Annotated in this window: 50 protein-coding genes and 2 pseudogenes (1 of these 52 running past the window's edge); 34 read left to right on the top strand and 18 right to left on the bottom strand. The window is 69.7% G+C overall.

Features of this window, described 5'->3' with window-relative positions; genetic code table 11:
- Positions 1-155: 155 nt before the first annotated feature.
- The gene (locus ACH4EW_RS13920; RefSeq protein ID WP_398255761.1) at positions 156-1,112 is read left to right on the top strand and encodes a hypothetical protein; all 957 of its coding nucleotides are present in this window, start codon (positions 156-158) and stop codon (positions 1,110-1,112) included.
- A 13-nt stretch (positions 1,113-1,125) separates the two neighbouring features.
- Here the strand turns inward: ACH4EW_RS13920 and ACH4EW_RS13915 are convergent, their stop codons facing one another.
- Complete coding sequence (locus ACH4EW_RS13915) at positions 1,126-2,448, bottom strand: D-arabinono-1,4-lactone oxidase (protein ID WP_398255758.1); 1,323 nt, start codon at positions 2,446-2,448, stop codon at positions 1,126-1,128.
- On the bottom strand, positions 2,405-3,652 hold the full coding sequence (locus ACH4EW_RS13910) for an MFS transporter (RefSeq protein WP_398255755.1): 1,248 nt from the start codon (positions 3,650-3,652) through the stop codon (positions 2,405-2,407). The genes ACH4EW_RS13915 and ACH4EW_RS13910 overlap by 44 nt, the downstream gene beginning before the upstream one ends.
- Before the next feature lie 154 nt (positions 3,653-3,806).
- Here ACH4EW_RS13910 and ACH4EW_RS13905 point away from each other — a divergent pair, with 154 nt between their 5' ends.
- Together ACH4EW_RS13905 and ACH4EW_RS13900 are read left to right on the top strand one after the other, a co-directional pair.
- Positions 3,807-4,934, top strand: a complete 1,128-nt coding sequence (locus tag ACH4EW_RS13905) for a ferrochelatase (protein ID WP_398255753.1) — start codon at positions 3,807-3,809, stop codon at positions 4,932-4,934.
- Between the two features lie 61 nt (positions 4,935-4,995).
- Complete coding sequence (locus ACH4EW_RS13900; protein ID WP_398255750.1) at positions 4,996-5,814, top strand: inositol monophosphatase family protein; 819 nt, start codon at positions 4,996-4,998, stop codon at positions 5,812-5,814.
- 78 nt (positions 5,815-5,892) lie between these two features.
- On the opposite strand, the gene ACH4EW_RS13895 is transcribed toward ACH4EW_RS13900, so the two are convergent.
- Entirely contained in the window at positions 5,893-6,066 is a 174-nt protein-coding gene (locus tag ACH4EW_RS13895) for a hypothetical protein (protein WP_176740391.1), read from the bottom strand.
- 376 nt (positions 6,067-6,442) lie between these two features.
- Here ACH4EW_RS13895 and ACH4EW_RS13890 point away from each other — a divergent pair, with 376 nt between their 5' ends.
- The 4 genes from ACH4EW_RS13890 to ACH4EW_RS13875 all read left to right on the top strand — a co-directional run bounded on the left by ACH4EW_RS13890 (position 6,443) and on the right by ACH4EW_RS13875 (position 10,125).
- On the top strand, positions 6,443-7,096 hold the full coding sequence (locus ACH4EW_RS13890; protein ID WP_398255748.1) for a response regulator transcription factor: 654 nt from the start codon (positions 6,443-6,445) through the stop codon (positions 7,094-7,096).
- 6 nt (positions 7,097-7,102) lie between these two features.
- On the top strand, positions 7,103-8,329 hold the full coding sequence (locus ACH4EW_RS13885; protein WP_398255745.1) for a sensor histidine kinase: 1,227 nt from the start codon (positions 7,103-7,105) through the stop codon (positions 8,327-8,329).
- A 404-nt stretch (positions 8,330-8,733) separates the two neighbouring features.
- On the top strand, positions 8,734-9,030 hold the full coding sequence (locus ACH4EW_RS13880; RefSeq protein ID WP_003965732.1) for a DUF4193 domain-containing protein: 297 nt from the start codon (positions 8,734-8,736) through the stop codon (positions 9,028-9,030).
- A gap of 12 nt (positions 9,031-9,042) precedes the next feature.
- Entirely contained in the window at positions 9,043-10,125 is a 1,083-nt protein-coding gene (locus ACH4EW_RS13875) for a hypothetical protein (RefSeq protein ID WP_398255742.1), read from the top strand.
- Here the strand turns inward: ACH4EW_RS13875 and ACH4EW_RS13870 are convergent.
- Positions 10,122-10,577, bottom strand: a complete 456-nt coding sequence (locus tag ACH4EW_RS13870; RefSeq protein WP_398255739.1) for a DUF3093 domain-containing protein — start codon at positions 10,575-10,577, stop codon at positions 10,122-10,124. The two genes, ACH4EW_RS13875 and ACH4EW_RS13870, sit on opposite strands and share 4 nt — an antisense overlap.
- A 58-nt stretch (positions 10,578-10,635) precedes the next feature.
- Between ACH4EW_RS13870 and ACH4EW_RS13865 the strand changes: the two genes are divergently transcribed.
- The 7 genes from ACH4EW_RS13865 (at position 10,636) to ACH4EW_RS13835 (ending at position 17,440) form a co-directional block, all read left to right on the top strand.
- Entirely contained in the window at positions 10,636-11,220 is a 585-nt protein-coding gene (locus tag ACH4EW_RS13865) for a PaaI family thioesterase (protein WP_398255736.1), read from the top strand.
- Entirely contained in the window at positions 11,220-11,753 is a 534-nt protein-coding gene (gene dut, locus ACH4EW_RS13860; RefSeq protein ID WP_398255734.1) for a dUTP diphosphatase, read from the top strand. Before ACH4EW_RS13865 ends, dut begins: the two co-directional genes overlap by 1 nt.
- 1 nt (position 11,754) lies before the next feature.
- On the top strand, positions 11,755-12,528 hold the full coding sequence (locus ACH4EW_RS13855; RefSeq protein WP_398255731.1) for a DUF3710 domain-containing protein: 774 nt from the start codon (positions 11,755-11,757) through the stop codon (positions 12,526-12,528).
- 352 nt (positions 12,529-12,880) lie between these two features.
- A complete protein-coding gene (gene kdpF / locus ACH4EW_RS13850) occupies positions 12,881-12,970 on the top strand; it encodes a K(+)-transporting ATPase subunit F (RefSeq protein ID WP_037701211.1) in 90 nt (29 codons plus the stop codon).
- A 7-nt stretch (positions 12,971-12,977) separates the two neighbouring features.
- A complete protein-coding gene (kdpA, locus tag ACH4EW_RS13845) occupies positions 12,978-14,642 on the top strand; it encodes a potassium-transporting ATPase subunit KdpA (protein ID WP_398255728.1) in 1,665 nt (554 codons plus the stop codon).
- On the top strand, positions 14,639-16,765 hold the full coding sequence (kdpB, locus tag ACH4EW_RS13840) for a potassium-transporting ATPase subunit KdpB (protein WP_398255725.1): 2,127 nt from the start codon (positions 14,639-14,641) through the stop codon (positions 16,763-16,765). The genes kdpA and kdpB overlap by 4 nt, the downstream gene beginning before the upstream one ends.
- Positions 16,766-16,771: 6 nt before the next feature.
- Entirely contained in the window at positions 16,772-17,440 is a 669-nt protein-coding gene (locus ACH4EW_RS13835) for a potassium-transporting ATPase subunit C (protein ID WP_398255723.1), read from the top strand.
- A 103-nt stretch (positions 17,441-17,543) separates the two neighbouring features.
- Here the strand turns inward: ACH4EW_RS13835 and ACH4EW_RS13830 are convergent, their stop codons facing one another.
- Positions 17,544-18,974 (bottom strand): M1 family metallopeptidase, encoded by a 1,431-nt coding sequence (locus ACH4EW_RS13830; RefSeq protein WP_398255720.1) that lies wholly within the window; start codon positions 18,972-18,974, stop codon positions 17,544-17,546.
- Positions 18,975-18,997: 23 nt separating this feature from the next.
- On the bottom strand, positions 18,998-19,897 hold the full coding sequence (locus ACH4EW_RS13825) for a M20/M25/M40 family metallo-hydrolase (protein ID WP_398255718.1): 900 nt from the start codon (positions 19,895-19,897) through the stop codon (positions 18,998-19,000).
- Between the two features lie 310 nt (positions 19,898-20,207).
- On the opposite strand from ACH4EW_RS13825, the gene ACH4EW_RS13820 reads away from it, so the two are divergent.
- The 5 genes from ACH4EW_RS13820 to ACH4EW_RS13800 all read left to right on the top strand — a co-directional run bounded on the left by ACH4EW_RS13820 (position 20,208) and on the right by ACH4EW_RS13800 (position 25,826).
- A complete protein-coding gene (locus ACH4EW_RS13820; RefSeq protein ID WP_398255715.1) occupies positions 20,208-20,957 on the top strand; it encodes an ABC transporter ATP-binding protein in 750 nt (249 codons plus the stop codon).
- 170 nt (positions 20,958-21,127) lie between these two features.
- Positions 21,128-23,671 (top strand): ATP-binding protein, encoded by a 2,544-nt coding sequence (locus ACH4EW_RS13815; RefSeq protein ID WP_398255712.1) that lies wholly within the window; start codon positions 21,128-21,130, stop codon positions 23,669-23,671.
- Positions 23,672-23,761: 90 nt separating this feature from the next.
- A complete protein-coding gene (locus ACH4EW_RS13810; protein ID WP_398256067.1) occupies positions 23,762-24,454 on the top strand; it encodes a response regulator in 693 nt (230 codons plus the stop codon).
- Positions 24,455-24,641: 187 nt separating this feature from the next.
- Positions 24,642-25,058, top strand: coding sequence for an OB-fold nucleic acid binding domain-containing protein (locus ACH4EW_RS13805; protein ID WP_398255709.1), 417 nt, complete (start codon positions 24,642-24,644; stop codon positions 25,056-25,058).
- Between the two features lie 3 nt (positions 25,059-25,061).
- The gene (locus ACH4EW_RS13800; RefSeq protein ID WP_398255706.1) at positions 25,062-25,826 is read left to right on the top strand and encodes a DUF3159 domain-containing protein; all 765 of its coding nucleotides are present in this window, start codon (positions 25,062-25,064) and stop codon (positions 25,824-25,826) included.
- 153 nt (positions 25,827-25,979) lie between these two features.
- Here the strand turns inward: ACH4EW_RS13800 and ACH4EW_RS13795 are convergent, their stop codons facing one another.
- Together ACH4EW_RS13795 and ACH4EW_RS13790 are read right to left on the bottom strand one after the other, a co-directional pair.
- Positions 25,980-26,657 carry a potassium channel family protein gene (locus ACH4EW_RS13795; protein ID WP_398255704.1) on the bottom strand — a complete coding sequence of 226 codons (678 nt, stop codon included), beginning with the start codon at positions 26,655-26,657 and terminating at the stop codon, positions 25,980-25,982.
- Positions 26,657-27,325, bottom strand: a complete 669-nt coding sequence (locus ACH4EW_RS13790) for a potassium channel family protein (RefSeq protein WP_398255701.1) — start codon at positions 27,323-27,325, stop codon at positions 26,657-26,659. The genes ACH4EW_RS13795 and ACH4EW_RS13790 overlap by 1 nt, the downstream gene beginning before the upstream one ends.
- A 499-nt stretch (positions 27,326-27,824) precedes the next feature.
- Here ACH4EW_RS13790 and ACH4EW_RS13785 point away from each other — a divergent pair, with 499 nt between their 5' ends.
- From ACH4EW_RS13785 to ACH4EW_RS13745, 9 genes and pseudogenes are all read left to right on the top strand, one after another.
- Positions 27,825-29,453, top strand: coding sequence for an IS200/IS605 family accessory protein TnpB-related protein (locus ACH4EW_RS13785; RefSeq protein ID WP_398256065.1), 1,629 nt, complete (start codon positions 27,825-27,827; stop codon positions 29,451-29,453).
- Positions 29,454-29,468: 15 nt separating this feature from the next.
- Positions 29,469-30,140 (top strand): annotated as a pseudogene (locus tag ACH4EW_RS13780) (pyridoxal-phosphate dependent enzyme); the annotation flags it as partial.
- 113 nt (positions 30,141-30,253) lie between these two features.
- Positions 30,254-32,302, top strand: coding sequence for an APC family permease (locus ACH4EW_RS13775; protein ID WP_398255699.1), 2,049 nt, complete (start codon positions 30,254-30,256; stop codon positions 32,300-32,302).
- Positions 32,303-32,402: 100 nt separating this feature from the next.
- Positions 32,403-33,731, top strand: coding sequence for a class I SAM-dependent RNA methyltransferase (locus ACH4EW_RS13770; protein WP_398255696.1), 1,329 nt, complete (start codon positions 32,403-32,405; stop codon positions 33,729-33,731).
- A 136-nt stretch (positions 33,732-33,867) separates the two neighbouring features.
- Complete coding sequence (locus tag ACH4EW_RS13765) at positions 33,868-34,083, top strand: hypothetical protein (RefSeq protein ID WP_398255694.1); 216 nt, start codon at positions 33,868-33,870, stop codon at positions 34,081-34,083.
- Positions 34,080-34,538, top strand: coding sequence for a nucleotidyltransferase family protein (locus tag ACH4EW_RS13760; RefSeq protein ID WP_398255692.1), 459 nt, complete (start codon positions 34,080-34,082; stop codon positions 34,536-34,538). Before ACH4EW_RS13765 ends, ACH4EW_RS13760 begins: the two co-directional genes overlap by 4 nt.
- Positions 34,539-35,018: 480 nt before the next feature.
- Positions 35,019-35,726, top strand: a complete 708-nt coding sequence (locus tag ACH4EW_RS13755; RefSeq protein WP_398255690.1) for a hypothetical protein — start codon at positions 35,019-35,021, stop codon at positions 35,724-35,726.
- Positions 35,713-36,153 carry a hypothetical protein gene (locus tag ACH4EW_RS13750; RefSeq protein WP_398255687.1) on the top strand — a complete coding sequence of 147 codons (441 nt, stop codon included), beginning with the start codon at positions 35,713-35,715 and terminating at the stop codon, positions 36,151-36,153. Before ACH4EW_RS13755 ends, ACH4EW_RS13750 begins: the two co-directional genes overlap by 14 nt.
- Positions 36,154-36,234: 81 nt before the next feature.
- Positions 36,235-36,807: a YrhB domain-containing protein gene (locus ACH4EW_RS13745; protein ID WP_398255684.1), complete on the top strand. Its 573-nt coding sequence runs from the start codon at positions 36,235-36,237 to the stop codon at positions 36,805-36,807.
- 287 nt (positions 36,808-37,094) lie between these two features.
- On the opposite strand, the gene ACH4EW_RS13740 is transcribed toward ACH4EW_RS13745, so the two are convergent.
- On the bottom strand, positions 37,095-38,075 hold the full coding sequence (locus ACH4EW_RS13740) for an ArsR/SmtB family transcription factor (protein ID WP_398255682.1): 981 nt from the start codon (positions 38,073-38,075) through the stop codon (positions 37,095-37,097).
- A gap of 89 nt (positions 38,076-38,164) precedes the next feature.
- Here ACH4EW_RS13740 and ACH4EW_RS13735 point away from each other — a divergent pair, with 89 nt between their 5' ends.
- The 5 genes and pseudogenes from ACH4EW_RS13735 (at position 38,165) to ACH4EW_RS13715 (ending at position 42,775) form a co-directional block, all read left to right on the top strand.
- Positions 38,165-39,481 (top strand): MFS transporter, encoded by a 1,317-nt coding sequence (locus ACH4EW_RS13735; protein WP_398255680.1) that lies wholly within the window; start codon positions 38,165-38,167, stop codon positions 39,479-39,481.
- Positions 39,482-39,690: 209 nt separating this feature from the next.
- Positions 39,691-40,167 (top strand): annotated as a pseudogene (locus tag ACH4EW_RS13730) (transposase); the annotation flags it as partial.
- 61 nt (positions 40,168-40,228) lie between these two features.
- Complete coding sequence (locus tag ACH4EW_RS13725; protein WP_398255677.1) at positions 40,229-40,750, top strand: transposase; 522 nt, start codon at positions 40,229-40,231, stop codon at positions 40,748-40,750.
- 54 nt (positions 40,751-40,804) lie between these two features.
- Entirely contained in the window at positions 40,805-41,242 is a 438-nt protein-coding gene (locus ACH4EW_RS13720; RefSeq protein ID WP_398255675.1) for a DUF4259 domain-containing protein, read from the top strand.
- Positions 41,243-41,509: 267 nt separating this feature from the next.
- A complete protein-coding gene (locus tag ACH4EW_RS13715; protein WP_398255672.1) occupies positions 41,510-42,775 on the top strand; it encodes a M20 family metallopeptidase in 1,266 nt (421 codons plus the stop codon).
- A 163-nt stretch (positions 42,776-42,938) separates the two neighbouring features.
- Here the strand turns inward: ACH4EW_RS13715 and ACH4EW_RS13710 are convergent, their stop codons facing one another.
- The 8 genes from ACH4EW_RS13710 to ACH4EW_RS13675 all read right to left on the bottom strand — a co-directional run bounded on the left by ACH4EW_RS13710 (position 42,939) and on the right by ACH4EW_RS13675 (position 54,300).
- Entirely contained in the window at positions 42,939-43,664 is a 726-nt protein-coding gene (locus tag ACH4EW_RS13710; protein ID WP_398255669.1) for a dienelactone hydrolase family protein, read from the bottom strand.
- A gap of 417 nt (positions 43,665-44,081) precedes the next feature.
- Entirely contained in the window at positions 44,082-45,584 is a 1,503-nt protein-coding gene (locus ACH4EW_RS13705) for a serine/threonine-protein kinase (RefSeq protein ID WP_398255665.1), read from the bottom strand.
- Positions 45,585-45,592: 8 nt separating this feature from the next.
- Positions 45,593-46,372 carry a serine/threonine protein kinase gene (locus tag ACH4EW_RS13700; RefSeq protein ID WP_398255662.1) on the bottom strand — a complete coding sequence of 260 codons (780 nt, stop codon included), beginning with the start codon at positions 46,370-46,372 and terminating at the stop codon, positions 45,593-45,595.
- A 355-nt stretch (positions 46,373-46,727) separates the two neighbouring features.
- Complete coding sequence (locus ACH4EW_RS13695) at positions 46,728-48,755, bottom strand: family 43 glycosylhydrolase (protein WP_398255660.1); 2,028 nt, start codon at positions 48,753-48,755, stop codon at positions 46,728-46,730.
- Between the two features lie 29 nt (positions 48,756-48,784).
- Positions 48,785-50,266, bottom strand: a complete 1,482-nt coding sequence (locus ACH4EW_RS13690) for a hypothetical protein (RefSeq protein ID WP_398255657.1) — start codon at positions 50,264-50,266, stop codon at positions 48,785-48,787.
- 11 nt (positions 50,267-50,277) lie between these two features.
- Entirely contained in the window at positions 50,278-51,789 is a 1,512-nt protein-coding gene (locus ACH4EW_RS13685; protein WP_398255654.1) for a peptidoglycan DD-metalloendopeptidase family protein, read from the bottom strand.
- A 12-nt stretch (positions 51,790-51,801) separates the two neighbouring features.
- Positions 51,802-52,791, bottom strand: a complete 990-nt coding sequence (locus ACH4EW_RS13680; RefSeq protein ID WP_398255652.1) for an alpha/beta hydrolase — start codon at positions 52,789-52,791, stop codon at positions 51,802-51,804.
- A 297-nt stretch (positions 52,792-53,088) separates the two neighbouring features.
- Positions 53,089-54,300 (bottom strand): MFS transporter, encoded by a 1,212-nt coding sequence (locus ACH4EW_RS13675; protein ID WP_398255649.1) that lies wholly within the window; start codon positions 54,298-54,300, stop codon positions 53,089-53,091.
- A gap of 101 nt (positions 54,301-54,401) precedes the next feature.
- On the opposite strand from ACH4EW_RS13675, the gene ACH4EW_RS13670 reads away from it, so the two are divergent.
- Entirely contained in the window at positions 54,402-55,487 is a 1,086-nt protein-coding gene (locus ACH4EW_RS13670) for a DUF5937 family protein (RefSeq protein ID WP_398255647.1), read from the top strand.
- Between the two features lie 206 nt (positions 55,488-55,693).
- Here the strand turns inward: ACH4EW_RS13670 and ACH4EW_RS13665 are convergent, their stop codons facing one another.
- On the bottom strand, positions 55,694-57,542 hold the final stretch of the coding sequence (locus ACH4EW_RS13665) for a DUF4011 domain-containing protein (RefSeq protein WP_398256062.1). The gene runs 2,039 nt beyond the window's last position; 1,849 of the gene's 3,888 nt are visible here — the last part of the coding sequence; its start codon lies off the right edge, out of view; its stop codon occupies positions 55,694-55,696.

Raw genomic sequence — 57,542 nt, 5'->3', positions numbered from 1 at the left:
GTTCTCGTGAGGTGCGGGGGCCGAGCCGCCCGGCAGGGCGCGGGATGGCCTCCATGCGTGTTTTGCTTCACAGAATCTCCTGAAGCGGAACTATTCACTTCGCTCACATGTCCCTTCCTTTGCATGGTGGGAGAGAGGTCAATCAAGGGCTGGAAATGGTGCAGAAGCCGGAAAGTGACATGGAACCCAAAGAAAGGCGCATAGATCTGAGCCTGCCGCAAGTGGCGGGCAGTGCCGTGGCAGCAGTCGCGGCAGCAGTGGCGGCCTCCCAGCTGGGCGTGTACGGAACGATCCTCGGCGCCGGAGTGATGAGCGTCGTCGCCACCTGCGGTGGTTCGATCTTCCAGCACCTCTTCCGCCGCACGGGGGAGCAGATCCGCGGGGCCACGGCCCAGGCGAAGCAACCGGGCCGTGAGGTGACCACGCGTACGCGTGAGACGGGTGGCGCGCGCGCTGCCACGACCGTGCAGCGCGAGACGGACGCCACGACCGTACTGCGCGACGTGGCGGACGATGCGGACCGTACTCAGCTGCTGAGGCCGCTCGACGAGACCCAGTTGCTCACCACGGGGCGCCCGGACCCGGACGAGGAGTTCTCCGAAGCCACCACCCACGGCACCCGCATCCGCGGCTGGAAGCGGTCGGCGCTCGGGGCGGTCGTGGTCTTCGCCGTGACGATGGCCGGCATCACCACCTACGAACTGGTCTCCGGCAACGGCCTGAGCGGTGGCGAGGGAACAACCGTCGGCTCCGTCGTACGCGGCGGGGAGCAGAGCTCCGGGTCGGACGACCCGGCACCGGCGACCAGCACCGACCCCGGCCAGGGGCAGACCCCGGGCCAGGAGAGCGGCGCGACGCCCGGTACGGACTCGCAGGGCGGACAGAGCCGGAACCCGGACCCCGGCGAGGGCAACGGTTACTCGGCCGATCCGACGCCCAGCCCCAAGCCGTCCGACAACACCGGTGGTGCGAGCCCGTCTCCGACAACCACACCCTCCCAGGGCGCGCCCGGCGACGGCGGCGCGGCCGACCCGAACCCCACGGGTGCGGGCAGCGCCCCGGTGCAGGGCGACCGCGCCGCCACGGGCACGGGCACGGGCACCGGACAGTGAACGGCCGCGACGTTCAGTCGCCCAGCACCCGGCGCAGGTAGTCGTTGCCGAAGAGGCGGTCAGGGTCCAGCCGATCGCGTACGGCGGTGAACTCGCCGAACCGCGGGTACACCCCGGCGAGGTAATCGGCGTCGCGAGTGTTGATCTTGCCCCAGTGCGGGCGGCCGGCGTGGGCGGTCATGATCCGCTCGACGGCGGTGAAGTACGCCTGATAGGGCGTGCCCTTGTACAGATGGACGGCGATGTACGCGCTTTCCCGGCCCGAGGCCGTGGAGAGCGCGATGTCGTCCGCGGGGGCTGTGCGGACCTCCACCGGGAAGCTGATCCGCAACGGCGAACGCTCGATCATCGCCTTGACCTCGCGCAGCGCCTCCACGGCGGCCTCGCGCGGCACCGCGTACTCCATCTCCATGAAGCGGACCCGGCGCGGGCTGGTGAAGACCTTGTAGGGGATGTCGGTGTATGTGCGGGCCGACAGGGCGCGGCTGGAGAGCTGGGCGATCGGCCCGATGGCGGCGGGGACCGCCCGGCCGAGCGAACAGGCCACCTGGAAGATCCCGTTGGAGAGGAGCTCGTCCTCGATCCAGCCGCTTACCTTTCCGGGCGGGGCGGCGGGGCCCGCGCTGCGGTTGTTGCGCTTGGTGTTGCAGTTGCCGGTGTGCGGGAACCAGTAGAACTCGAAGTGCTCGTTCTCGGCGACCAGCTCGTCGAAGCCGTTCGTGACCCGGTCGAAGCTCATCGGCTCCTCACGGGCCGTCAGCAGGAAGACCGGCTCCACGGCGAAGGTGATCGCCGTGACGACACCCAGGGCGCCGAGCCCGATCCGGGCGACGGCGAAGACGTCGGCGTTCTCCTTCTCCGAACAGGTCAGCACCGTGCCGTCGGCCGTGACCAGTTCGAGGGCGCGGATCTGCGCGGATATGGACGCCGAGTCACGGCCGGTGCCATGGGTGCCGGTCGAGGTGGCGCCGGCGACCGTCTGCTCCATGATGTCGCCCATGTTGGTGAGCGACAGGCCCTCCCGAGCCAGGGCGGTGTTCAGCCGCTTCAGCGGGGTGCCTGCCTCGACGGTCACCGTCATCGCCCTGCGGTCGATCTCCCGGATGCCGGTGAGCAGATCCGGACGGATCAGCACACCGTCGGTGGCCGCCGTCGCAGTGAAGGAGTGCCCGGTGCCGACGGGCTTCACCCTCAGACCGTCCTCGGACGCGCGGCGCAGCACCTCGGCGAGTTCCGCCACGGAGGCGGGAGACACGGCCCGTACCGGATGCGCCCTGACGTTCCCTGCCCAGTTACGCCACGCGCTCGTCTGCGTCCGTGCGTCGGTGTCGGTCATCTTCCCCGAGCCCTTCCGTAGGAGCCGGCCCGTTGAGCCGGCGATACCCCAGGAACGCCACCGCGGCCGCGAGCGCTCCCGCCACGACGGGCACCGCGTACCCCGCCTCGGCACCGGACGCGTCGACCACCCAGCCGGCGGCCGAGGAGCCGAGCGCCACACCGACGGCGAGCCCGGTACTGGTCCAGGTCATGCCCTCGGTCAGTTCGGTGCGCGGTACGTGCTGCTCGACGAGGGCCATGGTGGTGACCATCGTCGGTGCGATGGCAAGGCCCGCGACAAAGAGCGCCACGGCCAGAAACGGGAGGCTCCCGGCCAGTTGGAGGGGGATCATACTCACGGCCATCGCGCACACACCCACCAGCCACCGGGTGGACGGCTCTCCCTTGAGGCGCAGCAGGCCGAAGACCGCACCGGCAAGACAGGACCCCAGCGCGTACACGGCCAGCACGAGGCTCGCCGCGGCCTTGTGACCCTGCTCCTCGGCGAAAGCCACCGTCACCACGTCGACCGCCCCGAAGACCGCACCGGTCGCCACGAACGTGACCACGAGCACCTGGAGGCCACGGGAGCGCAGCGCGGTGCCGCCGGTGTGGAGCTCGCGCGGATGCGGCACCGGCTCGGTGGCGCGCTGCGCGGTCAGCCAGAGGACACCGACCAGCAGGAACCCTGCGGCGAGAAGCGGTCCGGCCTCCGGGAACCAGGCGGTGGACAGACCGATCGAGATGATCGGCCCGAAGATGAAGCACACCTCGTCGACGATCGACTCCCACGAGTACGCGGTGTGCAACTCCTGCGGCGAACCGCGGTAGATCTCCGCCCAACGGGCCCGGATCATCGAACCCACGCTGGGGACGCAGCCGGCGCCCGCCGAGAAGACGAAGAGCGTCCAGTCCGGCAGCCGCTGCTGCGCGCAGATCAGGAGACCGGCCACCGCCGCCAGCGCGACGAGGGTGGCAGGACGCAGGACGCGGCGCTGCCCGTGCCGGTCGATGAGCCGGGAGATCTGCGGCCCTATCACCGCGGCCGACATGGCCAGCGTCGCGGAGAGCGCGCCGGCGAGGCCGTAACGGCCGGTGATCTGGGAAACCATGGTCACGATGCCGATGCCCATCATGGACAGCGGCATCCGGCCGAGGAATCCGGCCGCCGAGAACGCCTTGGTGCCGGGGGCGGCGAAAATCGCGCGGTAGGGACTGGGCAAGGAGGGCTCCACAACGGCGTGATCACACGCGCCTGTAATGCGTGAACGTAGCCGATACAGCCTACGGTCGGGATGATCCGTCCCGGACCGGGGTGGGCCTTGGGAGCCGATGTCGGTGGGAGCACTGTCCGAGGCGGGTGGCAGGATCGATGCCATGTCCGATCTGCGAGATCCCGCACCCTACGACGCCCTGCTGCTGCTCTCCTTCGGCGGCCCCGAAGGTCCGGACGACGTGGTCCCGTTCCTGGCGAACGTGACCCGTGGCCGTGGCATCCCCGAGGAGCGGCTGAAGGAAGTCGGCAAGCACTACTTCCTGTTCGGCGGGGTCAGCCCGATCAACGCCCAGAACAGAGCCCTGCTGGACGCCCTGCGCAAGGACTTCGCGGAGCACGGACTCGATCTTCCGGTGTACTGGGGCAACCGCAACTGGGCGCCGTACCTCACCGACACCCTGCGCGAGATGACCGTGGACGGACACCGCCGCATCGCCGTTCTCGCCACCAGCGCCTATGCCTCCTACTCCGGCTGCCGGCAGTACCGCGAGAACCTCGCCGAGTCACTGGCCGTCCTGCAGGCCGAGGGGCTGCCGGTGCCCCGGGTCGACAAGCTCCGGCACTACTTCAACCATCCCGGGTTCGTACGGCCCATGGTGGAAGGCGTTCTCGCCTCCCTGGCCGACCTCCCCGAAGCCGTACGGGCGGGGGCGCACCTCGCCTTCACCACGCACTCCATTCCCACCTCCGCCGCCGACACCTCCGGCCCCGTGGAGGAGCACGGCGACGGCGGCGCCTATGTCGCCGAACACCTCGACGTCGCCCGGCTGATCGTCGACGCGGTGCGTGAGGAGACCGGCGTCGAGTACCCCTGGCAGCTCGTCTACCAGTCGCGCAGCGGCGCCCCGCACATCCCGTGGCTGGAACCCGACATCTGCGACCACCTGGAGACGCTGCACGGCGAAGGCGTCCCCGCCGTGGTGATGGCCCCCATCGGTTTCGTCTCGGACCACATGGAAGTGCTGTACGACCTCGACACGGAGGCCACCGCGAAGGCCGCCGAGCTCGGACTTCCGGTGCGCAGGGCCGCGACCGTGGGCGCCGACCCGCGCTTCGCCGCGGCCGTGCGCGAACTGGTGCTGGAGCGCGCCGCCACCGAACAGGGGCGCGGCGTGCCGCGGTGCGCGCTGGGCACGCTCGGCCCGAGCCATGACCTCTGCCCGGTCGGCTGCTGCCCGGCCCGGGCCCTCAAGCCCGCCGCCGCGGGCGCCGACAGTCCTTACGCATAAGACCCCCCTGCCGCACGCCTACAGACCGTTCCTTTGGACGCCTGCAGACCCCTGGAGCGCCGTGACCGACCCGAAGCTGTCCGAACTGCTCGACCTCGCCCTGGAGGCCGCCCGTCGCGCCGGTGCGCTGCTGCGCGACGGCCGCCCGGCCGATCTGGGGGTGGCCGCGACCAAGTCCAGCCCGATCGACGTCGTCACCGAGATGGACATCGCCGCCGAGAAGCTGATCACCGGCTTCCTCACCGAGCGCCGCCCCCAGGACGGCTTTCTCGGCGAGGAAGGCGCGAGCGCGGAGGGCAGCAGCGGTATCCGCTGGGTCGTCGACCCGCTCGACGGCACCGTGAACTACCTGTACGGACTGCCGACCTGGGCCGTCTCCATCGCCGCCGAACGGGACGGCGAGCGGGTCGTGGGGGTGGTGGAGGCCCCGATGCGCCGTGAGACGTACCAGGCGGTGCTCGGTGGCGGTGCATACGCGAGGGGCGGTGCGTACGGCGAAGGCACCGAACTGCGCTGCCGGCCCGCGCCGCCCCTCGATCAGGCGCTCGTGTCGACCGGCTTCAACTACGTCGGCCACGTCCGTGCGCACCAGGCGGACGTGGCCCAGAAGCTGATCCCGCGGCTGCGTGACATCCGGCGCAGCGGCTCCGCCGCCGTGGACCTCTGTGATGTGGCGTCCGGCCGCCTGGACGGCTATTACGAGCGCGGGCTGCATCCGTGGGACCTGGCGGCCGGCGACCTCATCGCCCGTGAGGCGGGCGCCCGCACCGGCGGCCGTCCAGGGCTGCCCGCCGACGGTGATCTGACGGTCGCCGCGACGCCGGGTGTCTTCGAGCCGCTGCAGGGCCTCCTGGAGGAGTTCGGAGCCTGGCACGACTGAAGTGCTCGACTGACTCCTTCCAGCACGCGAGAAGGCCCCTGGCGCCGGTTTACGGCATCAGGGGCCCTTCCTGTCGGCTCAGACGCTGGTGGCGCCGATTTCAACGCCGTGCTCGGCTGCGAGGCGGTGCAGGTCGTCCAGCTCACCCTGCTCGACATCGGCGAGGAAGTCGTCGCCCGTCTCCCGAGCTTTCGTGAGGTCGGACTCGGTGGTCTTGATTCGTTGCAGCAGACCTGCGGTGAAAGCGTCCATAATGCGCCCCCTCATCGTGGGTCGGTGGCACGGGGGTGTGCCCGGGTTTCCCTCCGCACTCAGGCGGTAGGGCGGGTGATCACGCGCTGTCCGGGGACGGAGTGGCTGTGGCACGCCACATTCAAGGCGTGATCGCGGGTGTGAATGCGTCCTCCCCGGCCCGATGCTCAGAGAAACCTCAACTGGCCTGGAATTCCGGCGAACTTCCCCGGGCCCCGGGTCGGCCAGGGCTGCCTTACTGCCGGTTTATGCGCGTTGCGGGCAGGATGGAGCCGAACAGACCAGCACTGATGAGCGGTCCTGATCACGGACCGTGAGAACATCAGAACTTTCTGAAGTTTCCGACGTACTGAAGTTTCTAAGGAAGGACAGCGCCGTGCGCGTACTCGTCGTGGAGGACGAGCAGCTGCTCGCCGATGCGGTGGCCACCGGATTGCGCCGTGAGGCCATGGCTGTCGACGTCGTGTACGACGGTGCGGCGGCCGTGGAGCGTGTCGAGGTCAACGACTACGACGTCGTGGTGCTGGACCGGGACCTCCCCCTGGTCCATGGCGACGACGTCTGCCGACGGATCGTCGAGCTGGGTGTTCCCACCCGTGTGCTCATGCTCACCGCGTCCGGGGACGTCAGCGACCGGGTGGAGGGGCTGGAGCTGGGCGCCGACGACTATCTGCCCAAGCCGTTCGCCTTCAGCGAGCTCACCGCGCGCGTACGGGCGCTGGGCAGGCGTACGACGGTGGCCCTGCCGCCCGTCCTGGAGCGCGCCGGAATCAAGCTCGACCCCAACCGCCGCGAGGTCTTCCGGAACGAGGCCGAGATCCAGCTCGCGCCGAAGGAATTCGCCGTGCTGGAAGTCTTGATGCGCAGCGAGGGCGCGGTCGTCTCGGCCGAGCAGCTGCTGGAGAAGGCCTGGGACGAGAACACCGACCCGTTCACCAATGTCGTCCGGGTGACCGTCATGACGCTGCGCCGCAAACTCGGCGAGCCGCCGGTGATCGTCACCGTGCCCGGCTCCGGCTACCGGATCTGACGGCCGATGCCCGCCGTCCCGGCGCCACCGACGGTGCCTCCGAAGCCCACCTGGGAGCCCAAACAGGAGCAGCCCTACTGGCTGCGCCCGACCATCCGGATACGGCTCACGCTGCTCTACGGCGGCATGTTCCTGATCGCCGGCATCCTGCTGCTGTCGATCATCTACCTGCTGGCCGCGCAGGCCCTGCATGTGGGCAGTGAGCTGCCGTTCGAGATCGTCAATGGTCAGGTGACCAGTAAGGTCTGCGACCTGCCCGAGAGGGCGTCGCCCGACAGGTTCAACGCGGCGATGAACGCCTGCGTCAACCACCAGCGCCAACAGGCACTCGACACGCTTCTCAACCGGTCGCTGCTGGCCCTCGTGGGTATGAGCGTCATCGCCTTCGCATTCGGCTATGCCATGGCGGGCCGGGTGCTCTCCCCGCTGGGCCGGATCACCCGCACCGCACGCCAGGTGGCCGGAACCGACCTGTCCCGCCGGATCGAGCTGGACGGCCCGGACGACGAGCTGAAGGAGCTCGCCGACACCTTCGACGACATGCTCGACCGTCTGGAGCGGGCCTTCACCGCCCAGCAGCGTTTCGTCGGGAACGCGTCGCACGAACTGCGCACCCCGCTCGCGATCAACCGCACGCTGCTGGAGGTCCATCTGTCCGATCCCCAGGCCCCGCCGGAGCTGAAGCAGCTCGGCAAGACTCTGCTGGCCACCAACGAGCGCAGTGAGCAGCTCGTCGAGGGCCTGCTGCTGCTCGCCCGCAGCGACAACCAGATCGTCGAGCGCAAGCCGGTCGACCTCGCCGAGGTGGCCTCGCAGGCGATCGATCAGACGCGCGGCGAGGCCGAGGAGCGAAGCGTGGAGGTCCGGGGCGAGCGGGCCCCGGCGGTCGTTCAGGGCAACGGCGTCCTGTTGGAGCGGATCGCGCTGAACCTCGTACAGAACGCCGTGCGCTACAACGTCCCGGAGCAGGGCTGGGTGGAGGTCACCACCGGGCTGCAGGCCGGCCAGGCGGTGCTGGTGGTCTCGAACACGGGCCCGGTGGTGCCTGCGTACGAGATCGACAACCTCTTCGAGCCCTTCAGACGGCTGCGTACGGAGCGAACGGGCAGCGACAAGGGCGTGGGGCTCGGACTTTCGATCGCGCGCTCCGTGGCGCGCGCTCACGGCGGCCGTATCGTCGCGGAGCCCCGCGAGGGCGGTGGTCTCGTGATGCGCGTCTCCCTGCCGGTCTGAGAGGCTGGGCGGGGCGATTCGCACACGAATTGTTTTGTTCGCTTTGAGCGGAATTTTCGGGACCTGTGCCCGGAGTGATCGTGTGTGATCGATCACAGGAGCGAATTCCCGGATGCCAACGCTCCGTAATCGGTGCCGTCCCTGGAAAACCCGAAGAATTCGGGGTTTTCGAGGTTCGGCATCACGGGAAGTACACGGGGTGGCGCCCGTGAAGCGCAAGACCGGGACCGTGTACGGTCCCCATCGCCACCCAAGCCGGCCGCTCCCGAGCGGTCCTTTTGGGTGTCGATTGAGTAACAGACCTTGATGTGAGGCAAAATCTCCGCCTCAGGTCGGGCACAAGTCCGGCCTCTCACGCGTTACGTGCGCTGAGACACCGCAGACACCCAGAGGGGGAGAGCGACATGGCAACGGATTACGACACCCCACGCAAGACCGATGACGACGTCGACCAGGACAGCCTTGAAGAACTCAAGGCTCGCCGGAGCGACAAGACGGCGTCCGCCGTCGACGTCGACGAGTTCGACGCGGCCGAAGGGCTGGAGCTGCCCGGCGCAGACCTGTCCAACGAAGAGCTGGCCGTAAGGGTCCTGCCCAAGCAAGCCGACGAGTTCACGTGCATGAGCTGCTTCCTCGTGCACCACAGGAGCCAGCTGGCGCGCGAGAAGAACGGTCAGCCGATCTGCCGCGACTGCGACTAGGCCGAACCGGCCGTGGCAGGCGACACACCGTTCCGGAAGCGACGCTTGCGGCGCAAGGGGTCGTCGGAGGCGAATCAGGGCGGCACAGGCCCGGCAGAAGGCGTAGCAGCGCCTGCTGAGCGGTCCGCCCTGCCACCCTCCCCGGGTGAGCGGGACGACGAGCGGGGCCGGTCGGCCTCGCTCGAAGCAGTCACGGCAGCTCAAGGCATTGAAGGAGTCGGCACGGCCGATGAGGCCGGACAGGTCGACAGGACGGAGCCCGTGACCGGGGCAGGCCGTCTGAGCCCAGTGAAACGGGGAGTACTCAAGGGTGGGGAGAGCGCCAAGGCAGCGATCGGTCATATCGCGGACCTGATCATCGAGACCGCTCCCCGCATCCCTGTGCGCGATCTCGCGACCCTGCGCAAGCAGTTCCCGGGCCTCGGGCCCGAGGAGCTCGCCGACAAGCTCATCGCGGGTGCGAGCAAGGCCACAGCAGCCGTCGGCGCCGGTATCGGCGCAGCGGCCATGATGCCCGTGCCGCCCGCCATGCTCACCGAGCTGGCGGCGGAGATCACCGGTGTGGCCACGATCGAGATGAAGCTCGTCGCCGAGTTGCACGAGGTCTACGGGCTGCGCCCGCCGGGCGGGCTCACCCAGCGTTCCACCGCCTACCTCACGTCCTGGACGGAGGAGCGCGGTATCGATGTCACGCACCCCGCGACGATCGACGCGGCGCTGGGCGGCCGGATGAGGCGTGAGCTGCGCCGGCAGATCACGAAGCGCATGGTGCGTGATCTGCCTAATCTCGTTCCGTTCATGATCGGCGCCACCGTCGGCGCGATGATGAACCGGCGCGACACCAGAAAGCTTGCCGAACGGGTCAGGATGGACCTGCGCAAGCGCCAGATCTCCTGGGACCGGCTTCTTGAGCTGCCTCCGCCGGAGCGGCCGGGAGCCCTGTGCAAGGATCTGCCGGGCGAGCTGGAGGGGCTGAGGCCTCCCGGCACGCGGCAGGACCTGCCTGAGTGCTCCACAGGGCCTGTGGGGGCGGGAGAGGCAGCCGGGAGGACCCGCGAGGCGTCCCCGGAGGGGAACCCCGAAACCAGTGCCTAATCCCGCACCGCGCTGAGCGCTGCGACCAGGGCCTGCGGCTCGCGTGTCGACAGATAGACGTACGGAGTCGGGTCCTGCGGGTCGGTGACCTCTACCCGGACCGCCGTCGGGATGTAGCTGCGCAGCAGCATGAACGCGCGGGTGTCCGCCTTGTACGAGCGCCAGGCGCGCGCCTCCTCCGCGTCCAGCACCTGGGCCTCGCCGAGCGCCGTCACCGGAATCCGTGCGTCGCCGGCCACCAGGGCGCCCCCGACCACCCGAATCCTGGCCGAACCGTAACTGCTCACCGCGACCGCCGACAGGGCCGTACCGCCCACCAGGCCGACCAGCAGGGGCAGGGCGCCGAGCGGCAGCAGCATCACCGCACAGGCGATGCCGATCAGGAAGGCGATGAGCCACCACGAACGGGGCGCGGTCAGTCGTTCGTCGAAAGGCGGGGCGGAAGGCTGCATGAACCCAAGCTTGGCACGGCGCGACCTGCGGGTGGCCGCGCGGGTAAGGTCTGCGCCTGTGAGTGGAACATCTGCGGCTCTGAAGCCCCCGGCCGACGCGGTCAAACCGGTCCGGCACCCCGAAGCCCCGGCCCCCGGCGAACTCCTCGGCGCGCACTACGAACACTGCTTCGGGTGCGGCGAAGGACAGCCGCACGGGCTGCACCTCCAGACGCGGGCCGGTGAGGGTCTCCGCGTCACCGCCGAGTTCACCGTGAAGGCCGCCCATCAGGGCGCCCCGGGTCTGGCCCACGGTGGCGTTCTGGCCACCGCGCTGGACGAGACGCTCGGCTCGCTGAACTGGCTGCTGCGGGTGATCGCGGTGACCGGGCGGCTGGAGACCGACTTCGTGTGTCCGGTGCCGGTGGATACCTTGCTGCACCTGGACGCCGAGATCACCGCGGTGCACGGCCGGAAGATCTACTCCCGGGCGACCGGACGCATCGGCGGCCCGGACGGAGCCGTGGCAGTCCGCGCCGAGGCTCTGTTCATCGAGGTCAAGGTCGACCACTTCATCGAGAACGGCCGCCCGGCCGAGATCCAGGCAGCGATGGCCGACCCGGACCGGGCCAAGCGCATCCGTGCGTTCGAGGTGAACCCCTGATGCGTCACCCCGTAGACGTGCTTATCCGCCGTGTCGACCCGGACGTGCCGATTCCGGCCTACGGACACCCGGGCGACGCCGGGGTCGATCTGGTGACAACCGAGGCCGTCGAACTCGCCCCGGGCGAGCGGGCTGTGCTGCCCACCGGGGTGTCGATCGCGCTGCCCGACGGATACGCCGCGTTCGTGCACCCGCGGTCCGGCCTCGCCGCGCGCTGCGGAGTCGCTCTTGTGAATGCCCCAGGGACGGTTGATGCCGGGTACCGTGGAGAGATCAAGGTGATCGTCATCAATCTCGACCCGCGCGAGCCCGTGCGGTTCGAGCGGTTCGACCGGATTGCCCAACTGGTCGTCCAGCAGGTCGAGAAGGTGCGCTTCCACGAGGTGGCGGAGCTACCCGGCTCGGCCCGCGGCGAGGGAGGCTTCGGATCCACCGGAGGGCATGCTTCCGGTGATGTTGACGGCGTCAGGGGCGGGATTACCCAGGGCGGGAACAGCTACGCTTCGGTCGTACCCGACCGGGAAGGACAGTGACGTGTTCGGACGTCGCAAGAAGAGTGGTTCCGCCGAGGACACGGCGGACGAAGCGCGCGAGGCCGAGCAGGTCGTCGACGAGCTCGATGACACCGATGGAGCCGACAGCGGCTCGCACCGGGTGAATCTCCCGCCGGCGCCGCGGCCGGATGGACCGTGGGACATCACCGAGATCTCCCGGCCCGGCGAGGGCCGGGTCGACCTGGGCGGCATTTTCGTGCCCGGCGTCGAGGGCATGGAGCTGCGCGTCGAGGTGGCCGGTGACGCGATCGTCGCCGCGACCGTCGTGCTGCGCGACAGCGCCATCCAGCTACAGGCCTTCGCAGCCCCCAAGAAGGAGGGCATCTGGGGCGAGGTCCGTGAGGAGATCGCCTCCGGCATCACCCAGCAGGGCGGGATCATCGACGAGGTCGAGGGCCCGCTGGGCTGGGAGCTGCGTGCCCAGGTCCCCGTACAGCTCCCCGACGGGGCGAACGGCGTGCAACTGGTGCGCTTCGTCGGCGTCGACGGGCCGCGCTGGTTCCTGCGCGGAGTGATCTCCGGCCAGGGCGCTGTGCAGCCGGAGGCCGCGGGGCTCCTGGAGACGGTCTTCCGGGACACCGTGGTCGTCCGTGGCGAGGGCCCGATGGCGCCGCGCGACCCGATCGTCCTCAAGCTCCCCAACGATGCCCAGATGGTGCCCGAGGGCGTCCAGCAGGAGAACCAGGAGGGCTCGAAGTTCTCCGGTGGCATGGGCCAGCTCCAGCGCGGACCCGAGATCACCGAGGTGCGCTGAGCGGATACGGGCAGCCGCCCGGCAGAGCTGAGGGCCGGTGGGCCGTACCCCTTTCCTTTCCAGGGGGTACGGCCCACCGGCCTTTCTTTTTGTACCCAGGGCGGGCGCCGGGCGCACGACAGGAGCGCGTATGGGGCGCGTATGGGGCACGTATGTGCGCCGTCAAGGGCGCGACCTCGCCCGTATGGAAGCCATCAACGCAGGCCGGGACGGCTGCGACGCGAGGTTTGCTCATGAGGTCAGAGATTCCGTACCTCATCTAGGAGCACACGATGGCCGATGTGGCCTTCGTCGTCACCACGATCGCGGTGTTCGCGCTGGTGGCTCTCATCGCCAAGGGGGTGGCGAAGCTGTGACTGCCGAGAACATTGTCGGTCTGATCGTGGCCGTTGCCCTGTTGGGCTATCTCGTCCTCGCCCTTCTGTACCCGGAGAGGTTCTGAGCCCGATATGAGCCCCGTCCTCGCTGGTGTGCTTCAGGTCCTCGCGCTCGTTGTGGCGCTGGGGCTGGTGTACCGTCCACTCGGCGACTACATGGCAGGCGTCTACTCCTCGAAGAAGCACCTCAGGGTCGAGAAGTGGATGTACAAGGCCATCGGCGCCAATCCGAACACGGAGATGCGCTGGCCCGCGTATCTGCGTGGAGTGCTCGCCTTCTCCGCGGTGAGCGTTCTCTTCCTCTACATGCTGCAGCGGCTCCAGGGCAGTCTGCCCGGCTCGCTCGGCTTTGCCTCGATCGATCCCGACCAGGCGTTCAACACGGCGGCGTCGTTCGTCGCGAACACCAACTGGCAGTCGTACTACGGCGAGCAGGCCATGGGCCATGTCGTCCAGACCGGTGGCCTCGCGGTGCAGAACTTCGTCTCGGCATCGGTCGGTATCGCGGTCGCCATGGCGCTGGTACGCGGCTTCGCCCGCTCCCGCACGGGTGAGCTGGGCAACTTCTGGTCCGACCTGGTGCGCGGCACCGTACGGATCCTGCTGCCGATCTCCGTGATCGGCGCGCTGGTGCTGGTTGCCTGCGGCGCCATCCAGAACTTCTCCGGCATCCATGAGGTCGGGCAGTTCATGGGCGGCACACAGCAGTGGAACGGTGGCGCGGTGGCCTCGCAGGAGGTCATCAAGGAGCTGGGCACGAACGGCGGCGGCTACTTCAACGCCAATGCGGCCCACCCGTTCGAGAACCCCAACGGACTGTCGAACCTGTTCGAGATCTTCCTGATCCTGGTGATTCCGTTCTCGCTGACCCGCACGTTCGGCCGGATGGTCGGTTCGCTCAAGCAGGGTTACGCGATCCTGGCGACGATGGGTGTCATCTGGCTGAGCTTCACCGCGCTGATGATGTGGACGGAGTTCGCCCACCACGGGCCGGCGTTCGACATCGCGGGCGGGGCGATGGAGGGCAAGGAGACCCGGTTCGGGATCGCCGGTTCGTCGATCTTCGCCGTGACCACGACACTGACCTCCACCGGCGCGGTGAACTCCTTCCACTCCTCGTACACGGGATTCGGCGGCGGGCTCACGATGCTGGGCATGCAGCTCGGCGAGATCGCGCCCGGTGGTGTCGGCTCCGGCCTCTACGGCATGCTGATCATGGCGATCATCGCGGTGTTCATCGCGGGCCTCATGGTCGGCCGTACCCCCGAGTATCTGGGGAAGAAGATCGGCACCCGTGAGATCAAGCTCGCGGCCTGCTACATCCTGATCACCCCGACGCTGGTGCTGTGCTTCACCGCCATGGCGATGGCCCTGCCCACCCCGCCCGACTCGATGACCAACACCGGCGCGCACGGATTCTCCGAGATTCTGTACGCGTACACCTCGGGTGCGAACAACAACGGTTCGGCGTTCGCCGGGCTGAACGCGGACACGCAGTGGTTCAACACGACGATCGGTATCGCGATGCTGCTCGGCCGGTTCCTGCCGATGGTGTTCGTCCTGGCGCTGGCCGGCTCGCTCGCCGAGCAGACCCCCGTACCGGACAGCGCCGGCACGCTGCGCACATACAAGCCGCTGTTCAGCGGGCTGCTGGTCGGCGTGATCCTGATCATCACCGGACTCACCTACTTCCCGGCCCTGGCGCTGGGGCCGCTGGCCGAAGGGCTGGCGTCATGACCACTCGTACGAAGCAAGAGGACTCGATGTCCACTGTCACCCCCACCCGGGCACCGCACCAGGACGCGCCCACGGGTCACCAGAGCGAAGGACGTGTCGGCGGGGGCCTGTTCGACCCCAAGCAACTGCTCAAGTCCTTCCCGGACGCCGTTCGCAAGCTCGATCCCCGGGTGATGGTCAAGTCGCCTGTGATGTTCGTGGTGCTGATCGGTTCGGTGTTCACGACCGTGCTGGCGTGTCTGAACCCGGGCGACTGGTTCGGCTGGGCGATCGCGGTCTGGCTCTGGCTGACCACGATCTTCGCGAACCTGGCGGAGGCGGTCGCCGAGGGGCGTGGCAAGGCGCAGGCCGACACGCTGCGCAAGGCCAAGACCGACAGCGTCGCCCGGCGGCTGATCGGCAAGAACGAGGAGCGGGTGCCGGGAACCGAGCTGCGCGTCGGTGATCTGGTGGTCTGCGAGGCCGGTGACGTCATTCCCGGTGACGGGGATGTCGTCGAGGGTGTCGCGAGTGTGGACGAGTCCGCGATCACGGGCGAGTCGGCGCCGGTCATCCGGGAGTCGGGCGGTGACCGCAGTGCTGTCACCGGGGGGACGAAGGTGCTCTCCGACCGGGTCGTCATCAAGATCACCACGAAGCCGGGGGAGACGTTCATCGACCGGATGATCGCCCTGGTCGAGGGCGCCGCCCGGCAGAAGACACCCAACGAGATCGCGCTGAACATCCTTCTCGCGTCCCTCACCATCGTCTTCCTCCTCGCCGTCGTCACCCTGCAGCCCTTCGCGGTCTACGCAGGTCAGAAGCAGTCGGTGATCGTGCTGACCGCCCTGCTGGTCTGTCTGATCCCGACGACCATCGGCGCACTGCTCTCCGCGATCGGTATCGCCGGTATGGACCGACTGGTGCAGCGCAACGTCCTTGCCATGTCGGGCCGGGCCGTCGAGGCCGCGGGGGATGTCTCGACCCTGCTGCTCGACAAGACGGGCACGATCACGCTGGGCAACCGGCAGGCCGCCGAGTTCGTGCCGGTCAAGGGCACGACCGAGGCCGAGCTGGCGGACGCCGCTCAGCTGTCCTCGCTGGCCGACGAGACCCCTGAGGGCCGTTCGGTCGTCGTGCTCGCCAAGGAGAAGTACGGCCTGCGCGAACGCCACCAGGGTGAGCTGCGGCACGCCGAGTGGGTCGCGTTCACCGCCCAGACCCGCATGTCGGGTGTGGACGTCGACGGACGCAAGGTCCGCAAGGGTGCGACCGGTTCGGTCGTGGCCTGGGTCAAGGAACGCGGCGGCAGCGTCTCGCGGGACGCGCAGGCACTCACCGACCGGATCTCCCAGGCCGGCGGCACACCGCTGCTGGTCGCCCTGGAGGACGAGCACGGCGCCCGTGTCCTGGGTGTCATCCACCTCAAGGACGTCGTCAAGGAAGGCATGAGGGAGCGGTTCGACGAGCTGCGCCGGATGGGTATCCGGACCGTCATGATCACCGGCGACAACCCGCTGACCGCGAAGGCCATCGCCGAGGAAGCCGGCGTGGACGACTTCCTGGCCGAGGCCACGCCCGAGGACAAGATGGCCCTCATCAAGCGGGAGCAGGCCGGCGGCAAGCTCGTCGCGATGACGGGTGACGGCACGAACGACGCACCGGCGCTGGCTCAGGCGGATGTCGGTGTGGCGATGAACACCGGTACCTCGGCCGCGAAGGAGGCCGGGAACATGGTGGACCTGGACTCCAACCCGACCAAGCTGATCGAGATCGTCGAGATCGGTAAACAGCTCCTCATCACGCGTGGTGCACTGACGACGTTCTCGATAGCCAACGACGTCGCGAAGTATTTCGCGATCATCCCGGCGATGTTCGCGGTGGTCTACCCGGGCCTGGACAAGCTGAACATCATGCAGCTGTCCTCGCCCGAGTCCGCGATCCTGTCGGCGGTCGTGTTCAACGCGCTGATCATCATCGCGCTGGTGCCCCTCGCCCTGAAGGGTGTGCGCTACCGGCCCAGCAGCGCCGACTCGATGCTCCGGCGCAACCTCGGGCTCTACGGACTGGGCGGTCTGGTCGCCCCGTTCATCGGCATCAAGATCATCGACCTGATCATCTCCCTCATCCCCGGAATCGGCTGACCTGCCATGAACAACTCCGTAGGAAACACCGCCCGGCTGCTCTGGGCCGGACTGCGCGCCCTGCTCGTCCTCACCGTCGTGTGCGGCGTGCTCTACCCGCTCGCCGTCACCGGTGTCGCCCAGGGCGTCTTCCCCGACAAGGCCAACGGCTCCGAGATCACCGTGGACGGCGAGGTCGTCGGCTCCGAACTCATCGGCCAGCGCTACGACCTGCCGCTGGAGGAGGGACAGGAAACCGCGGCTCCGGACCTCAAGTGGTTCCAGCCCCGCCCGTCCAACGGCCTGGGCACCAACAGCGTCAACACCCAGTACGAGCTGATCCTCTCCGGCGCGACCAACCGCTCCGGCGACAACAAGGAACTCATCGACTGGGTCACCGCTGCCAAGGCCGCCGTCATCAAGGACAACTCCGTCCCCGGCCACCCCGTGAACCCCGAGGACGTGCCTGCCGACGCAGTCACCTCCTCGGGCTCCGGCCTCGACCCCGCCATCTCCCCCGAGTACGCACAACTCCAGGTACGCCGCGTGGCCGAGCGCAACCACCTCGCCGTCGCCCAGGTCGAGAAGCTCGTCGACGAGCACACCGAGGGCCGGATCCTCGGCTTCGTGGGAGAGCCGACGGTCAACGTCCTCCAACTCAACATCGCCCTCAAGCAGCTTGTGAACGAGTCCTGAGGACTTGAAGACTTCAGGATCCGAGGACTTGAGGAAGCACTGAGGCCGGCCGCAATGGCCGGCCTCAGGCCGTTGACGGACAGGGAGCCTGCCCCCCCGGCACTCAGCCGGCCGGCGTGCCCAGGCTGCCGGGGTAGAGGTACTTCTCCGCCGGGATCACCGTTCCGTCGACCCACGCTTCGAAGAAGCCCTTGAGGTCCCTGCCCGAGACCTTCGCCGCCAGCGCCTCGAACTGCCGGAACGAGGCATTGCCGTACGCGTGGTCGCGGGTCCAGGTCTTGAGCGTTCCGAAGAACGCATCGTCACCCACCGTGCGTCGCAGGGCGTGCAGCATCAAGGAACCCTTGGAGTACAGCGCGCTGTCCAACTCCTTTCCCCGGCCCGGGTCGTAGAGCTTGGTGGACCAGAACGACGGGTCGTCCTTGCTCTCCTCGACCTCGGGCCGGTAGTAGTCGTCGTCGAGATCGGCGCCCTTGTGCTCCTCCCACAACTGTCCGGCGTACTGGGCGAAGCACTCCGCGATGCAGCCGTCCCGCCAGTCCTTGAACGACACACTGTCGCCGAACCACTGATGGGTGTTCTCGTGGACCACCGAGGCGTCGAAGAGCATTCCGCTGTACGTGGGGCGGCTCTGCGTCTCCAGGGCGAGGGGGCCGCCGTTGGGTTCTTTCCTGGCGCCGACGACGATGGCGCCCGCCGAGGAGAAGGGGTACGGGCCGAACTTCGCGGTCAGGAAGTCCAGAATCTCCGTCTGCTCGGCCTCGGCGTCCGGATCGATGACGGCGTCCGGGCTGTATGCCGTGATGACCGGCGTTCCGGCGGCCGTCTTTCCCCGGTGCACGGTGAACCTGTCGATGGCGACCGTGCTGAGGTACGTCGCCAGCGGCTTGTCCTCGAACCAGAGGAAGGTCTTCCTGCCGTTCTTGACGGTGGCCGGGCCGGGCAGGCCGTTGCCCACGACCGTCCAGCCGTCGGGCACTGTCGCGGCGAGGGCGAAGGTGGCCTTGTCGGACGGGTGGTCGTTGGCGGGATACCAGGAGGTCGCGGCGTGTGGTTCGCCCGCCACGTACGCGCCGCCGCTCTTCAGCGTGTGCCAGCCCTCGGCGTCCGGCTTGCCCGCGTACGTCACCCGGACCGCGAACCTCGTGCCCTTCACGACCGGGCGGGCCGGGGTGATGACCAGCTCGTGGGCGCCGGACCGGGAGAACGCCTTCGCCGGCGTGCCGTTCACGGTGACCGATGCCACGGTGAAGCCCTTGAGGTCCAGGCTGAAACGGTCGAGGTCCGTCAGGGCGCGGGCGGTGACGGTGGTGTCGCCGTCCAGGTGGTCGGTGCGCGCCGGGTCGTAGGCGATACGTACGTCGTAGTGGGACACGTCGTAGCCGGAGTTGCCGTCGTCGGGGAAGTACGGGTCACCGATGCCCGGGCCGCCGATGGCGGCGGAGGCGGGGACGGTGGCCAGTACGACGCCGCTCACCACAGCGGCCACCAGGGCAACGGCGGATCTGCGGCGCGGGTTCAGTGATCTGCGCATGTCTCGTTCCTGAGCGTGGGGGATCAGAGCCCGGGCGCGGTCGCGGCGAGCTTCCACAGCACACCGATGAGGGCGTCGGTGCTGGTCGTCTCCGTCTTCGGGTCCACGTTGGCGAGGTCGTCGCACGCTTGGTGGATGCAGTCCGAGATACCGGTGCTGAAGCCGGACGACGGGATGCCGGCGTTTCCGAACGATTCGTGGTCGGAACCGCCGACGCCGATGTCGAACGTGGGGATGTCCCGCTCGGCGAACCATGCCTCGAACGCCTGCTGGGCCTCGGTCTCGCCGCGCTCGTCGTCGTGGATCACGAGCCATTGCCGGGTGTTCCGGCTGCCGGTCTGATCGAAGTTGAGATAGACGTCGATCCTGCGGCGTTCGGCCGCGGAGAGTTGCTTGACGTAGTCCGCCGAGCCGATCAGCCCCTGCTCCTCGGCGCCCCACCATGCGAACCTGAGGTGCCGCTCCGGCTTCAGCCGCGACTTGGCCACTTGGAGGGCGGTGGCCAGGACCGCGGCCGAGCCCGAACCGTTGTCGTTGATTCCCGGACCCTCCTTGACGCTGTCGAGATGGGCGCCGGTCAGCAGCACATGGTTCGGGTCGCCGCCCGGCCAGTCGGCGATCAGGTTGTGGCCGGTGGCGCCGTCGTGGCTGAAGGGAACCAATCTGGTGCGGAAGCCGGCCCGGTCCAGGGCGCTCTTCACATACGCCACCGAGTCCGCGTACCCCTTCGTGCCATGCGCGCGGTTGCCGCCGTTGCGGTCCGCGATGCGTTGCAGGGCGCGCAGGTGGGGCATCACCTGCTGCTCGGAGACGGTGGGGGCCGGCGCTTCCCCGGCGGCGGTGGCGGCGGGGACCGCGGACAGGGTCAGGGATATCCCGAGGGCTCCGGCGGCCAGCCCGGGAAAACTCCTTCGTAACGTCATACGCACCTTTCGAGGACGGGGTACTTGCCCCGGTGGACCTTGGCCAGGTTGGTCAGTCGGTGTCAGGAAGTTGTCGGGAAACGGTTGTCCTACGATGAGGAAGGAGCCGGGACGGTCGGCTTTCCGGCCTGATGAGCCGTCAAGTCCGTGCCGGGTGACCGTGTTCGAGATCCTGCGCCGCCGCCGAGGAGTTCGCCCGGACCCCTTGATCACCGCCCTCCGGGCATTGCCCGGTCCCGGGTCGCACGCACATACTGGCGGCCGACGGGAATGAGCACGCACGGGGGAGAGACACGTACGGGGGAGAGGCATGACCGACAACACGGGCCGGACGAGCACCGGCGGCCAGGGCGGCGCCGCAGTCGCTGAGGACCCGGCCCGCCGGCCCATGGTCCGGGTCGAGGACCTGCGCCGCTCGTACGGCACAGGCTCCGCAGCCACGCACGCGCTGCGCGGGGTGTCCTTCGAGGTGCCACGCGGTGAACTCGTCGCGCTCAAGGGACGCTCGGGCTCCGGCAAGACGACACTCCTCAACCTCGTCGGCGGACTCGACAGCCCCGACGGCGGCCGGGTCACCATCGACGGCACGGACCTCGCCGAACTCGGCGAGAACGGGCTCCTGGAGCTGCGCCGGGACCGGATCGGCTTCATCTTCCAGTCCTTCGGCCTGATCCCGATCCTGACCGCCGCGGAGAACGTCGGCGTACCCATGCGGCTGCGCAAGGCGGACCCGCGCGAGCGCGAGGAACGGGTCGCGCTGCTGCTGTCCATGGTCGGCCTGGCCGACCACGCCGCTCAGCGGCCCGGTGAACTCTCCGGCGGTCAGCAGCAGCGCGTCGCGATCGCCCGGGCGCTGGCCAACCGGCCCGCGCTGCTGATCGCGGACGAACCGACGGGGCAGCTCGACGCGGAGACCGGGCTCGCGGTGATGGAGCTGCTGCGGGCGGTGGTACGGAGCGAGGGGGTCACCGCGCTGGTGGCGACGCATGATGCGCAGCTGCTGGGGCTGGCGGACCGGGTACTGGAGCTGAGTGACGGGCATGTCGTCGAGCACGAGTAGTCGAGCACGAGCAGTGGGGGCGGTGCAGGGGCAGGGTCCGTCCGAGGCGTCAGAATCCTGTCAATTCGGTCTCTCGCTCCACCCCCCGTCCCATTTGTCGAGAAACCTCGGGGTAGCTTCGATCTGGCTGCCGCATCGGCGGCATCCGGTTCAGAGAAGACAATGGGGCCATGGCACGCGGCAAGCTTCGGATCTACCTGGGTGCGGCACCCGGTGTCGGCAAGACGTACGCGATGCTCTCCGAGGCCCACCGCCGTGTGGAACGGGGCACCGACTGCGTCGTCGCCCTGGTGGAGCACCACGACCGCCCGCGCACCGAAGTCATGCTGCACGGCCTGGAGCAGATCCGGCGCCGTGAGATCGAGTACCGCTCCGCCGTCTTCACCGAGATGGACGTCGACGCGGTCCTGGAACGCGCCCCGGCCGTCGCCCTGGTGGACGAACTGGCACACACCAATGTGCCGGGCTCCCGCAACGCCAAGCGCTGGCAGGACGTCGAAGAGCTTCTCCAGGCCGGTGTGGACGTGATCTCCACCGTCAACATCCAGCACCTGGAATCGCTCGGCGACGTCGTCGAGGCCATAACCGGCGTACGGCAGCGCGAGACCGTCCCCGACGAGGTCGTCCGCAGGGCCGATCAGCTCGAACTCGTCGACATGTCGCCCCAGGCACTGCGCCGCCGGATGGCCCACGGCAACATCTACAAGCCGGACCGGATCGACGCGTCCCTGTCCAACTACTTCCGCCCCGGCAACCTGACCGCCCTGCGCGAGCTGGCCCTCCTCTGGGTCGCCGACCGGGTCGACGAATACCTTCAGCAGTACCGCGGCGAGCACAACATCCGCACCACCTGGCAGGCCCGCGAACGCATCGTCGTCGGACTCACCGGCGGCCCCGAGGGCCGTACGCTCATCCGCCGCGCGTCCCGGATGGCGGCCAAGGGCTCCGGCAGCGAGATCCTCGCCGTCTACATCGCCCGCAGCGACGGACTGACCTCCGGCTCGCCCAAGGAACTCACCGTCCAGCGCACCCTCGTGGAGGACCTCGGCGGCACGTTCCACCATGTCATCGGCGACGACATACCGTCGGCCCTCCTCGAATTCGCCCGTGGGGTGAACGCCACGCAGATCGTCCTCGGCTCCAGCCGCCGCAAGGCCTGGCAGTACATCTACGGACCGGGCGTGGGCGCCACCGTCGCCCGCGACTCCGGCCCCGACCTCGACGTCCACATCGTCACCCACGAAGAGGTGGCCAAGGGCCGGGGGCTGCCCATCGCCCGCGGCGCCCGGCTGGGCCGGGTCCGGATCATCTGGGGCTGGCTGGTCGGTGTGGGCGGCCCGGCCCTTCTCACGCTGCTCCTGATCCGCCTGGACAGCGGCCCCGGGCTCGCCAACGATGTCCTGCTCTTCCTCTTCCTGACCGTCGTCGCGGCCCTGCTCGGCGGGCTGCTGCCCGCCCTCGCATCGGCCGCCGTCGGCTCGCTGCTGCTGAACTACTATTTCACTCCGCCCACCCGCACCCTGACCGTGCAGGACCCGGAGAACTTCGTCGCCATCGTGATCTTCTTCGCGGTGGCGGTCTCGGTCGCCTCGGTCGTCGACCTGGCGGCCCGCCGCACCCATCAGGCGGCCAGACTGCGGGCCGAGTCGGAGATCCTCTCCTTCCTGGCCGGCAGCGTGCTGCGCGGCGAGACGACTCTGGACGCACTCCTGGACCGGGTACGCGAGACCTTCGGCATGGAGTCCGTCGCTCTGCTGGAGCGGCAGAGCGACGTCGATCCGTGGACGTGCGCCGGGAGCGTCGGACCGGGCCCCGTGGCACGGCCGGAGGACGCGGATGTGGACATGCCCGTCGGCGACCACATGGCGCTCGCGCTCTCCGGCCGGGTGCTGCCCGCCGAGGACCGCCGGGTGCTCGGCGCGTTCGCCGCCCAGGCCGCGGTCGTGCTGGACCGCCAGCGCCTGGTCGACGAGGCGGAGGAGGCCCGGCGGCTCGCCGAGGGAAACCGGATCAGGACGGCTCTCCTCGCCGCCGTCAGCCACGATCTGCGTACCCCGCTCGCCGCCATCAAGGCAGCCGTCAGCTCCCTGCGCTCCGACGACGTCGCCTGGTCCGACGAGGACGAGGCCGAACTCCTGGAGGGCATCGAGAACGGCGCCGACCGCCTCGATCACCTCGTGGGCAACCTCCTGGACATGTCCAGGCTGCAGACCGGGACCGTCACCCCGCTGATCCGCGAGATCGACCTCGACGAGGTGGTCCCGATGGCGCTCGGAGGCGTCCCCGAGGGCAGCGTGGACCTGGACATCCCCGAGACCCTGCCGATGGTCGACGTCGACCCCGGGCTGCTGGAGAGGGCCGTCGCCAACATCGTCGAGAACGCCGTCAAGTACAGCCGCGACGGAGAACGCGTCACGGTGGCCGCCAGCGCGCTCGGCGAACGCGTCGAGCTACGGGTGGCCGACCGCGGACCCGGCGTCCCGGACGACGCCAAGGAGCGCATCTTCGAGCCCTTCCAGCGCTACGGCGACGCCCCGCGCGGCGCAGGCGTCGGGCTGGGCCTCGCCGTCGCCCGCGGTTTCGTGGAGTCCATGGGCGGCACGCTGGACGCCGAGGACACCCCCGGCGGCGGCCTCACCATGGTGCTGACCCTCAAGGCGGCATCGGGGTACGTTCCTGTCAGCCCCGACCTGCCCGCGCGGGTCGTCTCATGATCTCGCAGCTCAGCTCATGACCTCGCAGGTCACCTCATGATCTCCGCCACGTCCCAGGAGATCGCCGTACAGCAGAAAGGCAGGACCCCCATGACCCGGGTGCTTGTGGTCGACGACGAGCCGCAGATCGTACGCGCCCTCGTGATCAATTTGAAGGCGCGCAAGTACGAGGTGGACGCCGCGCCCGACGGCGCGACCGCCCTCCAGCTCGCCGCCGCCCGCCACCCCGATGTCGTCGTCCTCGACCTCGGACTGCCGGACATGGACGGCGTCGAGGTGATCAAGGGGCTGCGCGGCTGGACCCGGGTGCCGATCCTGGTGCTCTCCGCCCGCCAAACCTCCGACGAGAAGGTCGAGGCCCTGGACGCAGGCGCGGACGACTACGTCACCAAGCCGTTCGGCATGGACGAACTGCTGGCCCGGCTGCGTGCCTCGGTCCGCCGCGCCGAACCCGTGGGCCAGCACGGCTCCGACGGCGTCGTGATCGTCGAGACCGAGGGGTTCACCGTCGACCTGGCGGCGAAGAAGGTCCACCGAGAGGGGCGCGACGTACGGCTCACCCCCACCGAATGGCACCTGCTGGAGGTGCTGGTCCGCAACAGCGGCCGGCTGGTCAGCCAGAAGCAGCTGCTCCAGGAGGTCTGGGGGCCCTCGTACGGCACCGAGACCAACTATCTGCGGGTCTACATGGCGCAGCTCAGGCGCAAGCTGGAGGCCGACCCCTCGCACCCCCGGCACTTCGTGACCGAGCCGGGGATGGGCTACCGCTTCGAGCGCGGCTGAACGGGTCGCCGGGTTCTGTCCTCGGGTCCAGTCCTGTAGCCCGTGCCCGGCCCTGCCGCGTAATCCGTGCGCTGCCCAGCCAGTCCCGTAGCCCGTTACCGGCCCTGTCCCATCACCCTTGCGAGTGACCCGTTCGAGTGAGACCGGGACGCCCGCTCGGAGCACAGGAGACCGGTACCCTTCGGGTATGAGTGCTGTTCCTCGTTCCGAGAAGGCCGGCAAGGCTGCGAAGCCGTCCGGCCGCTTCCGGCGGATACTCGACCGGCTGTCCAGTTCCCAGGAGGACCTGGAGTCCGAGGAGCTGCAGGAGGACTCGCAGGCTTCGGGGTGCACGCGGATCTCCGAATGCACCGACCGGCAGATCGTCAAGGTGACTGGTACGTTGCGAACCGTCACCCTGCGGCCGCGCGCCGGAGTGCCCGCCCTGGAGGCGGAGCTCTTCGACGGCACCGCGCCGCTGGACGTGGTCTGGCTGGGCCGGCGGTCCATCGCGGGCATAGAACCGGGCCGCAGGCTCATCGCCTCGGGCCGGATCGCCATGAGTCATGGACGCCGGGTGCTGTTCAATCCCAAATACGAACTCCGACCGTTCGGCAAGGAGTAGCCGGTGACGTCTCTCGACAAGCCGACGTCCGACAAGGACCGCACCACCCGCACCGACCAGCAGGACGCCGACGCGCAGGCGGTCACCGAGGCAGTGCTCTTCGAGGCGTTCGGCGGTGTCCGGGGGATGGTGGAGACAGTCCTTCCCGGGCTGCTCTTCGTCACGATCTTCACGGTCAACAAGGATCTGCACCTCTCGGCCATGGCGGCCCTGGCGGTGTCCCTACTCCTCGTCGCCGTACGGCTGATCCGCAGGGACACCGTCAAGCACGCCTTCAGCGGTGTCTTCGGCGTCGCCTTCGGTGTGGTCTTCGCGAAGATGACCGGCAATGCCAAGGACTTCTACCTGCCGGGCATGCTCTACACGCTCGGCCTGGCACTCGCCTACCTGATCAGCACCCTCGCCGGGCTGCCGCTGATCGGTCTGATGCTGGGCCCGGTGTTCAGGGAGAACCTCTCCTGGCGCACCAGGAACCCCGGCCGCAAAAAGGCGTACGCCAAGGCCAGCTACGCCTGGGGGCTGATCCTGCTCGCCAAATGCGCGATCCTCTTCCCGCTGTACTGGTGGGCCGACACCACCCAGTTCAGCTGGGTCCTGGTCGCTCTGAAGATCCCGCCGTTCCTGCTCGCGGTCTACCTGACCTGGGTCTTCCTCGCCAAGGCGCCGCCGCCCATCGATGTCTTCGCCGAGATGGAGGCGCAGGAGCAGGCCGAGAAGGCCCGCAAGGCGGAAGCGGCCGCCGCCGCGACGCGCCACCAGGAGTACTGAACCGCTGCCTTCGACACAGCCGGAAGGGCCCGCAACCGTTTCGCACGGTTACGGGCCCTTCGCGGCACTTGGGCGTGTTTCGAAAGTCCCGTCTGGCCGGGGCCCCGCCCTGCGGGCGGACGACGCCACTTTCGAAACACGCCCTGGGACCGGTCAGTCCTCCGAGTCGCCCCGGCGCACCGACAGCAGGTCCTCCAACTGCTCCTCGCGGGCCTGCGCGGCCACGAAGAGCAGCTCGTCACCGGCCTCCAGCGTCTCCTCGGTGCTCGGCGTCAGAACGCGCTGCCCACGAATGATGGTGACCAGCGAGGTGTCCTCGGGCCAGGCCACTTCGCCGACCTGGGTGCCGGCCAGCGCCGACTCCGGGGGCAGCGTCAGCTCGACCAGGTTGGCGTCGCCGTGGCTGAAGCGCAGCAGCCGGACCAGGTCGCCGACGCTCACCGCCTCCTCGACCAGGGCCGACATCAGACGCGGCGTGGAGACCGCCACATCGACGCCCCAGGCCTCGTTGAACAGCCACTCGTTCTTCGGGTTGTTGACCCGCGCGACGACCCTCGGCACGCCGTACTCGGTCTTGGCGAGCAGCGAGACGACCAGATTCACCTTGTCGTCGCCGGTCGCGGCGATCACGACGTTGCAGCGTTGAAGTGCCGCCTCGTCGAGTGAGGTGATCTCGCAGGCGTCCGCCAGAAGCCACTCGGCCATCGGCACCCGCTCCACCGAAATGGCCGTCGGCGCCTTGTCGACGAGCAGCACCTCGTGCCCGTTCTCCAGCAGCTCGCCCGCGATGGAACGGCCCACCGCGCCGGCCCCGGCAATTGCGACACGCATCAGTGACCGCCCTCCTCAGGACCCTCGGCGAAGGCCGCCTCGACCTTCTCGACCTCGTCCGTACGCATCATCACGTGGACCAGGTCGCCCTCCTGCAGCACCGTCTGCGAGGTGGGCAGTATGGCTTCGCCCAACCGGGTGAGGAAGGCCACCCGGACGCCCGTCTCCTCCTGCAGCGTGCTGATCTTGTGGCCGATCCAGGACGGGGTGGTGTGCACCTCCGCGAGCTGCACACCGCCGCTCGGATCCCGCCACAGCGGCTCGGCACCCGAGGGCAGCAGCCGCCGCAGCATCTGGTCCGCGGTCCACCGCACGGTGGCGACCGTGGGGATACCGAGACGCTGGTAGACCTCGGCGCGCCGGGGGTCGTAGATCCGCGCCGCGACATTCTCGATGCCGAACATCTCGCGGGCCACCCGGGCGGCGATGATGTTCGAGTTGTCGCCGCTGCTCACCGCGGCGAACGCACCGGCCTCCTCGATCCCCGCCTCACGGAGGGTGTCCTGGTCGAAGCCGACACCGGTGACACGCCGCCCACCGAATCCTGACCCGAGACGCCGGAACGCGGTGGGGTCCCGATCGATGACGGCGACCGTGTGCCCCTGCTGCTCCAGGGTCTGCGCGAGAGCGGCTCCTACTCGCCCGCAGCCCATGATGACGATGTGCACCTTGCGCCTACCTCGCAGTCCTGGTCGTCCGGCTCACCTGCGAAAACACCCTGCTCACACTTCTTCCTCAGCTTGCCGGGCAAACAACGGGGCAACGGTCTGTCCCGTTGCCCAGGATGAGCTTATGCGGCCGAGAGTGCGAGGCCTCATCCGAGTGCGCTTTCGCCGCGCCCGCCGTGACGCGGACGAGGAGGGGCGCCGACCACAGCCACTGCGGGACGGACCCTTGAGTACGACCGCCAAGACCCGCAAGCTCGAATACCTCGTCGCCGATGCCCTGGCGAAGGGCTGCGACACACTCGTGTCGATCGGAGAGGGGTTGTGAGCTGCTGCCGGTTTGCTGCGCTGAAGTGAGTTGTGGTGAGCGGGAGTGGGCCCTGTCGGTGGGTGTGTGGGGTGGGAACGGGGGTTCTGGGGCCGAATGGGTGACCTTGGCGGCTGTTGCTCGTTGGGCAGGGAGCAGTGGCAGGTGTCCGGTGTTGGGGGAGGGGGTGGTGTGGTGGGTGGTTTGCGGGAGTTGGCGGCGCCGTTCGTGGTGCCGGGGCCTTGCGGGGTGGCGGTCCGGGACCGTCTGAAGCACCTCACGCCCCAGGACGAGAACGTGCTTCGCCTGGTCGGTGAGCATCAGGGCCGTCTGGCCTCGCGTGATCTCAAAGCTCGCTGCGCGGATGGTCTGGAGCACGGTGCGGACACCTGGGCGTCACGCAAGCGGGACCTGACGCCGCTGTCGTCGTCACGGATCGCGGGTGCGATCACCAAGGCCACACACGACCAGTGGGCGCTTGCCCGCCGTGGCCAGGCCGCGCACATCCAGACACTGGAAGTCGGGATCAGGACGCTGCGCCACCGGCTGTCCCTCCCGATCGGTACGCCGGGGACGAAGCGGGCCGCGGGCGGCTACCGCTCCCGCGGTGAGTGGTTCCACAAGTCCCGGCGCCTGGCCGCGCTGGAGGCGCGGCATGCGGCCGTGGTCGCCGACCGGCAGGCCGGGCGGGTGCGTGTGGTGCGGGGCGGCAGACGTCTCCTCAACACCCGCCACCACCTCACCCGAGCCCGGCTGACCGAGGAGCGGTGGCGGGAGCGCTGGGAGGCGGAGCGCTGGTTCATCGCCGCCGACGGCGAATCGGGCAAGCGGTTCGGGAACGAGACCATCCGCGTCACCCCGGACGGTGAAGTGTCCATCAAGCTGCCCGCCCCGCTCGCCCACCTGGCCAACACCCAACACGGCCGCTACACGTTCACCGCCACCGTGGCGTTCGCGCACCGGGGCGTGGAGTGGGCCGACCGCATCACCGCGAACCGGGCCGTCGCCTACCGCATCCACCTCGACACCGACCGCCACCGCTGGTACCTCACCGCCTCCTGGCAACGCCCCGTTGTGCAGACCATCCCGTTGGAGGCCGCCCGGGCCCGGGGCATGATCGGCGTCGACACCAACGCCGACCACTTCGCCGCCTACCACCTCGACCCACACGGCAACCCCATCGGCGACCCGCACCGCTTCCCCTACGACCTCTCCGGCACCACCACCCACCGCGACGCACAGATCCGCCACGCCCTGACCCGCCTGATCAACTGGGCCAAGCAGACCGGTGTTGCCGCGATCGGCATCGAGGATCTCGACTTCACCGCCGAGAAGACCCGCGAGAAGCACGGCCGCCGGAAACGGTTCCGGCAGCTGATCTCGGGCATTCCGACCGGGAAGCTGAAGGCGCGGCTGGTCTCCATGGCTGCCGAACAGGGCCTTGCGATCGTGGCCGTCGACCCCGCCTACACCTCCTTGTGGGGTGCCCAGCACTGGCAGAAACCGCTGGCCACCCCCAAGCGAAAGATGTCCCGTCACGATGCCGCCGGCATCGCGATCGGGCGACGCGCCCTCGGACACCCGGTCCGGCGTCGGACGGCACCGCCCCCGCACGACCGGAGTGATCGTGCGGGGCATCGGACCGCCCAGGCCGGACCGGGCACCCGAGGACGTGAGGGGACCCGCCCACCCGCAACGGATCACGCCCCTGGAGGCGTGCCGCCGAGCGGGACGCGAAAGCGGGAGCCCAGCGCATCCAACACCGTTCGGGATGCGCCCAGAGCGCAGCAGTGGGTCCAGGACTCACTCATGCACACTGGTTAGGAACGGTCCAGTCCAACCACACCCGTCGCGGCGGTCGCGGCCCGCGCCGGCCTCAAGTGCGTACTCATCCAGGAGAGCTGGGAGCAGGCGCTGCGCGAGGTCGAGGAGGGCGGCGGCCGGCCGTACGCCATCCCCGCCGGCGCGTCCGACCATCCTCTCGGCGGGCTCGGCTTCGCCAACTGGGCGTATGAGGTCGCCGAACAGGAACGCGCACTCGGCGTGTTCTTCGACACCGTGGTCGTCTGTTCGGTGACCGGCTCCACCCAGGTCGGCATGGCCGCAAGCTTCGCGGCGCTCGAAGAGGCGGGCGGCCGCCCACGGCGCGTGCTGGGCATCGACGCCTCCGCCGAGCCCGCCCGTACCCGCGAGCAGATCGCCCGGATCGCGGCGGCCACCGCACGGCTCATCGGGGTGCGCCGCGAGCTGACCGTGGACGACATCGAGCTGGACGAGCGCTACCACGCGGGCACGTACGGCATCCCCGATGACGCCACCCTCGACGCGATGCGGCTCGCCGCCCGTACCGAGGGCATGATCACCGACCCCGTGTACGAGGGGAAGTCGATGGCCGGGACGGTCGACCTCGTGGCGCGCGGCGAGATCGCCCGCGACTCCACCGTCCTTTACGCCCATCTCGGCGGACAGCCGGCGCTCAACGGCTACAGCGCCCTGTTCGCGGACGCCTGAGCGCAAGGATTGCGTTAAGGATTTCGTGGCTTTTTCGGCCGAGCGCAGGAGATTGTGAGGCCACGGGGGTGGTGGGTCTGCGGCTTTCATACGGAACGCTTACGATCCTCTGCGTGTCCAAACTGACCGACTTGCCCAAACGGATTCTGATCGGGCGGGCGCTGCGCAGCGACAAGCTGGGAGAAACGCTCCTTCCCAAGCGCATCGCACTTCCCGTCTTCGCATCCGACCCGCTGTCCTCGGTGGCGTACGCGCCCGGAGAAGTTCTCCTGGTGCTGTCCGTCGCGGGCGTGTCGGCCTACAACTTCAGCCCCTGGATCGCGCTCGCGGTCGTGGTCCTGATGTTCACGGTCGTCGCCTCGTACCGGCAGAACGTGCGCGCCTACCCGAGCGGTGGTGGTGACTACGAGGTCGCCACCACCAACCTCGGCCCCAAGGCCGGGCTGACCGTGGCCAGCGCACTGCTGGTCGACTACGTGCTGACCGTCGCGGTGTCGATCTCCTCCGGGGTGGAGAACCTCGGCTCCGCGATCCCGTTCGTCGTCGAGCACAAGACGGCGTTCGCGATCGCGGCCATCGTGCTGCTGACGCTGATGAATCTGCGCGGCGTCAAGGAGTCCGGCACGCTCTTCGCCATCCCCACGTATGTCTTCGTGGCCGGCGTCTTCATCATGATCGCCTGGGGCGCAATCCAGGGGCTGGTCCTCGGCGAAACCATGCACGCCCCGACGGCGGGCTACGAGATCAAGGCCGAGCACGAGGGGCTCGGCGGTGTCGCGCTGGTCTTCCTGCTGCTGAGGGCCTTCTCCTCCGGCTGTGCCGCCCTCACCGGGGTCGAGGCGATCAGCAACGGCGTACCCGCTTTCCGCAAGCCGAAGAGCAAGAACGCCGCCACGACGCTCGCGATGATGGGCCTGCTGGCCACCACCATGTTCTGCGGCATCATCGCCCTGGCCATGACCACCGGTGTGAAGATGGCGGAGAACCCGGCAGAGGACCTGCTCAACAACGGTGTTCCGGTCGGCTCCGAGTACGTCCAGGACCCGGTGATCGCACAGGTCGCGGCCGCTGTCTTCGGCGACGGCACGTTCCTCTTCGTCGTACTCTCGGCAGCCACCGCTCTCGTCCTCTTCCTGGCCGCCAACACCGCGTTCAACGGCTTCCCGGTGCTCGGCTCGATCCTCGCCCAGGACCGCTACCTGCCCCGCCAGCTCCACACCCGCGGCGACCGGCTCGCCTTCTCCAACGGCATCGTGCTGCTGGCGGGCGCGGCGATCCTGCTGGTCTGGGTCTACGGTGCGGACTCGACCCGGCTGATCCAGCTCTACATCGTCGGCGTCTTCGTCTCCTTCACTCTCAGCCAGATCGGCATGGTCCGGCACTGGAACCGCCACCTGGCGACGGAGAACGACCCGGCCAAGCGCCGCCGCATGATGCGCTCCCGCGCGATCAACACCTTCGGCGCCTTCCTCACCGGCCTGGTGCTCGTGGTCGTGCTCGCCACCAAGTTCACCCACGGCGCCTGGGTCGCTCTGCTCGGCATGGTGATCTTCTACGTGACGATGACCGCGATCCGCAGGCACTACGACCGGGTCGCCGAGGAGATCGCCCCCGAGGAGACCCCGGCCGACGAGACGATGCGGCCCTCCAGGGTCCACTCGATCGTCCTGGTCTCCAAGCTCCACCGGCCCACGCTGCGCGCCCTCGCCTACGCCAAGCTGATTCGCTCCCACCGCCTGGAGGCACTCTCCATCAGCGTCGACCCGGCCGAGACCAAGGCGCTCAGGGAGGACTGGGAGCGGCGCGGCATCGACATCCCGCTGAAGATCCTCGACTCCCCGTACCGCGAAGTCACCCGCCCGGTCATCGATTACGTGAAGGGCCTGCGCCGGGACAGCCCGCGCGACGTCGTGAGCGTGTACATCCCGGAGTACGTGGTCGGCCACTGGTACGAGCACCTTCTCCACAACCAGAGTGCGCTGCGCCTCAAGGGGCGGCTGCTGTTCACCCCGGGCGTGATGGTGACCTCGGTGCCGTACCAGCTGGAGTCCTCCGAGGTGGCGAAGAAGCGCGCCAGGAAGCGCGCCGAGTGGAACGCACCGGGTTCGGTGCGCCGCGGACCGGTGGAGCGCAGGTCCAAGGAACCCGCCAACAAGGGCTGACGGCGCCCGCCTGCTCGTGGTAAACGGCCGGACGACACCCACGTAGACTCGTAGGTTGTTGTCCGGCCGTTTTCCCCTTGATCTCTGGAGCCACCCCCTCATGCAGAACGAACCCACGTCGTCGCTGGTCGGGGAGGAGTACGAGGTCGAGGTCGGGCCCGTCGCACACGGCGGCCACTGCATCGCCCGCACCTCGGAGGGCCAGGTCCTCTTCGTACGGCACACGCTTCCCGGCGAGAAGGTCGTTGCCCGGGTCACCGAGGGCGAGAGCGACTCCCGCTTCCTGCGCGCCGACGCGGTACGGATCATCGAGGCGTCCAAGGACCGCGTCGAGGCGCCCTGCCCGTACGCCGGTCCCGGCAAGTGCGGCGGCTGCGACTGGCAGCATGCCAAGCCCGGCGCCCAGCGCCGGCTCAAGGGCGAAGTGATCGCCGAACAGCTCCAGCGTCTCGCGGGCCTCACCCCCGAGGAGGCGGGCTGGGACGGCACCGTCATGCCGGCCGAGGGCGACAAGCTTCCGGCGGGCGAGGTACCGGCCTGGCGCACCCGGGTCCAGTACGCCATCGACGAGGACGGCCGGGTCGGCCTGCGCAAGCACCGCTCGCACGACGTGGAGCCCATCGAGCGCTGCCTCATCGCGGCCCCCGGCGTCACCGAACTCGGCGTCGAGAAGCGGGAATGGCCCGGCATGGCCTCGGTGGAAGCCATCGCCGCCACCGGCTCCCACGACCGCCAGGTCATTCTCACGCCGAGGCCCGGCGGCCGGCTGCCCCTCGTCGAGCTCGACAAGCCCGTCTCGGTGATGCGCGTCGACGAGCGCGACGGCGGCGTCCACCGCGTGCACGGCCGGGCCTTCGTCCGCGAGCGCGCCGACGACCGCACCTACCGGGTCGGCTCGGGCGGCTTCTGGCAGGTCCACCCGCAGGCCGCCAACACCCTCGTCCGCGCCGTCATGCAGGGCCTGCTGCCCCGCAAGGGCGACACCGCCCTCGACCTGTACTGCGGCGTAGGCCTGTTCGCGGGCGCCATCGGTCAGCGCATCGGCGAGAAGGGCGCCGTCCTCGGCATCGAGTCCGGCAAGCGCGCCGTCGAGGACGCCCGGCACAACCTGAAGGACCTGGAGCGGGTCCGCATCGAGCATGGCAAGGTCGACCAGATCCTGCCGCGCACCGGCATCACCGAGTGCGACCTGATCGTCCTCGACCCGCCGCGCGCAGGCGCGGGCAAGCAGACGGTCAAGCACTTGACGGGCCTGGGCGCCCGCCGCATCGCGTATGTGGCCTGCGACCCGGCGGCGCTGGCGCGCGACCTGGCTTACTTCCGGGAGGGGGGCTACCGGGTGCGGACGCTGCGCGCGTTCGACCTGTTTCCGATGACGCACCATGTGGAGTGCGTGGCGATCCTGGAGCCCACTGCAAAGGGTCTCTGACCTGCGGTTACCTGTCTGGTCCTCGAATGGTCCGACCTGTTTCCGGGTGACCACCACGTGGGGGCTGGAAACGCCCTGACCTGTAGTCCGAGGCGGTTGGCGACCTGCAATTTCGTTGCCTCAGCGTGCCTGGGCCATGGGCGAACGGCTCCGCAAACTCGGCATCCGGCTCGCCGAAGCCCGCTCGACCGCGCTCTTCCAACTCGCCACCGAGCTGCCCGCAGCAGTCCTCGCCCGCACCCTCGGCATCGACATCACCGTCGCCGTCAAATGGCACCGAGCCGCCGCCGGAGACTGGGCCGCCTACGCGGCCGAGGTCGGCCGCCGTCAAAATACCCAGGAGCCCACATGACACACCGCGCCGGACAATCGAACCGGAACGAGGTCTCCCAGGAACGAGCCGCCGAAGTACAGGAGGTCATCGCCCGCATCGCACGCTGGGCCACGACCCGCCAGGACATCGTCGGCCTGCTGCTTGTCGGCTCATATGCCCGCAATGCCGCACGGCCTGACTCGGATATTGACATCGTCCTGCTCACGACAGACCAGACCCAATACTTCAACAACTCCTGGGCCGACGAACTCGCCCTCGGCGAGCTCGTCCGAACGCAAGAGTGGGGGCCCATCACCGAACGACGCTACGCCACGGCCTCAGGTTTGGAAGTTGAGATCGGCATCGGGTCTCCGGAGTGGGCACAGACGGACCCCGTCGACCCTGGCACACGTCGCGTCGTCACCGATGGCGCCCGCCCTCTACATGATCCGGCAGGAGTCCTTGCCTCTCTGATCCAGACATGCGGATCATGAGCCATCCCATCAGGGCATTCCGGGAGTTCCAATACCCGACTCCACCATTACACGTCCAGCAGACGAGGGTGGAAGACGCCTGGCTCGCCGGGCAGCAACGGGCCGCGAAGCGGCTGGAAGGGCTGATGGGATGAAGTGGAACCTGCGGCTAACCGCCGCGAACAAGGGTATCTGGAAGGCCTCCGAGCTGCAGCGGAGCCTGGCCGGCCTGGGCGCAGTACCTCGCACACCAGCTGGCCGAGGCCCGCGGCTGGGGCCGCAACATCCGCTTCGCCGTCAACCGCGGCCTGGCCCACCTCCTCACCGGCTACGTCGAGGGCGACGTCATTCGGCACACCGAGATCTTCACTTCGCTGCCGCGTCCTGCACGACGGCGGCCCGCGCAGCCTCCCGCGACGAGAGGGAACGGTCTGGCTCTACCTCAACCGAGTCCGCCCGGCCCTGCTGGAGTGGTCGGGCTGCTACGACCACCTGCGCGAGGTGACCCGCGACGACGTCCTCACCCACCCCAAGGCTCTTCACGGCCGCCATCGCCGCGATCAACTCATTGCCCTGCGTTCGCTGTTCACCTGGGCCAAGCGGAACGGGCTCATCTTCCGCAACCCCACCAGCCGGATCAAGGTCGGGCAGAACGAGTACTCCGTACTGCAGCCGCTCGTCCCAGACCAGGTCAACCGAGCCGTCGCGGCGGCCACGACCCCGGCGACACGGCTCATCCTCGCTCTCGCCGCGGTCCACGCCGCCCGGGTCGCCCAGATCGGCACCCTCATGCTCGACGACGTCGACATCGGCAACCGGCGTCTGACCATCGCCGGACGCGTGCGGCCGCTCGACGAGCTCACCCTGAAGCTGCTGCTGGACTGGCTGGACCACCGGCACACCCGCTGGCCGAACACCGCGAACCTCCACCTGCTGATCAACAACCAGACCGCGAACAGGACCACCCGGGTCAGCAACCACTGCATCAGCGCGGCGATGCGCGGCCAGACCGCGACACCGGAGCGGCTCCGCGTCGACCGGCAGCTCGAAGAAGCCATCGTCCAAGGCCCCGACCCACTCCATCTCGCCGAGGTCTTCGGCCTCCACGAGAAGACCGCCATGCGCTACGCGGACTCGGCCCGGCGCCTCCTGGAGACCAGCGCCGAGTCGTTGAACGCCGTGAAATCATCGGTGGATGATCAACGCTGAGGATCTGGTCGGCAGACGCCTGCTGAAGGTGACGACGTCCTGGCACCACTACCAGGAGACCGAGCTTTCCCTCCTGCACATGTGGCTGCACATGGACGACCTCGGCCCCGTCCAGTTCCACACACCGGGCGACGGGTTGTCCATGGAGATCGACCAGCCTCACGGCCCCTACGACATGGACGAATACGGCCACACCACGGTCGAGGACGACCTGCCCGACTTCCCCATGACCCGCTTCGTCGGCCAGCGGATCCTTTCCACCCAGGAGGTCCGCTACCGGCGCGAGAACCTCGACTTCGCCATCGGCATCACTCTGCAGTTCGAGACCGGAAGCATCCGCGTCCTCAACCTCGCGGACGAAATCGTCCTGGCCCATGACCAGCACCTGGGCCCGGTCGAGGCGCACCTCCATGTGGCGGATGCCTGAATCCCTCACCCTGGGAACGCGACGAACCCGGCGGAAGAAAACTCCTGTTCATGTCCCACAGCATGCGGGATGCTGCCGGACATGATCGACCGTGACTTCGCGATCCGGGTGGCCCAGGAAGATCTGGACCGCAGGTACTCGGGGCGGCTGGTGGTGACCGAGGTTGAGGCCCACGAACTCGTCTGGATCGTCTACTACCAAACCGCGGAATACCTACGAACGGGAGACCCAGGTCAACTCTTGGCCGGCAACGGCCCGTATCTGGTGGATCGCCTCGATGGGAGTCTTCACCAGATCGGACCGGTCGCAGCGGTTACCGGCGAGTGGGAGCTGGACTACCGGACCCGCATCAGGAAGATGACCACACGCACTGCAGTGGATGACCTGCACGAGGAGATCCACCAGGCAGCGGCGACCGATGGACGAATCATCGCCATGCACCTGCTGCGCCAGCGGGTTCCGACACTCACGCACGCGCAGGTCATCGAGTACGTCACCGCTCTGCAGGCAGGCACCGCACCACCGCACCTGGCGGCCATCGCCACCAGCACCCTCGTCCCCGTCCTCGATCCTGTCCTCGGCGTCCACACCATCCACCGCGCGGGCTCCACGCCAGCTGTGGAGTCGGCCGCTGAGGGTGGCCCCGTGTCTTGATGCGAACTCGCGGGTCCTTCGCCGAGAATCAGGGTGGTCGACCCGCGGGTTCACCATGAAGAACCTTCAGTTTCCTCGAACTCGCGGGGCTCTCCGGCCTCGGAGAACATCGGTACAGCGGCTATCGGTGAGATTGATCATGGTCGGGCGGCCTTCGCACTTCTGCGCTGGTTGCGCCGGCTGCGTATCCGCTGGGAAATCCGCGCCGTCATCCACCAGGCCTTCCTCACCCTCGGCCGCGCAATCGTCTGCTGGCGGCGCCTCAAAAGCAGTGCTGATCTGATCCCTCAGCCCGTACCGCCTACCAGCGCCTCGCCGAGCGGGGTGCGCCGGTAGAGCACCGACCGTCCGGACCGGGCGCGGACGAGCAGTCCCGCGCCTCGCAGGATGGCGAGGTGGTCTCCTACCGCGCCGGGTGTCATGGCGAGGCTTCGGGCGAGGTGGCTGGTACTGGCCGGGGCGTCCAGCGCCAACAGCAGCCGGGCTCGGGACCGGCCGACCAGAGCGGCCAGGGCGTCCGGTCGGGGGACGCTCTCCTGTTCGCCCCACAGGGCAGCGGTGCCGCGGGCACGATAGATCAAGGTCCTGGGCCAGGGGTCTTCCAGGTGGGCGGCGATATTCGCGACGAAGACCGAAGGGATCAGCAGGAGCCCGTCGCCGGCGAGGCGGACTGTTCCGACTTGGGGGAAGTGGCCGATCTCGATACCGCCGGCTTGCCAGGCGATGCTCGGGTGCAGGCTCTCGATGGTCGTGACCCATCCGTGTTCGCCGATCACACCCACCCGGTGCACGACATCGCGCTCACAGATCGCGCGCAATTGCGGCCAGTCCGTGGCGAGCAGCTCGTGCCACGCCTGGTCCATCGCCTCGGCGATCCTGGAGGCGGCGTCCGTCGAGTCCAGCACTGCGCGTACGCGGGGATCGCGGGCGGACGGGCCGGTCGCGTTGGTGGCGAATTCGTGGCGGGCCGCTTCCAGCGGTGTGGCCCGGATCATGGCCAGGTCGTCTGCCCAGGTCTGGTTGAGGCCGCGCGGGGGCGGGGCGACGAAGTTCGGTCCGGATTGGGGGCTGTGCAGGGCGAGGACGGCGTTCAGTTCGGTCTCGCGGCGAAGCCGTTCGAAGGCCGGCAGGAGCCGGGTGGCCCAGGCTCGCGGCAGTGGCCGGTCTTGGCCGGCGAGCGAGCGCAGCAGGAAGCAGAGGTCCATCGCGGGAGAGAGCGCGAAGCGGCTGCGCAGCAGGGCCTCGACGGAGACTTCGAAGCGGAGCACCCTGCGACGTTACCGCAGGACGTCCGTTCCGATTCGTCGAGCGACGAATCATTGTTGGGTGGGGTGGGCGCACGGCGAGGCTGGGCGTCATGACCCCAACCGCCGAACCCGCGCAGGGCAACCACCGTGCCACCTACCGGGAGGTGCTGGCCGAGCCACGATTCCGGCTGCTCTTCTCAACCCGCACCGTCGCGATCACTGCGGACGCGCTGCGGATCACCACGTTCTCGGTGCTGGTCTTCTCGGCCACCGGCTCCGCGCTGCTGAGCGCACTGGCCTTCGGCATCGGCTTCATCCCGCAGCTGTTCGGCTCGCTGCTGCTGGGCTCACTGGCCGACCGACTGCCGCCCCGCGCGCTCATCACCGGCGGCTACGCCTTGACGTGCGCCGCCGCCCTGCTGCTCGCCCTGGTGCGGATGCCGATCGCGGCAAGCCTCGGTGTCGTGGCGCTGGTCGCCCTCGCCACACCGGTGTTTCACGGCGCGTCGAGTCGGCTGGTCGCGCAGTCGCTGGAGGGCGACGCCTATGTACTGGGCCGTTCACTGAACAACATCGCTGCCTCCGGCGCGCAATTGTTCGGTCTGGCACTGGGAGGTGCGGTCGTCGCGGTACTCGGCCCGCACCGGGCGCTCGCGGTAAGCGCCGTCCTCTACCTCGGCTGCGCGCTCGCTATCCGCATCCGGCTACCCCGGCTGCAGCCGGGAGAGTTCGGCGGCACACCTGGCAGCGCTCGGGGTGATGGCGGGGCCGTCCGGGCAAGCCTGCACGGTACCGGCCTGCTGCTGCGCGGACGCACGGTGCGACGACTGATGCTGGCGCAGTGGCTACCGACCGCTTTCGTAGCGGGCGCGGAAGGCCTGCTCGTCGCCTACGCGGGAGGACGCCACTTCGCGCCCGGCTGGTACGCGGTGCTGATGGGCTGTCTGCCGGTCGGCATGCTTGTCGGTGACCTGCTGGTGGGCCGACTCCTACTACCACCCACCCGGGAGCGACTGGTAGTCCCGTTGATTGCGCTGATGGGACTGCCGCTGGTCGGCTTCGCTGCCGAGCCCGGAGTGGGCGTCTCGTCCTGTCTGCTGCTGCTCTGCGGCTTCGGATTCGCCTACGGTCTCGGCCTGCAACGGCCGTTCCTGGACGCCCTGCCGCAGGATGGCCAGGGCCAGGCCTTCGGTCTGCTCGGCTCCGGCAGCATGACGCTGCAGGGCGTCGGGCCGGCCTGCTTCGGCTCGGTGGCCGCAGTCATCGGAACAGGCGGCGCAATCGCCCTGGCAGGCGGCGCGGCGGCGCTTACCGCCGGCTGGATTCTCACCTGGCACCCGCTCACCTCCCCGGTCCCCGTCCCGAACTACTCAACGGGATCAGAGAACGGCACCGAACAGCATGCGTGTAGTTCTCCTGCGCAGTAACCGCCGCAGGTCGAGTCGGCTGCGAGCCGTCACGCACCCCACCCCCACCCCACGCCTCTCTGACAGACAGTCATTCCCGGTAGTTCATTGTGTAAGGAGTCCTAAGCCTCGATCCACCGAGTGACTTGCGTCCTGTGGATGAGGAAACGAGAAGAGGTGCCCGCAGTGCGGACAGCATCGACGACCTGGACGTCCTGCGGCACGGCGCGATGCCGGCCCTGTTCGGCGGGATTCGCGCCCCGTCCACGCTGGGCACGTTCCTGCGTGCCTTCACCCACGGCCATGCGCTTCAACTCCATGCCGTGCACAGCAGATTCCTCGCCGCGCCGGCCGCGCACACTCCGCTGCTGCCCGGCTCCGGACAGAAGGCGTTCATCGATGTCGACTCCACCCACAAACGCGTGTACGGCCGGGCCAAGCAGGGCGCCGAATACGGCCGGTTCAAGGGCATCCGCACCCTGCACCCCCTGCTCGCCACAATCTGCACCCCCCACTCCCGCCCGGTGATCGCCACAGTACGGATGCGCCGCGGCAAGGCCGCCGACTCCCGCGGGGCCCCGAAGTTCGTCAGCGAGGCCCTGGCCACTGCCGTCGAGACCGGCTGCACCGGGACCCGCATCCTGCGGGCGGACTCGCAGTTCTACAACGCCGGGGTGATCGCCGCCTGCCGCCGGGCCGGCGACCACTTCTCGATCACCACCGGGATGAACCCCTCCATCAAACGGGCCGTCCACAGCATTCCCGACGGTGGGCCGAGGGCTGCACGACGCCTGGACCCTCTGGAAGGAGATCCAGAGCCACGGATACGGCGGAGGATACGGGGCGGTCCGTGCTTACCTTCGTCCCTTCCGGGACACTGCGCCGGAAGGTCGGCCGCCATCGCCCAGGACAGTCGCCGGGTGGATCCTGACCCACCCCGACAGCCTTCCGGAGAAGGAGCGACTGAAGCTCAAGTCCGTTCTGGCCCACTGCCCCGAGCTGGACGCCCTTGCCGGGCACGTCCGCTCCTTGGGGCAGATGCTCACCCAGCTCCAGGGAGAACGGCTCCCCGAGTGGATCGCGGCGGTCCGGGCCGACGACCTGCCCAGCATGCACACCTTTATCAGCGGCCTCGAACGTGGCCTCTCGGCCGTCACCGCCGGCCTGACCCTGCCCTGGAGCTCCGGCATCGTGGAAGGCCACGTCAACCGCATCAAAATGATCAAGCGGCAGATGTACGGACGTGCTGGCTTCAAGCTTCTGCGCAAGCGGGTGCTGCTTGCCTCGTGACCTCGCTGTCGGTGGCCAATGCGACGATCCCCAGACGGCCACGCGAGGAGAGATATGGGCACCTGGGACATCGGCCCCTTCGACAACGACACCGCCGCCGACTTTGGGGGTGATCTGGACGAGGTGGCGCTGGAAGAACGCGAATCCATGATCCGCGGCGTGCTCAAACGTGCCGCGGACCCTGCGGACTACCTGGGTATCTACGACGGCGAGCGGGCAGTGGCCGCAGCTGCCCTGGTTGTCGCCCAGCATCCTGACGGCGAGCCGGCGTGTTCGAACTATGGCCCATCAGAACCGCTACCGGAGTTGCCCGCAGACCTTCGAATGCTCGCCGTCGACGCTCTGGACCAAGCGGTCTCCGACCGGTCTGAACTCGCCGAGATATGGGCCGAAGCTGCGAACTGGTCGAAGTGGCGCCAGGACATCACCCGCCTTCGCGACGTCCTGGACGCCCCGATCCCGCCACAAGAGGAAGCTCTCTTCGAGATCTGACGGTCACCCACAGTCACGGCGCAAACAGAAGTTGAGCCAGAACCTGAGATCGGGAGTCACCCATTGCGCACGATCAAGACAGGTGTTCGGCCTCGCGGTCACCGGACCGGCGCTCAAGGAGACAGCAGCGTCAACGCGGCAATTCCTCGTGGTGTGGTTACCACCACTCCCACACGGTGGCTGGCTGGATAGGCAGCGGCATCAGTGTCCGGCGATCGTGTGTCCCGGAAAACAACGTGATCCGAAGGGGGAACAGTGAGTCGTCCCATGGAACGCGCTCTCGCGCGCCGCACGTTACTGGCCGGCGCAGCGGCGGCCAGTGTGGGAACGGTCTTTGCAGGCGCGGGGAAGGCCGTGGCCGGTGGGCGCGGGGGACCGGTGAGACAGGCGGCAGTGGCCGCCGAGGCGGCGCGTCTGGAGCGCGCGTTGATCGAGTTGCGGCGGGACATCCACCGGCACCCCGAAGCCCCGGGGCGGGAGCAGCGCACGGCCGCTGCGGTGGCCCGGAAGCTACGGGCGGCGGGGCTGACCGTTACCACCGGGGTGGGCGGCCACGGTGTCGTCGGTGTCCTGCGGGGTACGCGTCCAGGCCGGACCGTTGCCTACCGGGCGGACATGGACGCGGTTCCGCCCACAGACATCGTCGGGACAGGTCCCGCTCCGGCCCACGTCTGCGGCCACGACGTCCACACCACAGTGGGTATCGGCGTCGCTCAAGTCCTGGCACGGCTGCGGCAGCAGTTGAGCGGAACAGTGGTCTTTCTCTTCCAGCCTGCCGAGGAGACCCTGTCCGGCGCCCGCGCACTGATCGACACTGGCGTGTTGGAGCGTATGGGCATCGAGGAGATCCATGCGCTGCACTGCGGGCCGTTTCCGGTCGGCCAGTTCGCTGTGACTCCGGGCTACGGGTTGCCGGGCCAGGACAAGGCGGAGGCGACCCTCTCCGGGCCGGACGCGCTCGATGCCGCGCGGCGCCTGACCGCCGACATCGGCGCGCTCGCAACGGTGGCGGTGCCGCAGACCCCAGCGGACCTGGAGCGCCTCGTCGCCGACGCCAAAACGCCCAACGGTCCGCTGGCCCGGTTCGTAGCCATGCGGGCCAGGGCCCAGGAGGCCACGGTGAGTGTGTCCTATCGCTGCTGGCCGCCGGAGCGGTACGTGAAGGTCCGTGAGGACATCCGCCGAGTGAGCATGCTGTACTCGGGGGCCGCGACACGCTTCCCCGCCGAGCCGTTCCCGGCCATGGTCTGCCCAGAGCGCGACGCCAACCTGCTCGCCCACCACCTACGCCGGACCATCGGCGGTGACACGGTCATCGAGCTTCGTGCCGCCTTCCCCTTCAACGGTGAGGACTTCGCCCTCTACTTGGACCGGATCCCCGGTACGTACACATTTCTCGGCGTCCGTGCTCCTGGAGCACCCATCACAACGAGCTTCCCGCACTATCCCGACTTCTCCCCAGATGAGCGCGCCATCGGCGTCGGCGTACGGGCGATGGCTGGCTGGATCGCCGAGCGCACCCACGGGGCGTAGGGCCTGTCAGGTGGATTCAGGGCCGGGGGCGACCTCGGCCGCTACAGCTTCACCGCCTCCACCCCGGCCGCCGGCGCCCTGCGCCCGCTGCGCGACCCGGACGCGCCGGAGCTGGACGAAGACGACGACGGCGGGCAGGAGTGGGTATCAGGAGCCGATCGGATCAATCCGTGACGGGCAGGCACTCGGCGAGCAGGGCGACGATGTCACGCCAGGCTCGCTGTGCGTGCCGTGGGTGGTAGCCGACGCCGGGAGGCACAGTGTGGTCGACCGGTGGGTGGTGGAAGGCGTGAAGGGCTCCTCCGTAGACCACGAGGCGCCAGTCGACGCCCGCGGCCTGCATCTCTGCGGTGAATGCGTCCCGTTGCGCGGGCGGCATGATCGGGTCTTCCGACCCGACCCCGGCCCATACCGGGCAGCGAATGCGTGCCGCCTCGCCCGGTCGGCCCGTGGTCAGTGCGTTGACTGTCCCAATCGCGCGCAGGTCGACGCCATCGCGACCGAGTTCCAGTGCGACTGCGCCCCCGGTGCCGTAGCCGACGGCGGCGGTCCGGTCGGGGTCGGCCCGTGGTTCGGCACGCAACACGTCGAGCGCTGCGTGACCGATTCCTCGCATCCGGTCGGGGTCGGCGAGCAGCGGCATGCAACGGGCCAACATTTCCTCTGGGTCTTCCAAATAGCATCCGCCGTGGAGGTCGAAGGCCAGCGCCACGTACCCCAGCTCGGCCAGAGCCTCGGCCCGGCGGCGCTCGACATCGCTGAGCCCCATCCCCTCGGGTCCGATCAGGACTGCGGGCCGGCGCTCGGCACCAGCCGGGAGCGCGAGGTATCCGATCATCGTCAGGTTGTCGGCCGGGTATTCGACCGTACGGGTTGTGACCGTCGTCATGCGACTGGACGGTAATGACCGTTGCGCCCGCTCGGGGTGGTGTTCACCGATGGCTGACAGCAGTCTGTCCCGACTACATCGGCGTCAGGGACCAATCGCGCAGCGGATGGCGGTAGCGCGGATTCCGGTTCGGTCGTCTCGCAAATGAGGAGATATGAGAGGCGTGCTGGGAGGTCAGCCCCCGGCACGGCGCGATGCCGGCCCTGTCATTGGTCGACCGGCTCCCGCAGGCGTTCGAGCAGACCGCCGACGTCCTGGAGCTGCCGGCCGCCAACGACGAGATCACGATGGAGCAGGGCCGCGCCCCGAGGATCGAAGCGGCTATGACTGCCGGAGAACTTCGGACCGTCGCGGCCGCCAGCAAGGATCTGGCGAAGGGCCTGGTCAACCCCGCCTCGGCCCTGTTCCTCCTAAGGGCTAGACCGGGCCGCAGTCCGGGAGAGCCGGGCGATCCTTTGTGCGGACGGCAGGCAACCAGGCCGTGGCCGGAACCTTCGTGCCGGGGAAGCGGATCCGGAACCAGACGGTGGAACGGCGGTCCTCCTCGTCGAGGATCGGCAGCCCGGAGGCCAGTCGGCATTCCGCCTCCAGGACGTCGCCGTGCCACACCCGGGTGGCCACGACGTTCTCGGTGGTGTAGGGCCGCCGCGGGTCGATCGCGAGGCCCAGACTGCAATGCAGGTCGCGGTCGCGGCGGTCCTGGCAGCCCCGCTCGGCGTTGAACACCCGGATTCGGGCGGGGTTTTCGGGGGTCCCTCGGAGGACTGCGGGACCCTGGCCGGTTCCGTTCCCTCCCACGTAAGCGCAGAGCGCGGCGGCGGCCGCGCACCCGGTGACGGCGAGGAGCACGGTGGTGCGCGCACGAAGGCGGAGGCCGGTGCGGTCGCGGAGGCGGCGGGTGCGGATGCGAGGGCCGGAGCGGCGGGGCGGGAGTCCTGCCTCGTGAGCCCGGATGCGTTCGAGGAGGCTTTCGGCGGTGTGCGGGGCGCGGGCCGCGTGGGTGGGGGCCAGGCAGTCGGTGGCGAGGGCGCGCCAGAACGCGGGGACGGAGCTGTCCATCCGTAAGGGTGCCCCGCCTGCGGCGTACTCCTGCACAGCGGCCCTGCGCGCCGTCGGCGCGGCGCCGGGGAACGGCAAGGCGCCGTGCGCGAACACCTCGTGGACGACGATGCCGAGCGCCCAGATGTCGGCGCTGGGCCGCACCTGGACGCCACGCTCCGCGAGGGGCTCTTGCCACCGCTCGGGCGGGAGGTAGTCGAGGGTGCCCATCGGGGCGGTCCAGCCGTGGGTGCCGGTCAGTTCGATGGCGAGGCCGAAGTCCGACAGCCGTACCTCGCCGTCCAGTCCGACGAGGATGTTCTCGGGCTTGAGATCGGTGTGCACCCAGCCGCTGCGGTGCAGATGGGCGAGGCCCTCCACGATGCCGGTGACGAGCCGGGTGCCCTCGTCCTCGGTGATGCCGGCGGCGAGCAGCTCGCGCAGGCTGCACCGGGCCCGCTCCATGACGAGGACGATCGCGTGGTCGAGGGACGGCCGGTCGGGAGTGCTGAGGACCAGGGAGTCGAGGAGCCGGACGAGCCGGGGATGGCCGGCCCTGCGGCCGAGATCGATCTCGCGGCGGGCGGCCTCGGCCACGCTGCGGGCCTGGCGGGGCGCGAGTCCGGCGGTCGGCATGACCTTGAGCGCGACCTCGCCCCCCTCCGCCGGGTGCGCCGGCCGGTCAGCCGCGTGGTCTGCCATGTCCGCCGGCCCGTCGGTCGCGCGGTCCGTCGCCCGGTCCGCCGTGCGTCCGGCGTAGACGGTGGCCCAGCCGCCCGCACCGATCGGCTCGCCGACGACCCAGGGGCCGATCCGGTGGCCCTCCGGCAGGAGTTCCGGTCCATCGCTGTCCCCGGGCGCAGTCCGGTCGTGTACCGTCACCGCCCGCCCTACCGATCGCGCTTGGCCGGCTCGGCGCGCGGCGGCAGGAGGGCGAGGTGCTCCTCCCGTGCGAGCCCAAACTTCAGCGCGATCCCGACGACGGCCTCGCGCTTGCCGTTGCGACGGTCGGCGCGGGCCGCACCGTCCGCGGCAGTGGGAACGCCGATCCGCAGCTTCTCGTCGGCGAGGTAGTCGATGTGCGCACTGACCGCGCGGGCCGTGAGCCTGGCGCAGCCGGCATGGCTCCGGAGCCGCTCGACGACCTCCGGCGTGGTCGGCACGGCGACCGGCGAACGATCGCGCAGCCAGGGCTCGCAGAGCGCGACGAGCACCAGGAAGTAGGTGGCGGTCTCGTCCAGGGAGTAGGCCGTGACGGTACGGCTCTCCCACGATCCGTCACCGATCGCCTGCGGGTCCAGATAGATGTGGTCGGGCGCGAACACCTGGAAGAGAACCGGGGTGTCACGGCGGGACGGCAGAACCACCCGGGAGAGCTCGAACGGGATGGGCGCCCCGACCCGGCGCGGTGGGACGCGCAGGTACTCGCCCGCGCCCTCCGGGTTCTCCACCAGATAGCTGTGCGTGGTGCTGAGATTGCTGAGCTGCCAGTGGTCCTCCGCGGCGCGGATCTCCCCGGCCAAGCGGGACACCGCCTCGTCGGCGAGGCGGAGTTCGACCGGTGTGCGCGCCGAGCCGCGGCCGAACCGGATGCGCTCCCCGGGGCCGAGCCGCAGGGTCACCGCGTCACCGCCGTCCCCTCCCGGCAGGTGCACGACAATGCCGCTCACTGTTCCCCCATCCCGCGTGCCGACCACCGTTGTTGCCCGACGGACGAACGTTACCCCGTGTACGCACGTTGATTCACCGAGTGGTATTGGTCATTCCGGCGGGAGCGGGGGACGGAGGCGGAGCCGGGGCGCCGGGGCGCGGGCGGACGCCGATCAGGGCGGCGTCGCCCAGGTAGCGAGGGGATGGTGATCCGGTTGCGCTCCCCTCGCGCCCGGCGGCGGGCGTGCCGCGCCGTGGTGGGGTGTCGGACGCTGCGTCATGACGGGTGGCTCTCTTCGGCTTCGACGATGTCGGGACGGGGACGGGACACGAACGGCGGGGAACGGAAGGCGGGGAACGGAAGGCGGGGCGTGGTCAGGGCTGGGCTCGGGCGCCGGAGAGGACGGCCGCGACGGCGCGGTCACCGAACGCCGTCCAGGGCCGCCAGGCGCCACTGGGCTGTTCCTGGACACGGGTGCGCACCCGCCCGTCGGCGGTGACCGCGAACAGGTGGAGACGGCCGGTGGCGTCGGCCGCGGCCGAGGGGCCGGCGGCGAGCACGACGCCGGGCTCGGTGAAGTCCTCCACTGCGTCCCAGGTGCCGCCCGGCGCGAGCTGCCAGCGGTGGTCGAGCCGCTCGCCGCCGGGGGCGAGCGTGAAGCCCTCCAGCCGGCCGTCGGCGCTGGGGCCGAGCAGCGGGGCCGCCGCCGACCAGCCGAACAGTGGCTGCCAGTCGTCCCACCCGCCGCTCGGGACCGACTGGCGCCGGTGGAAGGCGGCCACGCCGGAGGGAGCGATCGCGGAGACGGTGAGCCGCCCGCTGCCGTCGCGGGTCACGCGCGGGGCCGCGCCGGCCGGGGTGCCAAAACGGTTCCACGGGGCCCATTCGCCGCCCGGAGTCTTCTGCCAGCGGTGCAGGAGCGCGGCGCCGCCGGGCGCGAGAGCGAAGACCTCCAGGCGCCCGTCCGCGTTGACCCCGACGACCGGCGGTGCGCCGACCGGGCCGCCGAAGCCCGCGTCCCACGGGTCCCAGGTCAGCGCGCCGGGCGACCACTGGCGGCGCCGCGCGACAAGGGTGCCGCCGGGGCTCGGCGCGAAGACCTCCAGGCGGCCGTCGGCGTTGCGGGCGACGGCGGGCGCGGCGCCCGCCGGGCCGCCGAACTCCTCCCAGTCGTACCAGTTGCCGTCCGGCCGCTGGACCCTGTGGTGCAGATTGGCGCCGCCGGGGGCGAGCGAGAACACCTCCAAGCGGCCGTTGGTGTTGCGGCCCAGCGTGGGGACCGCGCCCGCCGGGCCGCCGAACGGCTCCCAGTCCGACCAGGTGTCGGTGTCCGGGTCGAGCTGGACCCGCCGCAGCATCGAGCGGTCCACGGCGTCGAGCGCGAACACGGTCAGGCGGTCGTGGACGTCCAGGGCGGCGACCGGGTTGTCCGGGCTCTGCCACACGGGTGGGGTGCCCTGCCAGTGCAGGGGCGCCAGCGAGAGCCCGCGGCGGAACCAGCCGGCGGCGCTCGCGTACCAGTCCTGCCCGTCGGTGACCGGTTCGACCGCGTGACCGGGCACGTGGCCCGCATACCCGTCGAGGGTGAAGCCGAAGGCGTCGCGGGAGGCGAGCACGTCGGTACCGTCATAGCCGCCGCGCGGCCCGATGAACAGGTAGTACCAGCCGTCCCGTTCGACGACGTACGGCGACTCGGTGACGGAGACGCCGGTGGCGGTGGTGCTCTCGTCGGCGAACGCGATGCCGGGTTCGCTCCAGTTCAGCAGGTCGGTGGAGCGGCGGTGGCAGACGAGGTGCCGCCCGTCGGCGGCGGACTGCTCGGTGTAGTACATGACCCACTCGGTGCCGATCCGCGCCACCATGGGGTCGCGCGCCGCGGGGCCCCGGAACAGGGGGCCGGACGGGAGACGGGTCCAGGTGAACAGGTCGGTGGAGGTGGCCAGGTTGATCGCGGCCCCGTCGCGGCCGCCCGCGGCGTAGAACATCCAGTAGGCGCCGTTCGCCTCGATGACGTGCGGCGCCCAGAGGTGTTCCTCGCCGTGGTACGTCGGATCGACGGTCAGCGCGTCGGCATGGGTGGTCCAGGGCCCGTACGGGGCGGGGGCGGAAGCGTGCGCGAAGGCGACCTCGGCGGCGCTGTCCGGGGCCTCGCCGGGCGTGGCGCTGTCGCCGACGATGGAGAACAGGTGCCAGCGGCCGTTCGCCCGGACGAGGGTGTGGTCGTTGAGGTAGCGGCGCCGGCCGGGGAGGGACGGGTCGTACACGGGGGTGAAAGGACCGGCGCCGACCCACTGGTGGGTCGGGAGGGGGGCGGCGAAGGCGGCGCTACGGCCCAGGGGCGGGAGCGCGAGCGCTCCCGCCCCGGCCGCACGCAGCAGGTGCCGCCTGCTGATCGGATGCATGAATCTTCTCCGGAGGGGACCCGGGCGGGTCAGTTGACGGCGGGGCCCGACGTGGAGTTGAGCCAGGCCCAGTCGGACCAGGTCGAGAAGCCGGTCTGCCACTTGTGGTAGACGCCGGCGCTGCTGGTGCCGAAGACCTCGATGCGGCCGTCGGCGTTCGCCGTGGCGGTGACTTCCGTGCCGCCGGTGCCGAAGGACTCCCACTGGCCGTAAGGGGCGTTCACCCCGGTCTGCCAGAGGTGCTGCGCCACGTTGCCGTTGATCGCGAACACCTCGACCCGGCCGTCCGCGGTCCGCTGGCTGGTGAGCTGGGAGCCGGCGGGGCCGCCGGTGGGTTCCCAGCCGGACCAACTGGTCGGGTTCGTCTGGTACTTGTGGAAGACGCCCGTGGGGCCGGAGGCGAAGACTTCCAGACGTCCGTCCTGGTTGTGGTCCAGGGTCAGGTCGTGGCCCCCGCCGCCGAAGTTCTCCCATGCCGACCAGCTGCCGTTGACCGCTGTCTGGTACTGGTGCTGGAAGACGTCTCCGTTGAGTGCGAAGACTTCGAGGCGTCCGTCCGGTGACTTCTCCATTTCGATCCGGCTGTTGGCCGGGCCGCCGCCGGCTGATTCCCAGTCGGACCAGCCGCTGCTGGGAGCCGTCTGGTACTTGTGGAAGACCCCGGCGGGGCCGGATGCGAAGACTTCGAGGCGGCCGTCGCCGTTCGCGCCGACGGCGATGTCCTTGCCGCCGCCGCCGAAGTTCTCCCAGCCCGACCATTGGCCCGAGGGCGAGAGTTGGTAGAGGTGCTGGAAGACGTTGCCGTTGATGGCGAAGAGTTCGAGGCGTCCGTCGGCGTTCGGGCCGATCGCCAGTTCCGCGCCGCCCGGGCCGCCAAGAGGTTCCCAGTCGGACCAGTTGCCGTTGACGCTTGTCTGCCAGGCGTGGTGGACGCCGTCGGCCCCGGCCGCGAAGGCTTCGAGGCGGCCGTCGGCCGACCGGGCCGACACCACCCGGCCCGACTCCGCCGGATACACCAGCGGTCCGGGGCCGGGCTCGTGGTGGCCGAGCCGGTCCACCGCGGCCTGCGCCTCATCCATGTGCTGCCAGTGCAGGCCCGCGTTGTAGGTGGACCAGGGCTGCCAGTTCGTACCGCCGGAGGAGATCGTGAAGGCGGCATTGGCGTTGCACTGGGCATCGTAGGCACAGGCGTCGTTGACCTCGGGGTGCCAGTAGTCGTTGATCTGCCACAGGCCGCGGTCCCGGGACGGGGGCGTGTTGTTCTGGACATTGGTCGCCGAGGGATTGCAGCTGGACTCCGCGAGCGCGACGGCTATGGCGGTCACCAGGCCGTCGCCGCGGAAGCCCGCGTTGTAGCCGACTTCGGCGCACAGATCGCTCGGAGCTGCGTACGCCGGCGAGGCGCCGACGATTACCCCCGCCGTGAGCAGCAACGAGACCAGTGTCGACAGGATGGCGCGGTGGGGCGTTCTCCAAGCCCGCCGCACGGTGTTCACCCGTTCTCTTGTCACCTGCTGTCTCCTCAGTTGACGGCGGGGCCGGAGGTGGAGTTGAGCCAGGCCCAGTCGGACCAGGTCGAGAAGCCGGTCTGCCACTTGTGGTAGACGCCGGCGCTGCTGGTGCCGAAGACCTCGATGCGGCCGTCGGCGTTCGCCGTGGCGGTGACTTCCGTGCCGCCGGTGCCGAAGGACTCCCACTGGCCGTAAGGGGCGTTCACCCCGGTCTGCCAGAGGTGCTGCGCCACGTTGCCGTTGATCGCGAACACCTCGACCCGGCCGTCCGCGGTCCGCTGGCTGGTGAGCTGGGAGCCGGCGGGGCCGCCGGTGGGTTCCCAGCCGGACCAACTGGTCGGGTTCGTCTGGTACTTGTGGAAGACGCCCGTGGGGCCGGAGGCGAAGACTTCCAGACGTCCGTCCTGGTTGTGGTCCAGGGTCAGGTCGTGGCCCCCGCCGCCGAAGTTCTCCCATGCCGACCAGCTGCCGTTGACCGCTGTCTGGTACTGGTGCTGGAAGACGTCTCCGTTGAGTGCGAAGACTTCGAGGCGTCCGTCCGGTGACTTCTCCATTTCGATCCGGCTGTTGGCCGGGCCGCCGCCGGCTGATTCCCAGTCGGACCAGCCGCTGCTGGGAGCCGTCTGGTACTTGTGGAAGACCCCGGCGGGGCCGGATGCGAAGACTTCGAGGCGGCCGTCGCCGTTCGCGCCGACGGCGATGTCCTTGCCGCCGCCGCCGAAGTTCTCCCAGCCCGACCATTGGCCCGAGGGCGAGAGTTGGTAGAGGTGCTGGAAGACGTTGCCGTTGATGGCGAAGAGTTCGAGGCGTCCGTCGGCGTTCGGGCCGATCGCCAGTTCCGCGCCGCCCGGGCCGCCAAGAGGTTCCCAGTCGGACCAGTTGCCGTTGACGCTTGTCTGCCAGGCGTGGTGGACGCCGTCGGCCCCGGCCGCGAAGACTTCGAGGCGGCCGTCGGCCGACCGGGCCGACACCACCCGGCCCGACTCCGCCGGATACACCAGCGGGGTGGGACGGGGCCCGCTCCCGGGGGTGCAGGGCAACACCACGCCGCGGTCGGCGAGGTAGGGCTCCGGGTCGATGCCGTACGAGGCGGACGAGTCTCCCCAGACGCGCAGATGGAGATGGGGACCGGTCGAGTTGCCTTCGGAGCCCATCAGGGCGATTTGCTGACCGGCCACGACGTGGTCGCCGACGGACACGTCCCGCTGGTACATGTGCCCGTACTCGGAGATCCTCCCGTCGGGGTGCTGGATGCGGATCCACTGGCCGTAGCCGCTTTCGTAGCCGGAGATGGTCACCTCGCCGTCGCCCACGGCGTAGATCGGAGTGCCGTAGTCGTTGGCGATGTCGACGCCGTTGTGGCCGCTGTGGTAGTGCTGGGACACGTGGCCGGCGGCCGGGCACGCCGCGGTGAAATCGGCCGTCCGGGCGGTGGCCGGCGAGGCCAGTACCAGTCCGGGCGCCAAGGCCGCGGTCGCGGCGAGCAGGACGCGCAGCGCGCGTCGGGGGAGAGAGAGTGACACGTGACGCTCCCGTCACGCCTTGCGCAGGCGGCCGATGATGCCGTCGATGTCGCGCTGCATCATGTCGTGGCGGATGAAGTGACCGCCGGGCAGCTCGTACGACTCGTGCGGGATCCGGGCCTGGTCGAGCAGTCCGCGGAACTCGCGCTGTCCGGCGAGCACCTGGTTCTCGTTGATGGTGTCGAACCAGTTGATGGGGTCGGGGCTGGTGCCGCCGACGAGGAAGATCCGCTTGTTGCGGTAGCTCTCGATGCGCTGGACCGGGTTGTCGGCGGTGACCCTGGCCTCGTCCCACAGCGGCGCACCGTAGACGGTGCCGCCGCCCAGGTCGAGGGACGCGGAGGACGCGTTGGCCCAGTGGGCGACCAGGCCGAAGTCGCGGCGCAGGCTGGCCGGGCCGGAATGGGCGCTGACCGAGGCGAAGTGGCCGTAGTACTTGGCGGCGTACTTGAGGGCGCCGAAGCCGCCCATGGAGAAGCCGGCCACGGCCCGGCCGTTGTACTCGGCGTAGGTGCGGAAGTTGGCCTCGACCCACGGCAGCAGCTGGTTGATGTGGAAGTACTCCCAGTTGCGGGGGCCGACGTTGGAGCTGACGGGGTTGGAGTACCAGCCGGCGTGGCCGCCGTCGGGCATGACCACGATGATGGGCTTGCCGGCGGTCCAGGCGCGGATACCCTCGCGGTCGAAGGTGATGAAGTCCTGGTCCGTTCCGCCGCCGTGGAAGAGGTAGAGGACGGGGTAGGTGCGGCCGCTCCAGTGGTAGTCGTCCGGCAGCAGCACGTTGACACCGGGGTTCCAGCCGATCGCGCTGGTCTGGAACCGGTAGTACCACATCCGGGGGTCGTTCTCGTTGCGGTCCACGATGTGCAGGCCGAAGCCGTCTCCGGCCGCTGCGGCGGTCGATGCCCCCGCGAGCACGCCTCCGGCGCCCAGGGCCAGGGCGGCGGTGAGACCGCCGGCGGACTTGAGGATGCTCCTGCGGGTGGGCTGGTGCGAGGTCAACGTAGCCTCCTGGGCGGGGGAAACGCGGCGACGGATTGTCCGGCCGCCGTGTGACAGGCGGTTCGGAAGGTAGCGACGCGTCTCCCCGGCGGAGAATCCGGAACCTTACGGACTGACAGGCGCGGACCGGGCGCGGTAGAAAGCGAGCGGGACCCTTGCGTCACGCGTTCGGGCATGCCGCGGTGCAATGTTCCGCAGGGCTCGGCGCTTGCCGGGAGGGTCACCCCCGCCGCCTGCGAGGAGCCCCGCCGATGGACCCGACCGCGTACCGCTACGACGAACTCAGCGCGCCGTTCGTCAACTGAGCCGCGTTCCTTGATCCTTCTCGGCGGCAACGACGGAGGCGGAGAGGAGCGTCGCAGCCGCGAGGCTGCCCCAGAGGGCGGCCGGACCGAGCGGCGCGAGAGCGGTGATGACCGCCGGGGAGACGGCGAGACCGAAGCCCGTGGAGAGCTGGAAGCGGGCGAGGGTACGCCCCAGGACATGGTCCGGGGTGAGCGCGGTGACGAGCGCGGTGGCGCTGCCGGCGTAGATGATCTCGCCGATCGTGCAGACCACCGACACTGCGGCGACGGCCGGGGCACCCCGGCCATGCCCCAGTGAGGTGGCCGCGAGGAAGCCGAGGTAGGACGCGGCCAGCACCACGCCGGAGAGGGCCAGCGCGGTCCGCCGGGAGAAGCGGGACATCAGGACGGTGACCGGCACCTGCAGGGTGACGACCAGCACCGTGTTGGCCACGAAAACGGCTGCCGACCACACCGGGGACGCGTGCAACTGCGTCACCAGGATGAGAGGGAGCGCGATTTCGGGGACGTTGAGACAGAAGACGTAGACCACGTTGGCGGCCAGCAGCGCGAGCATCCGGGGCGCGGACGCCTCGTCCCCGTCCTCGGCCGGAGCGGCGGCTGGATGCGCGTGCAGGCGGACCGACCACGCCAGGGCCGCTGCGGTGAGACAGGCGAGCCCGGTGACGACTGCCAGCACCCGCAGTGCGGTGGTGCCGCCCGCCAGGCACACGGTGGCGAGGAGCGCGCCTACGCCCAGAGCGGCGTTGCGCAGGGCGTGGCCTCCCGCGAGTGCGGCGTCGCGTTCCCGGCCACGGGCAACCGTGGCCACGACAGCCGCGTGAGCGGCCGGCATTGCCTGATTGCCGATGCCGAGGAAGAACGCTGCCGCCGCGAACAGCCCGGCGTGCCCCGCCGGGGTGGCCAGCAGCAGTGCCACGCCCAGCACCCGCACCAGCATCGACGCCGCCACGACCGTACTGCGGGCGCCTCGGTCCAGCCATCGGCCGATCGCGGGCATGCACACCAGACCCGCGACGACACCGGCCGTCATGGCGATGCCGGTGGCCGGCCCCGACAGCCTCAGTACCATCACGCCGTAGAGCAGCAGAAAGGGCCGCAGCAGGCCGGTGCCGAGCGCGTCCACGGCCAGGGCGACGGCGTAGCGGGGACCTCCGGAGGCGCGGACGAGGGCGCGGGGCTGGATCCTGGTGATGGTTGACATGGCGTCAGACAGTGCGTTCGGCCGCTGGGGCAGGGCACGTCGGTTGACGCACAACGTCAATCGACGCAGTTGTCGGCCATCCGGGCGGTGATGATGAGGGGATGACGCTGAGGATCGACATCAGCGGTCTGCCGTCCGAGCGAGTGCGGTTCGTCGCCTCCCCGCTGGCCGAGCTGACCGCGATGCTGCACGTGCTGGCCGAACCCGGTCACCATCCACAGTTCGCCGGCTGGGCCGCGGACGTCTGGGCCGCGCTGCGGCCGGAGCTGGCCGAGCGGCTCAGGGAGGCGGAATTCCTCTGGCGTTCCTCACAGGCCGACTTCCTGATCCCCGCGCGGCCCCGGCCGACCCTCGCCGAGGAGCTGGACGACGTGGACCGGATCGACGACGAAACGTATGTGACCGCTGCGCTCGTCACCACGTGCGGCAGCAACCGGGCCCGTCTCCCCGGGACGTCGCCGCTCACCGACACGACCGCGCGCGAGCGGGCCCTGGACGTGGCCCAGGCCCGCGGCGCGCTGCAGGAGGCCTTCGCGGAACGGCTGCTCGCGGACCCGGCCGCGGTGCGGGCGCGGGTGCGCCACACTCTCGAAGAATGCGCCGAGGCCTTCTTCGACGCCGCCTGGGCGGGCGTCGCGGTGCGGCTCGCCACCGATCTGCGCCTGAAGAACGAACTGCTCAGGCGCCACGGCATCGGGGCGGCACTCGCCTCCGTCTCCGGCGCGGTCACCCTGGCATCGGACGGCGACTGCATCATCGTGGACAAGGTGCAGGACAAGGCGACCGCCGCCCATGGCGCCGGGGTCACCTTCATCCCCAGTGTCTTCGGCCGCCCACACATGGTGGCGGTCCACGCGCCCGGGTGGCATCCGGTGGTGCAGTACCCCGTCGCCGAGCCGAGTCCGGCGGAGCCGGTCCCTCTGGAGACGGTCACCCTCCGGCTGGAGGCGCTCGCGCACCCGGTACGGCTGCGGCTGCTGCGCACCCTGGCCCGCGGCCCGCACACCACCGGCGAGCTGGCCCACCTTTGGGAACTCTCGCCCCCGGAAGTGTCCCGCCATCTCGCCGTCCTGCGCCGTGCGGGCCTGCTCACGAATCGGCGGCACGGTCGTTACGTCCGTTACACCCTCAATTTGCCCGATCTGACGGCACTGGGCGCCGATCTGCTGGCGGCCGTACTGCGCTGAGTGGCTCAGGCCGACCGGCAAATGGGGGCGGCGTCGCGCGGCTGGGCACGCACATCTGCCGCGTTGTCGTCAATCACCAACTCCCCCATAGCCCGAAAGGCATGGGAGGGGCCCCCTTCGCGTTGGCTCACTCCTCCGCCTTGCAGCTGCACGCACCCAGCCACGCTCCTTCTCCCACCCCCCATTTGCCGGTCGGTCTAAGTCCATCAGAACGCGGGCGGCCACCGCTCCCGCAGATCCCTCGGAGAAGCGGGGTGAGGCTCGTGATTCGGCCTGTTTGGATGACGGGACCGTGCTGAACGCCGCCGGTGATGCCGTTGTGCACGGACCCACGAGGTGTCGTCGAGAGCCACCGAGTGGACCAACGAAGCGGCTTGGTCGAGGGGTTCCAGGTGTGCGCGCAGCCAGGCCGTGCATTCGGGGAGGGAACGGGCCCGCAGACCGGAGGCGGCGGGGGCCAGCGCGGGCGAGTCCGTGAAGGTCTCCCAGTCGGCGCACTGTTCGCGCAGGCGGGCGGCCGTCTCGAGCAAGCTCGGAACGGCGGGCTGCCCGGAGGCGAGGGCGTGGGCAACCCCGCCCCGCGGTGCCGGGTTCGCCAGAACCGGGCCGACCAGCCGGTGGGCCTTCGCCGCGACGGCGAGTGACGCTGCCAGGGCCGCGGTGCGAGGCCGACCGGCCGGTGCGTACTCGCCCAGGAGCTCAACGGCCCCGGGAGGAGTCGCATCCGTCCGGGAACCGCCGTCTGCGATCGACTGCCGCCGGGCCCGGCACAGCAGTTCGTCCTCCACCGCTGTGCCGCGAGTGTCCTGAAGCTGCTCGTCGATCCGGGTGTCCAGCCCTGCGTACCAACTGCCCAGCAGGTCCCGGTCCTGGGTCTCATGGGCCACGAACGTGGCGTCCTCGCGCTGCGCCGTGTGTGCGGCGGCAATGGCCGCACGCGCGGAGGTGAGAGTGTGCGCCGTTCCCTCGGCGAACTCCCGGCGCCCCATGGACTGGACGGCGTCGATCAGCCGTACGGCGTCTTCCAGCGCCGGTACATGGGCGCGCAACCATGTCGAGGCCGCGGCCGGAGCGAGGTGGGCCGGAGGCGTGCCGAGCCTGCGCAGCCGTGGTTCCTGCAGAGCCGACGCCCACGTACCGAGATCGTCCTCCAATCGTTTGCCCCACTCGATGAGAGCGGGGGTGGTAGCCGATCCCTCGGCCAGTTGCGCGACCAGGCAGCGGCGTCGGGCCGGATCGGCCAACACGGTCGGGGCGAGGCGGTGGGCGTCCTCGGCCTGACGCAGCGCGGCGGCCAACGCGTCACGGTCGGGCAGGTCGTCACCGGCATAGGCACCGAGGAGGTCCGCGTGCTCGGTCATCACGATCCGTACGGACTGATGCGCCTGCTGCCAGGCCGCTGCCTTGGACAGCTCTTCCAACAGGTCGCTCTTCCACGACCCGTTCACGCTGATACCGCCGACGAGCTTCCGATCGGCCCGGACTTGAGGGAACAGGCCCGCTGCCAAGCGCCGGCCGTTCTCCGAGAGACGGCGCACCGCGTCGGTCAGACCCGCGGTACGGGGCGTGTCGGGACCGAACACGTCCTGAGCCTTCCGCCTGCACGCATCGAGGCCATCCATGAGGCAGTGCAATTCGTCCACGACCTGGCGTACACGGGGCAGTACCGCCGGATCGAACCATGCGCCGGGTGCCCGGTGAGCGACGGTGGCCAGCATGGCCAGTTCCGTCACGGACCGGGTCCCGGAGGCGTCGTCCGGCGACTCGCACCCCAGCAGGTCCGACGCGTCCACCGCGCACTTCGCGGTGGACTCCAACACGTCGGCGAGAACGCCCCAATGGGACGCGAGCGACTCGGCCTCGTCCCGGCCGAGGTCCGTGAGGTCGACACCCGGCGGTTGCAGGGCGGCGACCGCTCGCTCAGCGGCTCCCGGCTGCTGCGGCAGATGGGAGGGCATGTCCGCCCAACCTGGACCCGCATGTTTCCGTGCGGTTGTTCGCGCCGCCACGGTACGGCCGCGGCGGGCCTCGAACTCTTCCACCGCGGCTGCCACG

The sequence above is a fragment of the Streptomyces sp. NPDC018000 genome (assembly GCF_044328025.1).
Classification (GTDB): domain Bacteria; phylum Actinomycetota; class Actinomycetes; order Streptomycetales; family Streptomycetaceae; genus Streptomyces.
This window is presented reverse-complemented; position numbering and strand designations above follow the sequence as displayed.

Coding starts and splice junctions, on each gene's coding strand:
- ACH4EW_RS13880 (WP_003965732.1), top strand. CDS start 8,734: ATGGCAACGGATTACGACACCCCACGCAAGACCGATGACGACGTCGAC.
- ACH4EW_RS13670 (WP_398255647.1), top strand. CDS start 54,402: ATGACGCTGAGGATCGACATCAGCGGTCTGCCGTCCGAGCGAGTGCGG.
- ACH4EW_RS13795 (WP_398255704.1), bottom strand. CDS start 26,657: ATGCGTGTCGCAATTGCCGGGGCCGGCGCGGTGGGCCGTTCCATCGCG.
- ACH4EW_RS13810 (WP_398256067.1), top strand. CDS start 23,762: ATGACCCGGGTGCTTGTGGTCGACGACGAGCCGCAGATCGTACGCGCC.
- ACH4EW_RS13695 (WP_398255660.1), bottom strand. CDS start 48,755: ATGCATCCGATCAGCAGGCGGCACCTGCTGCGTGCGGCCGGGGCGGGA.
- ACH4EW_RS13720 (WP_398255675.1), top strand. CDS start 40,805: ATGGGCACCTGGGACATCGGCCCCTTCGACAACGACACCGCCGCCGAC.
- ACH4EW_RS13770 (WP_398255696.1), top strand. CDS start 32,403: ATGCAGAACGAACCCACGTCGTCGCTGGTCGGGGAGGAGTACGAGGTC.
- ACH4EW_RS13805 (WP_398255709.1), top strand. CDS start 24,642: ATGAGTGCTGTTCCTCGTTCCGAGAAGGCCGGCAAGGCTGCGAAGCCG.
- ACH4EW_RS13820 (WP_398255715.1), top strand. CDS start 20,208: ATGACCGACAACACGGGCCGGACGAGCACCGGCGGCCAGGGCGGCGCC.
- ACH4EW_RS13825 (WP_398255718.1), bottom strand. CDS start 19,897: ATGACGTTACGAAGGAGTTTTCCCGGGCTGGCCGCCGGAGCCCTCGGG.
- ACH4EW_RS13905 (WP_398255753.1), top strand. CDS start 3,807: ATGTCCGATCTGCGAGATCCCGCACCCTACGACGCCCTGCTGCTGCTC.
- ACH4EW_RS13895 (WP_176740391.1), bottom strand. CDS start 6,066: ATGGACGCTTTCACCGCAGGTCTGCTGCAACGAATCAAGACCACCGAG.
- ACH4EW_RS13765 (WP_398255694.1), top strand. CDS start 33,868: ATGGGCGAACGGCTCCGCAAACTCGGCATCCGGCTCGCCGAAGCCCGC.
- ACH4EW_RS13835 (WP_398255723.1), top strand. CDS start 16,772: ATGAACAACTCCGTAGGAAACACCGCCCGGCTGCTCTGGGCCGGACTG.
- kdpB (WP_398255725.1), top strand. CDS start 14,639: ATGACCACTCGTACGAAGCAAGAGGACTCGATGTCCACTGTCACCCCC.
- ACH4EW_RS13915 (WP_398255758.1), bottom strand. CDS start 2,448: ATGACCGACACCGACGCACGGACGCAGACGAGCGCGTGGCGTAACTGG.
- ACH4EW_RS13745 (WP_398255684.1), top strand. CDS start 36,235: ATGATCGACCGTGACTTCGCGATCCGGGTGGCCCAGGAAGATCTGGAC.
- kdpA (WP_398255728.1), top strand. CDS start 12,978: ATGAGCCCCGTCCTCGCTGGTGTGCTTCAGGTCCTCGCGCTCGTTGTG.
- ACH4EW_RS13830 (WP_398255720.1), bottom strand. CDS start 18,974: ATGCGCAGATCACTGAACCCGCGCCGCAGATCCGCCGTTGCCCTGGTG.
- ACH4EW_RS13815 (WP_398255712.1), top strand. CDS start 21,128: ATGGCACGCGGCAAGCTTCGGATCTACCTGGGTGCGGCACCCGGTGTC.
- ACH4EW_RS13710 (WP_398255669.1), bottom strand. CDS start 43,664: ATGACGACGGTCACAACCCGTACGGTCGAATACCCGGCCGACAACCTG.
- ACH4EW_RS13675 (WP_398255649.1), bottom strand. CDS start 54,300: ATGTCAACCATCACCAGGATCCAGCCCCGCGCCCTCGTCCGCGCCTCC.
- dut (WP_398255734.1), top strand. CDS start 11,220: ATGCGTCACCCCGTAGACGTGCTTATCCGCCGTGTCGACCCGGACGTG.
- ACH4EW_RS13715 (WP_398255672.1), top strand. CDS start 41,510: ATGGAACGCGCTCTCGCGCGCCGCACGTTACTGGCCGGCGCAGCGGCG.
- ACH4EW_RS13870 (WP_398255739.1), bottom strand. CDS start 10,577: ATGCAGCCTTCCGCCCCGCCTTTCGACGAACGACTGACCGCGCCCCGT.
- ACH4EW_RS13735 (WP_398255680.1), top strand. CDS start 38,165: ATGACCCCAACCGCCGAACCCGCGCAGGGCAACCACCGTGCCACCTAC.
- ACH4EW_RS13750 (WP_398255687.1), top strand. CDS start 35,713: ATGATCAACGCTGAGGATCTGGTCGGCAGACGCCTGCTGAAGGTGACG.
- ACH4EW_RS13760 (WP_398255692.1), top strand. CDS start 34,080: ATGACACACCGCGCCGGACAATCGAACCGGAACGAGGTCTCCCAGGAA.
- ACH4EW_RS13885 (WP_398255745.1), top strand. CDS start 7,103: ATGCCCGCCGTCCCGGCGCCACCGACGGTGCCTCCGAAGCCCACCTGG.
- ACH4EW_RS13920 (WP_398255761.1), top strand. CDS start 156: ATGGTGCAGAAGCCGGAAAGTGACATGGAACCCAAAGAAAGGCGCATA.